Origin of the sequence: Halobacillus seohaensis, assembly GCF_042663045.1 — a bacterium.
GTDB lineage: Bacteria > Bacillota > Bacilli > Bacillales > Halobacillaceae > Halobacillus_A > Halobacillus_A seohaensis.
Genome location: NZ_JBHSZV010000061.1, coordinates 1 through 57671, shown reverse-complemented (window position 1 = coordinate 57671; position 57671 = coordinate 1). Strand labels below are relative to the sequence as shown.

Sequence of the window (57671 nt, the reverse complement as noted above, 5' to 3'; positions counted from 1 at the left end):
ATGGAACGATCTTCTGTATATTTTGTGAAACCTTCTAAATGTGTTAACTCTTTTCGAGCTACTTCATCAAGAACTCGTAAAAAGATGGCTTCTTTACTGGGAAAATGGTTGTAAAGTGATGGTTTTTTTATTCCAACCTTGTCCGCAATATCTGAAAGGCTAGTATTTTGATAACCCGAATAAGCAAAGCATTCAAGACTAGCATCGATTATTTTTTGTTCAGTCATTATGTCACCTCAAAAATTTATACTAACTAACGGTTGTTAGTGTAAATATATCACTTACACTTCATTTTGTCTAGAGGGGCGGTATATGCATCATGTTTTAATTAAATGAAGAAGGGAACTGTAAAAATAGATGCAAATATTGTCGGAACATTTAGCTGATTTTAAAAGAAGGGGATGTCCAAGGGTGAACACGTACACACTTAATCGCTATGAAGGGTCGCATGCTATTTTAATACAGCAAGACAAAATGGGTAATGAATTAATGATCCTTAAAGATCGGTTAATAGAGTTTGCAAAGCCAGGAGATATCATAGCTATTGATTTTGATCACACAGGTAATTTACGCGAAGTTAAGATTATCGTAGAGAAATAAATTTAAACTCATTTCCTATAGGTTGAATGGGATGTTGTGAGGGAATTGATTGAGACTTCAGGGAGGGGATCACCAAATTAAGTAGTTCCGATACTGTAGAGAAAATCTGAAATAACATACTAAAAAACACTATGTTTAGCACATAAATCACTGTACAAATAACAAACGAAAACACTTAATATTTAATGCCCAAGCGTTCTTGCTTATATTTTCTTGTTAAACTAAAGTCTCAGATTATGGAAGAATCAGCTTCGAGACATTCGGTGGTTTCCGTTACAAAGGATGGCGTTAGAAGGTCCGGGAAATCACTCGCTTTCCGTGGGCATGTGGTGAGCTTCCTCAGGCTACGCCTTGCGGGATCTCACCGATCATGTTCATCCCACAGGAGTCTCGCAATTTCCCGGACCTTCTTACTTTCGTGAGCAGAACGGAAGCATCGTGTAAGGTGAAGCTTTACTCTATAGCATAGGTAAGACGCATTTTCCTATGTCGGGGGTTCGTTCATTTCCATCCCTATCCCTTATACGGTAACGAACCCCCATTATCTCGGAATCGAGTCTTCAACAATTCTTCACAGACTCTACAATTACCTACTTGGTCTATAAAAATCAACATACTAATTAACATAGTAATTAGCACGTTGACAACAGCTATTTTCATTATGTTATTTGGGTTGCTAATTAGTATGCTATTTCGTAAGATTTCTCCACTGAACCGGGACTACTTATCACCAAAATCCCCTTCCTATATTTTGTGAAGACTTATTCAGTGGCTCCTATAACGTCTTGCAGGGTATTTTTGTGCATTCTCCCAAAAGAGTCGCAATTGCCAGTCTTACATAACGATGATGAAATAAGCGGGAACCTCCATTGACATATGCAACTTCATCTTAAAACGAACTACTTAGCTCGGATCTCATGGGCTCTGTAGTGATTTTTCTATTATATTTTAAATAGAATTTGCTATTTCAAGAGCTTTTTCTAAACGAACTTCTTCATCCATATTGGAATATGCGACTTGATAAATAACATTTTCTTCACCTTCATACCATTCAAAGAAGGTGGAGGCTTTTCCCTCCTCGACACCAGCGATAGCACCAGAGTCCAGCGTGATTTGCATATCAGTTTCACGGAGTGTATTTTCTGGATTATATGTCGTAGTGACCGTTACCTGGTCAGCGTTACTTGAAGAATAAAGGACTTCTGTTTCGTTTTCAACTGTACTTGCTTTGACCTCGTCAACATCAAATGGCAGTTCCGACGGTAAACCTAGAGCTTCTTGCTCGTCATTCGATAATGAGTCATCAATAGGGGTGCCAAATTTATCTGGGTAAGATTCTTTTAATGCATCGATGGAAAGGTCTTCTCCAGATGAGCACCCGGCCATTGTGCAAATAGCAAGGAATATCGTTATTCCAATTAGTTTTTTCATGTTTGTCACTCCTAATCATCTTCTTCCAGGTCATATTTTAGCATAAAATAAAAATATTTTTACAAAATGAAACGAAATAGAGTTTCAATCGTTACATATAGTGATCAGGGGACTAAAGATTACTAAATTAAAAAGGAGATTGGTAGGATGGGAGAGGCGGTAATACGATCGTTTCATGAGAATGATTTTGATACCATAAATGAACTTAATAAAAAAGAAGGATGGGATCAACTAGTAGAAAATCGAGAGGATACATTATATGCATGGATTAATTCAGAGCCTGCATTAGTCATTACTGATGACCAAGAAATTATAGGTTATTTGCGTGGGTTAACGGATGGGGTAGTTACACTCTTCATTTGTGAACTGCTCATTCGAGAGGATTACCGAGGGCAAGGGTTAGCTCAAAAATTGATAGAAGAAGCGCATAGCTGCTATCCAAGCACAAGAGTAGAAATTTTGGCTACAAGCTCCTCAGAGAGCTATTACTCTAGTCGAGGGTTTCGTCCTTTTTGTGGCTTCAGAAAATCTGCGCAACAATTTGTTTAAGAAAAATCGACCAGTCTCTTGATGAGGCTGATCGATTTTCACGTTGCCTATGATTTTCTGAATGAGATTTATTGATCGGATTAAGCTAACTCTTTGTTTTTTAATGTATAGCTAGCTGAAACAAGTAGGATCGCGATTAATATGACTGTTACTAATGCGGAGCCCCATAATTCAGTAGAAATGTTGCCGGTTTTAATCACTTCTCCGATATAAGATGGGATTAAGGAAGGAACCCACTCGATAACATGCTGAAAGACCTGACTTAAGAGGTGTAAAACAAGGAGTACAGTTACGGTTAAAAAAGCAACGAACCCTGGAACTTTTACAAGGGTGTTCATAAATATATTGACGGTGACAACAAAAGTCATCCATAAACTGTAGAAAAGCATAGCGATCAGAATATGTGTAAAAGGCAACTCCTCAAATAAAATAGATACGTAATACCAGCTTGAAATCATACCTAAGCTTACTGCTGCTAAACTCAGAAGAGAAAAACTTGCCCACTTAGCGGTGACGTATGTCGAATAACGAACGGGTTTGACGAGAATGAGTTCAGCTATACCGATTTTACGTTCTCCTGCTATTGTCCCCATAGAGATTAGAATAATGATGGCAATTCCCATCATATTAAACTGCCCGATACTCATCATCAAAATGTCAGCGGGTGGTGGTGAAGGGATATCGATAGTTGCTCCTTCAGGAAGTCCGCCGACAGAGTCTAAAATCTGAGGCATATAATAGGTTGTGAGTGGATCCATTAGACCTAGTAAGATAAATACGAGAGGAACCCAAATCCACTTGAAATTTCTCCAAGCTTCCAAATTTTCACGATTGAATACGGTCAGCCATTGCATGTTGGTTCACCACCTTCATAAATAATTCTTCTAACGACATGCTTCCTAACTCGAAATAAATGACTGGCCAATTCTTTTCAGAGAAGAGTTTCAATAATTCTGTTCGAGCTTTCTGCATATTGTCCACATATAAGTGAATCTCCTGTTTTTTCTCTTCCACCTTGTTAACAAAGGGAAGGTCAACAAGAATGTTAATGTATGTTTCCATATCTAGTGCTTCAAATCTTAAAACAACTTTATTGAGAGAGTGCTTGAGCCTGACGTCAGCAAATGAGCCAGACTCAATGATTTCCCCATCGTTCATAAGTAATAACTGATCACTTGCTTCTTCTGCGTCATTTAAAATATGTGTTGAGAAAAGTAAGGTTGTTTCTCGTTTAAGCTCTTGCATTAAATTAAGTACATCACGGCGCCCGATTGGGTCTAAAGCAGATACGGGTTCATCAAGTATCAATAACTTTGGTTGATGAATCATGGCCTGAGCAATGCCAAGGCGCTGCTTCATTCCTCCAGAATATTTACTAATACGTTTATTTTCCGCACCTTCTAATCCAACCCTTTTTAATAGAACTTCGGCTTCTTTTGTAGATCTTTTTTTAGATAGGTGGGCTAGCTGACCAACATAAACAAGAAATTCTTTCCCGCTCATCCATGTATGAAACTGAGGATGCTGGGGTAAATAACCGATTTGTTGACGGACGTCAGAAGTGGAACTGTCAGGTAGTTGGATTTTTCCATCTGTCTGACAGATTAAACCAGCCATCATGCGCAATGTGGTTGTTTTTCCAGCCCCATTTGGACCTAATAATGCAACACATTTTCCTTGTTCTAATTGAAACGAAACATCTTTAACGACTTCATGTTTACCAAATGTTTTGGTTAAGTGTTCCACGTGAATCATAGTATTCTAATCATCCTTTCCAAATATAAAGTACGCAATAGGTCCTAGAATATTAATGAAGATAATAATAAGTGCCCACATTAATTTAGGACCATTCGTGTATTCTGCCTTTACTAAGCTAACGAGAGCGGAAATGATTAGGATAAGTTGAATAATAATAATGGGAGCTAGTAAAGCTAGGTTGTCATCAAAAAATTGTGTTAATGATTGGGATAACAAAATCATAAGAATGCCTCCTTTATTATGACTTACGTTTCAGGTAATCAGATGGTTTCATTTTTAAATCTTGATTGTTGACATTATTGTCAGAATTTTATACACTGTTTGAAAGGTTAATGAGTATGAGTAGAGAATGAGATTAGATGAGTTGAGGAAAACAGGATGAGCTGAGCGAGCTAAGGGATTGCGACGGACGTAAGGAGCTGTCAGATTGCCTAAGCCAAATTCTCCTACCTTTTTCATCCACATAGTTTTACCCCCCTCACCGTCTCATTCTCCATAATGAATTATGGAGAGGTGAGCACACAATGAGTTTAACAACGAAGGAATCTTTTCTTACAAATGCTAAAGAATACCGAACGATTCCGGTTACCCAATCTTTTTATACGGATACATTGACACCGATTCACATGTATCATGCGTTACGTGATGAAGCGGTCTATATGTTAGAGAGCCAAGACCCTGAATCTCCATGGTCTAATTTCTCATTCATTGGTTTAGATCCAATGATTGATATCCAGCAACAAGATGGAACTTTTGTTATCGAAGATTTTCAAGAGAAAGAAACACGGACAGCTACAAGTTTTAAAGAGGCTTTTGAGAATACGGTAGAGCATTTACAAGTGAAACAAGCAGATGTTTCCCTTCCTTTTAAAGGAGGAGCTGTGGGTTATATTGCGTATGATGCCATTTCGGATTATGAACCTGTTCCATATGCAGAGCCAGATCATATTGATGTTTCTAATTATCATTTATTATTCTGCCAAACATTAATAGCTTATCATCATAAGACGAAAGAAACGACGATATTAACATTTGCAAGAGTTAATGATGAACAAGAAGCTGGTGATATGTACGATCAAGCAACCCAGCGTCTACAAAATGTAAGTCAACGTCTAAAGGAAAACAGCTATTTACCTGATTTGATGTTAACAGATGAAGTGACCAACCATACAGTGGATCTTGTGAGTAATTATGAAAAAGCTGATTTTAAACGAGATGTCGAGAAAATTAAAGAATACATTGTAGCAGGTGACATATTCCAAGCTGTATTATCCCAGCGCTTCCAAGCCGTTACCAAACGGAGCGGTTTTGAACTTTATCGGATACTTCGAAAAGTCAATCCGTCACCGTATATGTTTTATTTAAGGTTTAAAGATGTGGAAGTAATGGGCAGTTCTCCAGAACGATTGTTAGAGGTCCAGGACGGCGAGCTCGAAATTCACCCGATTGCTGGTACGCGAAAGAGAGGGCAAACTCCAGAAGAAGATGATGCCCTAGCCGCCGAGCTTTTAGCTGATGAAAAGGAACAAGCTGAACACCGCATGCTCGTAGATTTAGCTCGAAACGATATGGGAAGAGTTGCTGAATACGGCAGTGTGGAAGTGTTTGACTATATGACAATTGGACGTTTTTCTAAGGTTATGCACATTATCAGTAAGGTCACAGGGCAATTGAAGAAGGATGTGTCCCCAATAGATGCATTAATTTCCGCTTATCCAGCGGGAACACTTTCAGGTGCACCAAAAATTCGAGCGATGCAAATTTTACGAGAATTAGAACCAACTCCTCGTCATTTATATGGAGGAGGGGTTGTGTACCTGGGATTTGACGGCAATATTGATTCTTGCATTACTATTCGTACGATTACAAAAGTAAATGATCAAGTCTACGTGCAAGCTGGAGCAGGGATTGTTGCCGACTCTGATCCTGAATCTGAGTATCAAGAAACGCTTAATAAAGCAAGTGCTTTGAAACGCACGATTGAAATAGCTGAGCAAGCATTTGAGAAGAGCAGAGAAGGAGCCGAGACGAGATGAAACAAGTACTGAATCAAATAGTAGAAGGACAAACGTTAACCGAACAGGCAGCGTATGATGCTATGAATGAAATCATGCAAGGAAATACAACAACAGGGCAACTTATGAGCCTGTTATCTGTTATTCGTCATCGTGGTGAAACCGTAGAAGAAATGACAGGATTTGTTCGCGCAATGCGTGCCAATATGACGAAGTTAGAATTAGATGATGATAATATCGTTGATACATGTGGAACAGGTGGAGATGGCAGTTCTACTTTTAACATATCAACTGCTGTATCGGTAATTCTAGCTGCGATGGATGTCAAAGTAGCGAAACACGGTAATAGGAAAGTTTCATCTAAAAGCGGTAGTGCGGATGTATTAGAAACGTTAGGAATCCCGATTGATACTACACCTGCTGAAGGAGCAAAGGCCTTATCTGAAAAAGGAATGACCTTTTTGTTCGCTCCGAATTATCATCAGGCAATGAAGCATGCAGGACCAGCTCGACAAGAGTTAGGATTCCGTACAGTATTTAATTTACTTGGTCCGATGTCTAATCCAGCGAACGCTAAGCGTCAACTCATTGGTATTTATGATACGGCGTATGCGGAAAAGATGGCAGAAACACTAAACAAATTAGGATCTAAACACGTTCTATTAGCGACCGGCCGTGATGGACTTGACGAAATCACTATGACTGGTGTGACCGACATTGTGGAACTAAAGAATGGAAAGATTACACGTTTTACTATTACACCTGAAGATGTAGGACTGAAATCAGGAAAATTAGAAGATATTCAAATCGAAACGAGTATAGAAAGTGCAAGAATTATAGAGCAAGTTTTTAAAGGGACGGCCGATGAAAGTGCCATGACCATTGTGACAATGAATGCTGCTGCTGGATTGTATGTGGCTGGTAAAGCCGAGGATTTGACTGACGGAGTCAAGCGTGTCCAACAAGCGATTCAAGAAGGCATTGTATTTAAATACTTTACATCCATTCAGGAGGAAAAGGAGCGACGTCAGTATGCTTGATACGATTTTAGCTATAAAACAACAAGAGATAGAACGACTATACCTGCCCGAAGCAGCTGATGTTAAGAAGGTCTCCTTCGCACAGTCCCTTAAACAAACAGACCAGATCGCTGGACTGATTGCAGAAGTGAAAAAAGCCTCCCCATCAAAAGGAATTATTCGCGACGACTTTAATCACGTCATGGTCGGTAAACAATATGCCGATGCTGGTGTTCAAGCTATATCTGTTTTGACTGATCAACATTTCTTCCAGGGGCACCGTGACTTTTTAACAGATATTAAGAAGTTCGTCGATGTGCCTGTTATGCGTAAAGATTTCATTATTGATCCTTTGCAAGTGGAAGAAAGTAAGCTAATCGGAGCGGATGCCATTTTGTTAATTGGTGAAGCATTAGAACCAAAGAAGCTTCATGAGCTATACTTGCAAGCTTATGAATCAGGACTTGAGGTTCTTGTGGAAGCTCATAGTGAAGAAACGCTAGAAGGAATAGTGAAGGAGTTTACACCTGAGATCCTAGGTATTAATAATCGTAACCTTCATACGTTTGAAACGAAACTTGCCCAAACACAGCAAATGGCAAAGTTAGCTCCAAAGGAATCTTTACTTGTTTCTGAAAGTGGTATTTTTACGTATGAAGATATTCAACAAGTTGTTGCTTATGGAGCAAGTGCCGTTTTAGTTGGTGAGTCACTTATGAAACAGAACAATATTAAAAAAGCAGTGACTCAGCTAATGAACGGAGTGAACGTATGATTCATGAACCATTAGTGAAGTTGTGCGGCAACCGATCAGCAAATGACGTGGAAAAGAGTGCTTCTTCTCACGCCACCCATTTAGGGTTTATTTTTGTTCGGAAAACGAAGCGCTATGTACGACCAGAACGAGTTGGTCAATGGATTCGACGTACACGACCAAAACAAAAGCTTGTAGGAGTCTTTGTTGATCCGACGATTGAGCAGCTAGATGAAGTCCTTTCTTTTGTCTCACTAGATGTGATTCAACTTCATGGAAGTGAGACTGTTTCTAATATATTGCAAATTAAAGAGGCGTTTGGTTTACCTGTTTGGAAAGTCGTACACCATCAAGATGGTGCGGTTCATCAAATGGAGCTTTTTAAGGGAGTAACGGACGGATATGTAATTGATTCTAAGGTTGAAGGAACTCATGGTGGAACAGGTGTGAGTTTTGATTGGAGTACGGTCGAGGATTACGTAAAAATTGCGAACGATCAAAATGTGTCCTGCTTTATTGCAGGGGGGATAAACCCGGGGAATGTGGCGCAACTGCTTGCTCACGAACCGGAAGGCATTGATATCTCGAGTGGAATTGAGACTAATCATCAAAAAGATATATATAAAATTCAAGCAATCATGAAAGAGGTGGACCGGCATGTTACAAGTTTTTCCTGATGTTAAAGGACGATTTGGCGATTTTGGTGGCAAGTATGTTCCAGAAACGCTAATGGGTCCTCTGCAAGAACTAGAAGAATCATTAGATCAAGCAATGAATGATCAAGCTTTTCTAGACGAATATCACCATGTATTAAAAGAATATGCGGGCCGTCCGACCTCATTAAGTTATGCTGACAAACTAAGTGATTACCTTGGTGGAGCAAAGATTTATTTAAAAAGGGAAGACTTAAATCATACAGGGGCCCATAAGCTGAATAATGCGGTTGGCCAAGGACTGCTAGCCAAACGTATGGGCAAGAAGAAAATCATTGCTGAAACAGGAGCAGGTCAACACGGAGTAGCTTCAGCAACAGTGGCAGCGAAGTTCGGGCTTGAGTGTAAAGTGTTTATGGGGGAAGAGGATATTCGCCGTCAGGAACTAAACGTATTCCGTATGAAGCTTTTAGGAGCTGAAGTGATTTCAGTTTCAAGCGGAAATGGAACTCTGAAAGATGCCACGAACGAAGCGATCCGTTACTGGGTAGCAAATTGCGAAGATCATTTTTATTTAATTGGTTCTGTCGTCGGACCTCATCCTTATCCTAGGATGGTTCGTGATTTTCAGCGTGTTATTGGTGATGAATCAAAGAAACAATTTTTAGAAGTAGAAGATGAACTTCCTGATCGAATTTTTGCCTGTGTTGGTGGAGGTAGTAATGCAATGGGAATCTTTTATCCATTTTTAGAGGATTCTTCAGAGCTAATCGGTATAGAGGCGGCTGGAAAAGGGATTGATACTCCAGAGCATGCAGCGACTTTAACTAAAGGAACGCCAGGGGTTATTCATGGGTCAATGACTTATCTGATGCAGGACAAAAATGGTCAAATTACTGAGCCATATTCTATTTCAGCTGGACTTGATTACCCAGGGATTGGACCAGAGCACGCTCATCTTTTCCAATCGAAACAAGTTCGCTATGAGTCAATCACAGATAAAGAAGCTTTAGATGCATTAAAGCTTTTAACTGAAAAAGAAGGTATAATTCCTGCAATTGAGAGCGCCCATGCCCTAGCTCAGGCTTATAAAGAAGCAAAAGAAATGTCACCTGATGAAACAATACTTATTAATTTATCAGGACGAGGCGATAAAGATATGGCTACATTAATGGAACATTTTCAGGAGGAGGTCTAACTATGCTTACTCAAACAGCCTTTCAAGGAAAATTAACTAAAACAAAAGACTTGTTTATTCCGTTTGTCGTAGCAGGCGATCCAACTCCAGAATTAACCGTGCAATTTGCGTTGCAACTACAAAAAGCTGGTGCCGATATTCTTGAACTTGGTGTGCCGTATTCTGATCCGCTAGCGGACGGTCCAACAATTCAACGGGCCGCGCAACGCGCATTGAAAAAGGATATGTCACTTACTAAAGCGATTGAACTCGTACCGAAATTACGTGAAGCGGGCTTGGAAATCCCTGTAGTTATTTTTACGTACTACAATCCTGTTGTACAACTAGGTTATGATCGTTTTTTTGAAATGTTAGAGGAAAACGGAGCGGAAGGCGTATTGATACCTGACCTTCCATATGAAGAAAGTGAAGATATTCGTCAACTAGCAGACGAAAAAGATGTGGAGTTCATCTCTCTTGTGGCCCCAAACTCTGAAGAACGCATTAAGAGAATCGCCGAGCATGCTAAAGGGTTTATTTATTGTGTGTCGACGTTAGGTGTCACTGGAGAGCGAAATGATATGTCAGCTGAAACCTTATCCTTTATCAAAAAGGTTAAAGAGCACAGTAACGTACCCGTCGCGGTTGGATTTGGAATTTCTTCTAATGAACACGTGCAACTCGTGCGTGAACATGCGGATGGTGTCATTATAGGAAGTAAAATTATTCGATTGATTGAAAGTGAACTCGAAGCTTTAGAAAATGGTAGAGAAGCTGAAGCACTTGAACGCTTTTATAAAGAGATTCATGAATTAGTAAAGTGAGTCTAGAGGAGCTGAGTAAATTTGATTTACATGATCGATCATTACGATTCGTTCACATATAACCTTGTGCAATATTTAGGAGAGCTTGGAGAAGAAGTCGTCGTAAGAAGAAATGATGAAGTTACATTTAAAGATATTGATCAATTACAACCAGACTTACTTTTCCTATCTCCGGGACCCTGTTCCCCGGATGAAACAGGAATTACCTTGGATGTTATTGACCATTACAAAAACACGATACCGATTTTTGGCGTTTGTTTAGGACACCAGGCGATCGCTCAAGTTTTTGGAGGAAAAGTTGTCCGTGCTGACCGACTGATGCATGGGAAAAGCTCCGAAATATTTCATGATGGTCGCTCGGTTTACACAGATCTAAACAATCCTATGGAAGCGATGCGCTACCATTCTTTGATCGTTGATAAAGATGATATTCCTGATTGTTTTGAAATCACAGCAGCTACTGTTGAAGGGGAGATAATGGGGATTCGACACCTAGATTATCCAATAGAAGGGGTACAGTTTCACCCGGAATCCATTGGAACAAATGACGGCATTATGCTGTTGAAAAATTTAATTGACCAAGTGAAGGAAAAAGAAGAGTCTGTACCAGAATAAAAGCAATGCCTATTATGAAATCTCTTTAAAAGTGAGATTTCATAGTAGGCATTTTTTATATTTTAGTATAGGTATTTAGTCTTATTTTATATATATGAAAAATTCCTTAATTAATAATCTTATTTGAATTTTCGTAATAGTGATCCAATTTTTCAAGCCATGAGGTCAAAGTTCTGACAATATATTGTTAATAAATTCCATGGATTTTAGAGAGGAAATTTCTTTTGAAAAGTATAAGAAACCTCATTTTCACAATTTTTGAAAGTATGTTAGTTTAATAAACGTTGTGTTTACAGAGCTCGTATAACACGTTGAGAGAAGTGGATAATAGTCTATAGACAACTTATCATCCAATATATGAAAATCAGGAGCTGAAAATTAGTAATGGAATTACAACATGATCCAACTTTACTATGGTATATCGGTCTTTACGCAGTTGTAATGATCGTAATCGGAATTGTTATGGCGAAGAAAGTGTCAGGAAGTGAAGACTTCGTCCTAGCGGGAAAAAGTTTAGGCCCTTTTGTATTAATGGGAACCCTTTTAGCAACATGGACAGGTAGTGGGAGTATTTCCGGAGGGGAAACTTCTATGGCTTTCAGTTATGGAATATGGCCATCTTTAATGTTAATGGTTCCAACATTAGTGGGGATTACTATTCTATATATTGTCGCACCAAAAATACGTGCTTTTGGTAAATATACAGTTTCAGGTATTCTTGAGGCAAAATATGGTCGTAAATCGCGTAACATAGCTAGTGTTATCATTATTCTTGCTTATGTGGGGATTGTATCTTATCAAATGCAAGGTCTCGGATTTATTTTAAATTTAACAACAGGCATGAGTGTTGAAGTTGGTACTATAATTGGTGCTGTTATGATTATCTTCCTAGCTATGATTGGTGGACTTCGTTCCGTTTCACAAACCGATGCCATTAGTGGATTTTTAATGGTCGGTGGATTAATTATTACTGTGCCAACAATTATTGCAGTAGCTGGTGGCTGGGGAGATGTCATTGCTAACGTACCAGAATCCCATATGACATCCACAGGAGGACTTTCCACTATCCAATTAATGGGCTTTTTACTTCCCTCTTTATTTTTACTATTAGGTGACCAAAACATGTATCAACGTTTGGCATCTTCTAAAGGAGATAGCTCAGCTAAAAAAGCCCAAATTGGTTGGCTAATCGCAATGATTATTATATCTCCAGCCATTTCAATTATTGCATTCACATCACGTTCCATGTTTCCTGATATCGATCCAGGTATGGCATTGATGGCTACTACGCTAGCACTGCCAACAATTGTAGGAGGAGTTCTACTTGCAGCTGCAGCTTCTTTTATTATTACAACAGGGAATTCGTATTTACTATCAGCGGCAACAAACTTAACGTATGATATTTACGGAAACTACATTAATAAAGAAGCCTCTGATAAAAAACTGTTAAGTATGACGAGAATTTATATTGTAGCTCTTGGAGTATTTGCCTTTCTATTGATTAGGTATTTCCCAACCGTATTGAGCGTACAAATGTATGCTTACACTGTTTACGGAGCTGGTTTAACACCAGCATTGCTCGCTGTTTTCTTCTGGAAACGTGTGAATCCAATCGGTGGTATTTCTTCTATGGTTGCAGGGGTAGTGACCACGTTAACTTGGGAAATACTACTGCAAAAACCTTTTGAAATCAATAGTTCTGTAATTGCTGTACCCGTTGCGATTATCGTTTTGATTGTTGTTACTTTAGTGACTACTAATAACAATACATCGGGTGGACCGTCAACTGTTAAAGCGTAAACTAAAATATAAAATCCCCTGGAATTAATTCTAGGGGATTTTATAATATATTTTTAAAAAAATGTTTTCTTTATACTGAAAAGCTATTGAACAGAATGATAAATAAGGATATAATAGTCTTTGTCGGAAAATAATATATGGGGCATTAGCTCAGCTGGGAGAGCGCTTGTCTGGCAGACAAGAGGTCAGCGGTTCGAGCCCGCTATGCTCCACTCTTAAAACCCTTGGTAATCAAGGGTTTTTTATTGTTTATAGGGTCACTCCACAGGTTTACCTCCAGAAGAATGTTTCGAAAGCTTGATTCGGTCGGCTGCTGTTGGAGGTTCTTCTAACCATCCGTTACCAATTGTAAGGTTTATTCCTTCATTTGCATATTTACCTATATCTGCTGTAAGAGTGGCTATTTGAGCATGTAAATCATGTCTCATAATTTTAGAAATGGCTAATCCATAATTTGAAAGGCCAATCGTATTTGCTAATGATGTATGATAAAGCATTAACTTATCAGAAAATGGTGGGATAGTAGAATCGGTAATATGGGCATCCATAAGATTTGGAGTAGGGAGATCTTCACTTATAAGAAATGTTCCCAATTCCTTGATTTGCTTGTCTGCTACTTTAACTCCTTGTTGGAAATAATTACGTAATTTATCAGACGATGCAACCTGGCTAAATCCTAGCATCAATGATTTACCTAATACGTTTGTATTTATATTGACTTGTAAATGTTTAATTTCCAATGCGATTAACGGTCTAGACTTACCTGCTATTACTGAAATAAATGATTCCTTTTCTATAAAATCAACTTTTCTCGGATAGGGGATCTCGGGTGCTGAAATTTGTATCCCCTTAGAAAGCAACAAATGCAATCCTTTTTCATAGATAATAACTGAATCGTTTAAACTTGTTTTAAAGTATTCGACTACATCTTGTCGTGTTGTTGTTGAAAGAGCATCTCCGTAAGTTAATAGAGCAGCTCTGGACATCTGTGTGATGTAATAAAGCATGAAAATGTCACTAAATAAACGTGGTGCGTCTTTTCGAATGTCCTGGTCTCCAAACCCGACCGGTAATGGTATATTTTCTTTTGAATAAAATTCTTTTAGGGTATTTAAATGTTTTTCTGAGATATTTAATGAGAATTTAATAAATTCTTTAATTTCTTCATCTTTAACGACTTGAAGATGATGTTTAAAAACACAACAAAACAAAGAATCCCCCAGGTAATTGGAAAATAGATCGCCTAACTCCGAGGCGTTTAATTTTTTGTTATGTTGATGCTCTTTAAGTTGTTTAGCCGTATTCAGGTCTTCCTTTTGTGAATTTGTTTCCACTCGTGAACCCTCCTCAAAGACATTGATAAAAATATTATGTGTAAATAAAGAAAATGTATTTATTGTTTCTCTTTTTAGATTCTTGATATGATGAATTTAATGGAGAGTTGGTGATAATTTACTTAGAAGAGCATAAAAAGGACGATCAATGAAAAAAATAGGTTATGAGAGGTTAGATCTGCACAATATATCAACTTATCAGTGGATCGTGCATCCAAACACCATTGAATGGAAAAACGTCTTAAAGTTTCTTTCCATATTGGAAGGTTTTTGTTTAACTAACATAAGAAAGCAATTTGGACTTAAAATCAAGAAGGAGGAAACAGCATGGCATTAGAGAAAGAAGAACGTATAACTATCCCTGATGAAAACGGGGATGAACACTTATTTGAAGTACTGTTCACATTTGATGTAGAACAAACGGAGTCAACCTATATTGCAGTAAGTCCTGCAGAACCTAGTGAAGACGAGGATGTAGAAGTATTCACTTTCCGTTATGAAGAAAAAGCGGATGAAGGGGAAGATCTTGCGTTATATCAGATCGAATCTGATGAAGAGTGGGAATTGGTTGATGAAAAGCTTAATGCTTTAATAGATCAGGATTTAAATTAATTGTTAGAAACCAAGCTTGCGGCTTTTGAGTCGCAAGCTTTTATTATTTTCGAAAAAATTTTAGCAAGAAAGTTTTTTAACAAGTAGTCTATGTGCTTCACGTTAAGACGGAGTGGTATTTATGAAGCCAACAAAGGCGATCCTGTGTTATTATAACTTGTGGAGAGTCACTTAATAAGGAGTGGAAAAAATAGAAATGAAGCTACGAACATTTATTGAACATCGCCTATTTTCCAAATTTATTTTGGCGATTATTTTGGTGAACGCAGTTCTAATAGGATTAGGAACTGATTCATCTATATATGCAAACTATGAATCTATTTTTATTGCAACAGATATTTTGATATTAGCTATCTTTACAATTGAGATCATCTTAAAGTTAATCGTTTATCGTCAAAAGTTCTTTAATAATGGATGGAATGTATTCGATTTTGTTATTGTATTTGGAAGTCTGGTTTTATATAACACACATTTGGTCAGCGTTTTAAGGATTTTGCGAGTGTTGCGAGTTTTGAGAACCATCTCGATTATCCCCTCCTTGAGAAGGTTAACATCGGCTTTGTTTATGGCAATTCCAGCTATTGGATCAGTTACGATTCTTATGGGAATTATTTTTTATGTTTATTCTGTGATTGGAACAAGCTTCTTTGGTGATATTGCTCCAGAATTCTTCGGGAATGTTGGCTTGAGTGCCTTGACGCTATTCCAAGTTTTCACTTTGGAAAGTTGGGCGAGTGGAATATTCCGGCCAATCTTCACTGAAGTTGTCTGGTCATGGTTGTATTTTGTGTCATTTATTATTGTTTCAACGTTCATTATTTTAAATTTAATTGTTGGTGAAATCGTAAATAATGCACAGGAACTATCTGAGCATTCCGAGGAAGAAAGCAAGGATATGCAAAGAATAATGAAAGACCTAGATGAATTAAAGCAAATGATAAAGGATAAGGAAAAGAAAACTGAAAAAGAGGATGAAGGGAGAACGGGGTAATCCTCGTTTTTTTCGTGATCAAGGCAATGTGTGGGGTCAAAAATACTAACAGCTTTTTGTTAGAAAAAGTTGGGTGGTAAAAATCTATAACTTTAGTTTAAGAAAAAAGGTTCCTGGCGAGTGAGGCGCTAGGAACCTTTTCTCCTACCATACATAGTATGGAGGTAAATTGAATCTAACTTTTTTATAATGTCGTGGTACGTTCATAGGTTTTCCTGATAAATGGGAATGCGTTAAACATTCAAAGTTATTTTATTGAGCGGTGCCAAACCATTTTCTAATTCTTCCCCGTACACAAACCCTTCTAATTTGAATTTGCGGTCTATTTTTTCTTTATTTAGTTTGATTTGGAAATTTGTGAAGCTTAGTAATTCTCCAGGTTCGAGAAATGTAGTACTTAATGGTTCCAACCAATACTCTCCAGTTTTCTCCGCGATCTCTTTTCCTTCTTCTTCATTAATATAATTCCACGTTTCGGCGGGAACAGGACTGTAATCCTGATCAATGATTTGTTCTGACCCAATTTTAGCGGTCAATGAAAAAGCATCAATCGGTTGAAATCGCAAGCAAATAAGTGGATCAGTCAATACAGCTGTACCGTTATTCTTTATGACAAAGCTGCCAATAATTATCGGGTCTTTCCTATCTTCATTTGGAAGAATAACGTTATATGAAAAAAAGGATGTGATATCTAAGCGATTTGACTCTTGGGACCTTTCTTTTATTTCCTGCATTTCTTTGTACGCAGCAATTAATGCATCTTTTAAAACGACCAGCTTTTGTTCAATCTCATGTAATTGGCGACTCAATAAAATCCCTCCCTCTATGCCACAAATATATGCTTTTCCTCGCCAAATATGTAAGAAGTGCAGGCTTCAACGCCTACACTAACCTAGATTAATCTTCTCCGTTATTGTTCCACATTGGGAAGTCATAATCGCTTTCGTCTGCGGAAGCATCAAAGTTATTGTTGTCGTGTTTGTCATGACATCGGCGTCTGCGTTTTTTATCACGGTGGTTAGGGAAAATTTCTGGACATTGTTCTGGGAACCTAGCTCTACGACAAGCTGCTGATGGAACAGGAATCAAATCACGTGGCTCACAGAATTTCGCAAACACTTCTAGTTTTACTTCGGTCTCTGCTTGAACACTTTGACAAACGTTCACTATTAAATCACCTGTAACAGTAGCACCCACCGTTGTTAAAGTAAGATTAAAAACATCACAAGTCGATGAAGGGAGAATATCGCAAACTACTTCAATATCATCTGGTCGACATAAGAGTACTTGTTCAGGAATTAAGTTTACCGTAGCCGTAGCAGTAAATTCTGGCATTGTAGTACCTGTTACTACGTAAGTCACCTCTACCTCCAAAGTTTTCATAATAGTTACTAATTGTAATTCAATTTCTTTGCCATTCGGTAACTCAACGTCCATATCAACTGAATCATCTGCAGCAAAACACTCGGTATCAGTACCATTTTCTTGAAGAATTTCACAACCTATGACTGTTAAATCCGAACCTGCTACAGGTGTTTCACCAATCGAATCAAATGCTAGCCCCGTAAATGTTTGAGCCTTATTTAAAATAACCCAATCATACACTTTCTCCGCAACGATACACTCTTTGCGAAACCCGTGAAACTTATTGCTCTTGCTCATATAATATTTCCAACCTTCCATTATTTTTATTTGTGTTACATTACATACTATGACTGACGCTTTTGATGGTTCTAGTGAACTAGCGTATATAATAGAAAATTAGTCATTTGCCCTTGTATTTTTAGTGGAAGGCTGTTGAACCAAATATTTTTTAACGCATACACATATATATTCAGACTTTTAGAAAGGACTTGTTATTATGGGAGACAGTTCATTTAGTATGGAGAAAGTGGGTTATTTAGGTTCAAGTCAAACAGAGGTAGATATTGTTGCCCTTGTAAAAAAAATGAATGAGTTTATTGGGCAGCAACGGGAGTACGTTTATCAGACGGATGCTTCTGAAGAGCAACTGGGCAGGCTAGAACAACAGGCAGTAGTAATATATCAGATCTTAGCTTCTCTTCAAATCAAACATCGAACAATAGAACCGACAATAAACAGAGAAGAAAAAGAAATTGTCCAACTGACAGAAGGTCTAGCCGAAGAGTCTCTAGTCTTTAAGGAAAGTAGCAATAAGGTTGATGTAAGAAATGACTCGACACTAGAGTTAAAAACAATGCTTGATAAACATGCTGAAAAGGCTGAAGAAAGACTTAAAGACTTTTCGGCTCAAATTGACCGTTTAGAGTTGTTAGAACAAAAGATAGAGAAACTATTCACACGACAAAAAGGTACAGATCACAAGAATAAAAATCCATTAAAAGAATGGATAGAAGAAGGAAATGACTCTTCTGAACCGATAGATGAAGATCATTGGTTTAGTAATTTGAGTGAATCGTCAACCGTATATGAGATGGCAAGTGAGGATGAATTGCCTATAGATGAGGAGCATTGGTTTAGTAATTTCAGCGAGTCGTCAGCCGTATATGAGATGGATGATGAAGATGAATTTCCAGAAGTAGAACATGATGAAAGTGTAGATATCGAGGAAGATGATGATCAATCATTTCCATTTTCAATAGAAGAAGAAGATGATGATGAAGGTTGGTTTGCAAATTCCATAAATATGTCCAATCAATCTAAATATCTACTAAGCCTTAACACTTCAAGTAAGAAAACTAAAAAGAATAAACCTTCTATTCAACGAGAAAAGGATATCCCTATAAAACGTGAAAAGGCGAATACAACTAACATTTCTGAATCTGAGCAGAGTGTTCATCCCCCAGTAACCTCAATTAGCGAAAAATTATCAACCGCGCAACCCAAAACAGAAGAGGTGACTTCTCAGGAAACTAAAAATGATACGGACAACAAAGTCGTTTCCTTTTTTAAAAAATTGTCCCAAATATAAAAAAGTTCTCCTATAGATCCAGTCTAAGTATTTTTCTAATAAGTACGTGGAGATATAAATGAAAATCAATTTAGAAGCTGTAAGGGGGAACGTCCTTTACGGCTTCTTAAATGTGATAATTTTGAATCATTTTTTTAATTGCATGAAAAAGATAACGGACGAATATAGACATATTCCTCAAAAGTGGTAGAATTTAAGTAGAGTACATATGAGGGAGCTATTTCTATGAAACTTTGGATAAGAAAAATATTCGTTGTATTTATTGCCATTATGACTTTAGGAATGTATATTCCGCCGAACTATTTAGAGACAGATGCGGCAGAAAATAAGGAAGTTTCTTCAAAAGAAGGTTCAAAGCCTGTTACCTTGAGTAATACTGAAGATGCCGCTCCAACTGAAACGATTGAGGCTTCTCTTCCTCATGAAGATTTTCAATCCAATGATTCTTTCAAGCAGACAATAACCGAACAAGCAAAAGATCAAATGGTTACTAAAATGGGACCGAGAATTATAGAGAAAGTGGAAGATGACTTTCAGACAGACATTTTACCGAAAATGGAAGAAGTTATTGAGACGCTTTTAGCAGAAGCGGGAGAAGAGAAAGCACCTTATTATGAGATTACTGAACAAATGACATCAGGATATGGTGAAAAGATTTTTAATATGTATGATTATCGGACAAAACAAGAAGTAGCTAGATTTGATGTTCGACGGGACAACCGTCCTGGAGAAGGGTATTGGTTTAATTTTCACTATCACTTGAGTAAAGATAATTTTGAAAAACATCACATGATTGGTGAAATATATTGGGACAAGAACACTCCTCCTAAGTGGATGTCATAATCAAATATTATCGATAAAGAGCGTCCTTTTATTTCGGTATTACCGGAGTAAAAGGACGTTTTTTTCTTGAGAATAGACTGTATAAGTTCGGCTCTATATCATGGAGTTGTCGGTGATTAAAGACAGGAACGTTCAAAGAAAGCGATCCTATCATGGCGAGAGCTGGATTAAAAACTTGTTTAGAAGAAATGATAAACGTCAGAAATAGAGTCATTTAAACGCGTTAGAAAACCATTTGAACGATGGAAGACAGAAATATTACAAGCCATTATGTATCCGTTTAAAAATGGATGAATTGAAGGTGTCAATAACACAATTAAAGTATTAAAACGCAACTATTACGGGCTTAAGAGCTATGAACGCTTAAAGAATAAGGTTTTATGGCAATAAGAAATGAAGAACTTAGGATTTTGATCATTGTTGTTTTGGATAGATAAATGTTTGAGGAAACCATTTAACAAGCAGCCTGAATACACGTAGACTCCTGTGGGAACAGTGGCTCAGTCACCCGCGGAAAGCGAAGTGTATTCAGGCTACGGTGGGATAAGTGTAACAAACTATGCGAAAGTAGCTAAATCAAAAGGGTGATGGAGATCATTCTCCACCACCATATTTGACAGAGAACCATAAGCTCTAGAAAAGGTGTTTTGTATCCATAACTATACATCTTACTAGTGTTCAATGACCTCTGTTGACATAGAGATAAATTCTCGAACACTGAAAGGTAAATACATGTTCTTCTTCCATACCATTGCTAACTCCAGGTTAATATTAGAATTAGTTAAAGGAATAGCTTTGACTTCTGGAGTGTTAATCTTATAACAAATTTTACTTGGTAATAATGCTACTCCTAACTTTGCCTCTACCATTTCAATCATGAAGTCTTTTTGGGAGCTTTGACAGACAATTTTGGGTTCAAAGCCTTTGGAAGCACACTCTTCTATAATTCGGTCATAAAGTGTAAAATCTTCTCGATATAAAATGAAAGGTTCCTTCTCTAGTTTTGCTAGATCGATTGATTTTTCACTTGCCAAAGGGTTTTCGCTGTGAACGATCATCATTAAAGGGTCTTTTATTACCCTGACTAATTCAAAATTTTCCTTCTTAATTGGAATATTGCAAATGAGGCCAATATCCAGTGATCCATCTTCTACCCCGCGCTTTATTTCTTTAGAGCCAACCTCTGTTAGATTGATTTCAATTAAGGGATATAGATCTTTAAATCGACTGATAAGGTTGGAGAAGAATGCTGCTCCAATAATCGGAGGTATACCGATTTTAATTTCACCTTTTTTTAATTCCATAATATCTGTAAGTTCTAACGTTAAGTTATCGAATGCTTTCAGTACATTCTTTGCATTGGCTAAGACAGCTTTCCCTGCATCCGTTAACTCTAAATGTTTCGATCGATAAAATAGTGGAACACCTAATTCTTCTTCTAAGTTTTTAATCACCTTACTTATAGATGGCTGTGAAACGTGTAATGTAGAGGCTGCTTTCGTAAAACTTAATTGTCTAGCAACTTCAGAGAAATATTCTAAATGTCGAATATCCATAGTACTCCTCCTGTTTTCATCTGAAATATACAGTTATAACCAAATGGAATAAGTAACATTCTAAATATGTATTTTTTATGTCTAGAGTTTTATTATAGTATAAGAAGTAAGAAACTGACAGTCTAGTGAAGATAATTTTGAAAGGGTTTTCAAATGGTTGGATGTTAAATAGGTTTACAATTTGCACGGAGATTTTCTAGTAATCAACCGTGTAATGAAAAATATTTATTCCAAGGAGGAAATTAACCAATGAGAGAATATGTGCAAATCGGTAATCTTCAAGTTTCTCCAGTTTTATACGAATTTATTAATGCAAAGGCTATACCTGATAGCGGCCTGACCAGTGAACAGTTTTGGCATGATTTAGGAGTCATCATACAAGACCTTTCACCTAAAAACAAACAACTGCTGACCAAACGTGAGGAATTGCAACACAAAATAAATGGATGGCATCAAGAACATAATCACGAATTTAATCATGAGAACTATAAATCATTCTTGAAGGAAATTAATTACTTAGAATCGGAACCGGAAGATTTTCAAATTACTACGGAAAATGTAGATGAAGAAATCACACAACAAGCGGGGCCTCAATTAGTAGTACCAGTAAATAATGCCCGTTATGCAATTAATGCAGCAAACGCTCGTTGGGGTAGTCTTTATGATGCTCTTTATGGAACGGATGTAATTAGTGAAGAGGATGGAGCAGAAAAAGGTGGATCTTATAACCCTGTTCGAGGTGAAAAAGTAATTGCATATGCTAAAGAGTTTCTTGATCAAACCGTTCCATTAGAAAAAAGCTCTCATAAAGATGTAGAGGCCTATTTAATCAATAATGGTAAATTGAATGCCGTTTTAGAAAATGGATCCTCAATAGGACTTAAAGATATTTCTCAGTTAGCCGGTTATACAAGTCAGCCAGAAAATCCAGATACTCTATTGTTTCAGAATAATGGTATTCACTTCGAAATCCAAATCGATCGAGAAGACACAATTGGTAAGACAGACAAGGCGGGTGTGAAAGATATACTTGCGGAATCGGCATTGACAACCATTGTGGATTGTGAGGATTCTGTAGCTGCAGTTGATGCTGAAGATAAGGTTCTAGTATATAGTAATTTGCTTGGTCTCTATAAGGGTGATTTAGCTGAAACTATTACTAAAGGAAATCAAACGTTCACTAGAACATTGAACCCAGATCGTTTCTATATCTCTCCTGAAGGAAAAGAATTCTCGTTGTCTGGAAGGTCGCTTATGTTTGTACGTAATGTAGGTCATTTAATGACTACACAGGCCGTGCTTGATCAGGATGGAGAAGAAGTGCCAGAAGGGATATTAGATACAGTAATCACAGGTTTGGTAGGCAAACAAGATATCTTAAGTCACGGGCAATTTCAGAACTCGTCACAAGGTTCATTATATATCGTTAAGCCAAAAATGCATGGTTCAGAGGAAGTTGCTTTTGCAAATGAACTCTTTGATCGTACGGAAGACATGCTTGGGTTACAACGAAATACTTTAAAAATAGGAGTTATGGATGAAGAAAGGAGAACCACGCTTAATTTGAAAGCTTCTATTAAGGAAGTGAAGGAGAGAATCGTCTTCATTAATACTGGATTCTTAGATCGAACGGGAGATGAAATCCATACTTCTATGGAAGCACATGGACCTATGATACGTAAAAACGATATGAAATCCTCTAAGTGGCTTCAAGGCTATGAAAAATCGAATGTACAAGTTGGTCTAGATACTGGATTAAAAGGTCGAGCACAGATTGGGAAAGGCATGTGGGCCATGCCTGATAGGATGGCTGCGATGATGGAACAGAAAGGCAGCCATCTAAAAGCTGGAGCCAACACAGCTTGGGTACCATCTCCTACAGCGGCTACCTTACATGCTTTGCATTATCATCAAATTGATGTACGTAAAGTTCAAAGTGACTTACTACAATCTTTTGAAAATCAACAGGATGATATTCTTGATATTCCATTAACATTGAAACCTCAATGGAGTAGCGAAGAAATTCAGGAAGAACTGGATAACAATGCGCAAGGTATTTTAGGATATGTAGTTCGATGGGTAGAACAAGGGGTTGGTTGTTCTACGGTTCCTGATATTAATAATGTTGGACTAATGGAAGACAGGGCAACATTAAGAATTTCAAGTCAACATATGGCAAACTGGCTTCATCATGGGGTGTGTACGAAAGAACAAGTTCTAGAAACATTAAAACGGATGGCAAAAGTAGTGGATGAGCAAAATGCCTCTGACCCAGAGTATCAAAAGATGTCTCAAGATTATGATGGCTCCGTTGCATTTCAAGCTGCTTGCGATTTAGTGTTTAAAGGATCAGAGCAACCAAGTGGATATACAGAACCGATCCTTCATAAACGACGTATAGAAGCGAAAAACCGCGTTCACGCAAAGTAAAGGAAGGGAGAACCATTTTACTCACATAGAGTAGATGGTTCTTTTAACCAAGTCAACATCTATTATGCTATGTTAAACGTTAATGTTGATGGGCAGGATTGTTGAATACTAAATTTCGAGATTGTGCGGCTGTTCCGTCATCGGTATGAGGAGAAGTTCTGGTGGTCGGGGAAATAACGAGACCACATTTTTGTGACAAAATTTAACATAGTTATTTTTTAACTGTAATTATTTGAAAAGTATAAAATTTATAAGGGTATATCTCTCAACACGCTTCATGTAGAAGGAGGAGGATCGTTTGTGGAGTCAGAGAAACTAATGGATAAAAAAATGGTCCCTAATAAAATATTTGGTAACAATGGTTTATCTGTTTTAACACCTAAAAGTGAGAATGAAATTTCTGAAATACTTAAATCGGCTCATAATGAAAAGAAACGTGTATCTATTATCGGAAGTGGAACTAAGAACGGGTATGGAGGATTAGTAGAGGAATATGATTATTTGTTATCTCTAGCTAACTATAAAGGAATTGTTGAGCATACTGTCGGCGATATGACGGTTACTGTAAAACCAGGTACGACTTTTTCGGAGTTGCAAAATTACCTAAACCAGCACCATCAAATGATTTCAATCGATCCAAACTGGCCAAATCACGCCACAATCGGTGGAATAATTGCTGCAAACGAGAGTGGGCCTAAAAGGTTAAAATATGGATCTGCAAGAGATTTAGTTATTGGTTTACGGGTTGTTTACCCTGATGGTAGCGTCATTCGAACAGGCGGAAAAGTCGTAAAAAACGTTGCTGGATATGATATGAATAAACTGTTTGTCGGGTCTATGGGAACACTGGGAGTGATTTCTGAGATCACGTTGAAATTGCGACCAATGCCAAAGTATGAAAGTTTAATGATCATTTCTGTACAGGAGAACCAACTCGAACAAATACGATCCTTTGTTGTTGCATTGCAAGATTCGATGGTGGAGCCATCATCAATAGAATTACTAAATCCTACCTTGTCAGAAAAATTACGAAACAGCCATACTTATAATCTATTGATCTCGTTTGAGGATGTAGAGAATGCTGTTCACTATCAGGAAAAGTGGGTGGAGGAGCACAAGCCTGTTGGCGCTTCTACTGAACTTTTAACATTACAGCAGGCAAATGAATTTTGGGAGAATTTCTCTTCTATCGCTCCTCATTGTTTAAAGGATGAGGAAGACAGTGATTGTATAGAAGCCGTTCTTAAAATAGGGAGTAAGAATTTAAGTGTTTTAAGTATTATTGAAGAAAGTCAAAGGATTCAAGAGGAATATCATGTAGAAATACAAGCTCATGGTGGTGTTGGCCATGGGATTAGCAACTTATTCCTTAAGGGTACAGAAACAAGCGTAAAATTGACTATTTCTCATATGAGGAAATTCATGCAGGGAAAGAGTGGATATGTAATCATAAAGCATCTTTCATATCAACTTAGATGTGAATTAAACGTCTGGGGCGAGATACCTTCTTACTTTTTCTTATTTAAAGGCATTAAAGAAAAAATAGACCCTCATAATACTTTGAATCATAAACGATACATAGGGGGGATATAAGATGTTGGTAGAAAAAGTGAAAAATAATGATCCAGCTTGTTCGACTATTAGTCTTAGTAACTATTTCAAAGAAGACCACCCAGATGAAAATAAATGGGCAGACTGTGTTCATTGTGGTATGTGTTTAGAATCTTGTCCCACTTATTTAGAAACAGGGCAAGAACAACATTCCCCAAGAGGACGTGTCCACCTGATTAAATCTGTTGCAGAGGGAAAGATTGAGTTAAATGAACAATTTATGGATCCTGTTTTTCAATGTCTTGATTGTCGGGCTTGTACTACAGCATGTCCAGCTGATGTGGATGTAGGCGGGCTCATTGAAGAGGCAAGAGGGCAGGTTAGACAGGCTATCCCTTTAAAAGGGATGAAAGGTGTTATTGGAAAATTTTTTCTAAGAGACTTGTTTCCTCATAGAAATCGCTTAAATACTATTAGCGCACTTTTGAAATTTTATCAGACGAGTGGACTTCAAACAGCCGTTCGTAAAACCGGGGCCATTCGCATTATGCCAAATCATCTAGCAGATATGGAATCTATCATGCCAAAGGTAAAAACATCAGTTCAGAAAAAATACAAAGACGTTGAAGTGATTCCTGCAAAAGGAGAGGTTAAATCAACGGTATCCATGCTTACAGGGTGTATTATGGACATTATGTTCAGTGACATAAACCAATCAACAATTAATGTTCTGACACATAACGGCAATGAAGTTTTAATTCCAAAGAATCAGACTTGTTGTGGTGCTTTACACATTCATGCGGGAGATCGAAAGACTGGTAAAAAATTAGCTAAACAAAACATCGAAGCATTTAAGGACGCAGACAAAGTAGTCGTTAATGCTGCAGGGTGTGGCTGTGCTTTAAAAGAGTATCCTGAATTATTTAAGGATGAAACGGAGTGGAAAGAAAAAGCTGAAGCATTTGCTGCTAAGGTCGAAGATATTTCTAAACACTTATATGAAAGCGGTTACGAAAAACCTAAGAGTTCATTGAATAAAAGAATAACTTATCATGATGCTTGTCATTTAGCTCATGGGCAAGGTGTACGTCATGAACCTCGTCAGCTTATAAATGATATTCCAGGAGTTGAATACATCGAACAAGCAAATGCTGACACATGTTGTGGAAGTGCAGGAATTTATAATATCACTAACCCTGAAATGGCAGGAGCTGTACTAGAAAGAAAGATGGAAAACGTCCCCGAAAATATTGAGATGATTTCCATGGGGAACCCAGGATGTATGCTTCAAATGGCTTTAGGCGTACAAAAACACGGAAGAAAAGCGGAAATTGTTCACACGGTTCAACTACTTGATTGGGCTTATCAAAAGGATCAAGAAAATAATACGGATAAATCATCCACGGATAAAGTTTTATCTGTTAGAGAGGAGTGAATCTGTTGTTCCTAAGAAATAAGAGAAGTAAATCAAGTGGTGATAGACATATTGATCAACTTGCTAATATTGTTGGGATAAAAAACACTCTCTACAAAAAAGAGGATCTTCTTTCTTACGATTGTGATGGATTTGCTATCGAAAAATCCCTGCCAAAAGCGGTAGTTTTTCCAAAAGATACAGAGGAAGTAGCTAATTTGGTTAAATATTGTTCCTCGAACGAACTTCCTTTCCTGGCAAGAGGCGCTGGAACTGGGTTAAGTGGGGGAGCGATCCCTATGAATCAAGAAGTGATTATTAGTTTAGTGAAGATGAAACAATTATTAAGTGTAGATTATGAGAATAGGCAGGCTGTAGTTCAACCTGGTTTTGTTAATCTAAAGTTAACAAATTCCATATCTGATAAGGGATATTACTATGCTCCAGACCCATCTAGTCAATATGTATGTACAATAGGGGGAAATGTTGCTGAAAATGCAGGAGGGGCCCATTGCTTAAAGTATGGTGTAACAACTAATCATGTATTGGGACTTGAAGTGGTACTCCCGGATGGTGAGATCATTGAAATAAGCGATGACGGAGTACCTGACACTCCTGGTTATGATCTACTAGGTTTACTAACAGGATCGGAAGGAACTCTAGGAATTGTTACTAGGATAACAGTGCGCATTTTAAAAAATCCACAAGGAAAGCAAACAGTACTGGCCTATTTTGATGATATCGAAGACGGAAGTCATGCAGTATCTGACATTGTTTCGGCAGGCATCGTTCCTGCTGCTCTTGAAATGATGGACAAAGTTGCAATTTCAGGTGTGGAAGCGGGCTCTTATCCAGTAGGTCATCCCGATGACATTGAAGCCCTATTACTCATTGAAGTGGATGGAATTATTGCTGGTATTGATGAACAAATTGATGAAATATTAAAGGTTTGTCATAAAAGGAATGTAAGAGAGGTGAAAGTTGCAGAAAGCGAGGAAGAAAGAAGTTCGTGGTGGGCAAATCGAAAGACTGGCTTCGGCGCGATGGGTGCTATATCACCAGACTATTTGGTGCAAGACGGAGTGATTCCGAGAAGTACACTACCTAAAGTATTAAGCAATATCTCAGCAATTAGTGAAGAATACGGTTTAAGGATTGCTAATATATTCCATGCGGGAGATGGAAATCTTCACCCATTAATTTTATTTGACTCAAGGGTCCCGGGCGATACAGAAAAAGCCTTGAAAGCGGGGACTGCATGCTTAAAGGCGTGTGCCGATGTGGGAGGATCTATTACGGGAGAACATGGAGTAGGCATCGAAAAGAAAGAAGAAATGCGTTTTATATTCTCAGAAGAAGAACTAGAAGCACAAACAAAAATCAGAGAAGTGTTTAATCCGAAAAATCTTCTGAACCAAGGAAAACTATTCCCTACACCAAGTCGTTGTATGGATATTAAGAAAATAGAAAAAGAAACGGTAACTCATTAGTAGTTATAATTAAAAAGAGGAGTGGAAATATGAAATTTATAAGGTTTATCTATAATAATTCTGAACAATATGGTGTTGTATCTGAAGAAGGGGTCAAGTCGATCAAAGGAAACATCTTTTCAGAATGGGAGTTTACTGATGATATCTTTGCATATGATGAGATTGAAATTTTAGCGCCTGTCACCCCAAGTAAGATTATAGGTATAGGTGCTAACTATGTAGGGCGTAAGGAAGACGTACCTGAATCATTACCCGACCTCCCTGTATTCTTTTTTAAACCTGCTTCGTCAGTCATAGGTCCTGATAAAGAAGTGATCATACCAAATTCAATAGAAGAGATAAAATTTGAATCAGAATTAGCAGTTGTAATAGGAAAGAAGACAAAAAATATCTCTAAAGAACAGGTTCTAGATCATATTTTTGGCTACACCATCGGAAATGATGTTACGGCGCCGCAATTTTTTCATGATGATGGGCATTGGACAGTAGGAAAGTCTTTTGATACGTTTACTCCACTTGGTCCAGTCATTGAAACGGAGCTTGACCCCTTAAAATTACATGTGAAAGCGGATATTAATGGAGTAGAAAAACAAAACAGTCCAGTGGAACATATGATTGTGCCAATGAAAGAAATGATTGCATATTTGTCTACGGTAATGACTTTAAATCCAGGAGACGTCATTCTTACCGGCAGTCCACTCGGTGCTCATTTTGTCAAGGACAGTGATGTTATAGAATGTAAGGTTAATGAAATTGGAACTTTAAGAAATACGACGGTCAGGGTATCGACACCTATAAATTCATAGACTCCAATTGTGATCATAACTACCATGAATTACCCATAAATGAATTCCATAAATCTTTTTAAAAAGCATAGCGTCTGTTTGTCGCTATGCTTTAACATTATGATGGCTTATTTAAGGACCTACACAATGACAGAACGGTATCCTAATGGAGTGGGAAAGTAAAATCAATTTAGGGGGAAGTTTTATGAATACAGGTGTACTAGCTTTATTGTCCATATTGCCAATTATAGCTGTGGGGATTTTTCTAGTAGGACTGAGATGGCCAGCGAGTAAGGCTATGCCTATTTCTTATATTATTGCCGTTTTATTAGCTTTGTTTGTATGGAAGGTTCCAGGAGCAGTCGTCACTGCAGCCTCCATTAACGGGCTGGTTGTAGCGGCAACTCTTCTGTATATTATCTTTGGTGCCATTCTATTATTAAACACATTACAAGAGAGTGGTGGTATTAAGACAATACGTCAAGGATTCATTGGTATTTCTCCTGATAGGCGAATTCAAGTTATTATTATTGCTTGGTTATTTGGTTCATTTATAGAAGGGTCGGCTGGTTTTGGTACTCCTGCTGCTGTAGCTGTGCCATTATTAGTTGGATTGGGTTTTCCGGCAATGGCAGCCGTTGTAGCTGGAATGGTTATACAAAGTACACCCGTTTCATTTGGTGCAGTTGGTACGCCCATACTAGTTGGTGTTCAATCAGGTCTAGCGGCAGATGCTAGTATTACGGACAACTTTTTAACCCTCGTTACAATGATTGGTGGAAGAGTATCGATTCTTCATGCAATTGTCGGTACACTTATTCCCTTATTTGTAGTTGCCATTATGACAAGGTATTTTGGGAAAAATAAATCATTTAGTGAAGGAATAAAAGTATGGAAATTTGCCTTATTCGCAGCTTTTGCTATGACTATCCCCTATGTGATTGTTGCCAACTTGTTAGGACCAGAGTTTCCCTCTATGATTGGTGGGTTAGTAGGTTTAATTATTGTTGTAACTGCAGCTAAAAAAGGATTTCTAATGCCCCCTAAAGAAGAGTATTGGGATTTTGATGAACAGTCAAAATGGGATCCTGAATGGACTGGTAGCATAGAAATAAAAGATATTTCACATAAAAGTGGAAATATGTCGATGGTTCGAGCATGGACACCGTACATTTTAGTTGGCTTGTTTTTAGTATTGACAAGGTTGGAAGCGTTACCATTACTTGATTTAGTTCAAGCTTGGACAGTATCTTTTCCTAATTTACTTGGAACGGATATTTCAGCTAGTTTTCAACCACTCTATTTACCAGGTACAGTATTTGTTGTGGTTTCCCTCCTGACATTTCTTATTCACCAAATGGATTTTACCGGCTATAAACGTGCATGGTCGCATTCTGCGAAGACAATGGTTGCTGCGTCGACAGCGTTAGTCTTCACAGTTCCAATGGTGCAAGTATTTCTGAATTCTGGTGGTGGAGCTGCGGGTTACGCAGGCATGCCTATTGAATTAGCTAATGGTGTTGCCTCTCTAACTGGGGATTTCTGGCCACTGTTTTCATCATTGATTGGTGGAGTGGGGGCATTCATAGCTGGAAGTAATACAATCAGTAACATGATGTTTTCATTGTTCCAGTACGATGTAGGCGCACAAATTGGTGTAAATGCCCCGTGGATCGTTGCTTTGCAAGCTGTTGGTGGGGCAGCTGGAAATATGATTTGTGTTCATAATGTAGTGGCCGCCTCCGCTGTGGTAGGGTTAGTTGGGAAAGAAGGGGATATTATCAGGAAAACATTTATTCCTTTTGTCTATTATGTAACAATGGCTGGTGCACTAGGTTATTCAATTGTCTGGACAGCAGAAAAGGGAATTTTTAATATTGGAACAGTTATTGTTTCTGTAATTGGAATCCTTGCTATCTATGTTATTGCTACAAATCATAAACGAACTAACGTAGTAACTGTTAATAAACCTATTAAGTCTGTGAAATAGTAGAAAAATCCACTAGTATTTAGCTGGACTTTTTAAACTCAATTTTTAACACACCGATTGATAATAAAAGTGAAAAGAGCGGATTTTAATTTAATGAGGAAAATTGACCAAATTTAATATGCGAGATATGATTAAACTTCTAAAGGTCACTAAAATTTTGATAATAATGTTGTTATACAAGTATACAGGTATGGAGTATACATGTATATTAGCGTCCTTTTATTTCGGTATTAACGGAGTAAAAGGACGCTCTTTTTTGTTCTACATAAATGATGATAAAAGGAAAATTAATTCATGTTACAAACTATAAACAAGAAACTACAAAAATTTATGCCCTATATGACTCCACTAGCAGTTGTGACTGGAGTCCTATTTGCGGAGTGGCTTAGTATGTATGTGTTCCTCGTTCCATGGATCTTTGCATTTATGACTTTTTCGGGAAGTATGGGTTCTAATTTTCGTGATTTGACGAATGTGCTGAGGCACCCGATGTCACTGGTTGTGTGTTTAATTGTTCTTCATCTCGTTATGCCATTGATTGCATTAGGGGTGGGGAAGTTGATCTTTCATGGAAATAGTTTTACGACGATGGGACTTGTGCTCTCCTTTATTATACCAACAGGGATTACAAGTTTAATTTGGGTGTCGATTTATAAAGGGAATGTTGTCTTAACCCTATCGATTATTTTAATCGATACGCTGCTCGCTCCTTTTATTGTGCCGTTCATGCTACAGTTATTAGTTGGCAATACAGTCGAGATGAATGCAAGTAATATCATGACGGGGCTATTATGGATGATTGTGATCCCTTCACTGCTAGGTATGTTGATCAATCAATTTGCTAAAGAAGAATTTACTAGGTCGCTTGAGGCTAATTCTGCTCCATTTGCGAAACTAGGAATTGGCACGGTTGTAGCCATTAATAGCTCAGCTGTTGCCCCCTATTTGAAGAACATTAACGGAGAGTTAATTTTAATTGCCATTACAGTGTTTATGCTGGCGGTTCTTGCTTATACGATTGGTTATTTTTCAGGAAAGCTAGTCAATAGGGGAGATGGAACGATAGTTTCTCTCACGTTTAATAGTGGGATGAGAAACATTAGTGGCGGAGCGGTGATTGCAATCACTTATTTCCCTGCTCCCGTTGCCGTCCCTGTTATTGTGGGTATGCTGTTTCAGCAAGTACTTGCTTCGTTTGCAGGAAGTTTAATGAGTAAATATTCTTCTAAAGAAAGGCAAGTGGAAGTTTAATTCAAAAGTAGAATATGAGTAAAGCAGGTGTTTTAACCCAATAGGGAACAGACGCCTGTTTTTTTTGAATAATTGAGGCAATTATCTGAAGTAAATAGTAGGAACAGTATCATGGTTCCGGCGTTAGAAATAGAGAAAGGGGCTAAGGGAACGATGAGACTCGCCGGTTCCTCCGCGGAAAGCGAGCAAAGATTCCCATCCAATCAACAACTTCCTGACATGAGAAATTCGACAAGTTTTCCATTAAATAAACATTGTTTAACATAGCTGAATTTCTAAAAGATCCCCTTCTTTAATTTGGTAATGTTCAATCGCTCCCTTAGGAAGTTCTAAAGTGGATCGGGCATGACGGACGCGTTTAACGAATGTCCAAGGCTGAACGGCAGGAAGAGATCTTATTACTTTTTTTTGTTCATCTAAAAAAACTACATCAATAGGAAAAGACATGAAAAACATATGAATGCTGTTGCAACGATCAAACCAAAGGCCTTCATCCATAATCGGCTGTTTTCTATTTATTAAGCCTAGAAATCGTTCTGTAAAAGATTTTGCTTCTACGATCTTATAATCTATTGAACGCACTGTAGTCAATCGTACTCCTCCTATAAGTTTATTATTCTGTTCATTATAAGCTATTTATTGTGTTTTAAAAAGAACGATATTTTAAGAAAATCGTAGATAATACCTAAAAATAGACAATAACATACCGTTCTCTCATATAAATGAACATTTTTGGTGTTTTCGTTATAAAGAACGACCTATTATAATGTGACTATGTTCTTAAAAGAGAACGTAATTAAAAGGAGGAATTTATAATGGAAATGCTAAAAAGGTTTATTCAGGAAGAAGAAGGACAAGCGATGGCGGAATATGGTTTGATTTTAGCCTTGATTGCGGTAGTAGTAGCTGGGGTAGCTGTCACTTTAGGTGAAGAGATTGCAGCCGCATTTCAGAAAATAGAAACTGCCCTTACAGAACTCGGTGGTGATTAATCTGAAAATGGACAATAATAGCCCAATCATTCTCATAAACAAACATTTTCGATAATTTTCATTATAAAGAATGAAAAATTATAATGCGATTTAGTTTTAAAGAAGGAATTTATAATGGAAATGCTAAAAAGGTTTATTCAGGAAGAAGAAGGACAAGCGATGGCGGAATATGGTTTGATTTTAGCTTTGATTGCGGTAGTAGTAGCTGGGGTAGCTGTCACTTTAGGTGAACAGATTAAAGACGCATTTAACGTAATAGTAGAAGCCCTTAAAGGTAACGTTGAAAGTGACGGCTAGAAAATTGACTCATACATTCCAAACTAATTCAAAACAGCCCTGCCTTTTTAATTAGAAGCGGGGCTTCTTTTTAAAAAGAAAGGAGGCAAATATAAATGATACTTACTATTTTAACCATCGTCCTCATCATTTGCTTTATCACCGATATTCGCTCAAGGAAAATTTATAACGTGATCACACTGCCCGCCGTGCTACTAGGCTTAATCATTCATACGATTATCAATGGTTGGCAAGGCTTATTATTTAGTGGAAGCGGGCTACTCGTCGGTGGCGGGCTATTATTTATTCTCTTTGTATTCGGCGCTATGGGAGCTGGTGATGTAAAGTTGTTAGCGGCTATTGGTTCTTTAATGGGAACAAATTTTGTTTTTTACACGTTTATATACGCAGCCTTAATCGGTGGACTCGTTGCGTTTGTGCTGCTATTTCGGAAAAAGAAGCTTAGTGGCTTCTTTCAACAAATCTTCTTTTCCATCTTTATATTTAAAGGAGAAAGAGGTTCCCTTTCCGTTAGCCAACAGCCTGGATCGGAGACTTTTCCGTATGGTGTGGCAATTGTGTTAGGGACTGTGTGTTCATATTTTATGGAGGGCTCATTATGAAATCACAAAAGGGACAAGCTCTTGTGGAGCTCGCTCTCGTCCTACCGATTTTGCTCATGCTGATCTTTGGTATCGTTGATTTTGGAAGGATATTTCATGCATATCTCACATTAGATCACGCAGGAAGAGAAGCTGCCAGAACGGCGAGTGTAGGGGCGGAAGATAGTGAAATTTATGCAACTGTAACAAATTCTACTGTTGGATTAAATGATTCCAATTTGAATACCAAACTAAGCCCGTCTGGAGAACGGGAAAGTGGCTCAGAAATTTCAGTTACTTTAACTTATGATATCGGGTTTTTGACCCCAGTAATTCAAAGTTTATCTTCCCCCATTACATTAAAAGATACGACTGTGATGAGGGTGGAATAACATGAAAAAACATCAGTTATTTATCAAGAAGTGCAAGCAAGAAGATGGAAATGCAATCATTTTTGTTGCTATGTTTATCGTTGTGTTTTGTGGCTTTGTTGCTCTTGTTGTGGATGGAGGAAGCTTATTTTTGGAAAAAAGTAAGTTACAAAAAAGTCTAGACGCTTCTGCATTAGCAGGTGCACAAGATCTTCTCTCGAGCCAGGGTGATGCAGAGGTGATGGCTATGGAATATGGAGCTAAAAATGGATACTCAATAGCAGGAGCTGAAGTGTGGACAGGTGATCATTTTATCCAATTAGATAAAACGACTAACTTGTCATTAACATTTGCAAAAGTACTAGGTATAAATACAGCTGAAGTGAGTGCTATGTCAAGGGCTGAATTAAAAGGAAATCTTATCAAAAGTAACGACGTAGTTCCAATTGGGATTGAGAAATCGGGGTTTAAAAGAAATGAGTCTATCACTTTACACTTTCAACCTGGCAATAAAAACAATGAACCCCAAAATGGGAATTTCGGTTATTTAGATATTGAACATCCTGAATATAATACTACTCGTGACAAAATTAAATATGGAGTCACTGTAGAAGTATCTGGTGATATGTATGAAAGCACCAAAACTGGGATGAGGTGGGGGCAGGTTGATCAAGGAGTACAATACAGAATCAATTTGGACTCTTCAAAAAATCACTGTCAACAATATAAGACAGCGAATAGCTCATGTGAACGCGTGATGATTCTACCTGTTGTGAAGAGCTATAGTGAAGTCAGTGGTAAATCAAATGTGAAGATCGTTGGATTTGCAGCCTTTTGGGTAGAATCCATTAGTCAGCATGATGTTAGAGGTAGATTTATAGAAATGATAGCTTCTGGAGAATTTGGTAATAAAGGGAACGACTTCGGTGTTTATGGCGTTCGGTTAGTTCAATAAAGGAATGAAAAGAGGGTTGGTTATGAGAACAAAAAAGTTATGGATTTGGTCCATTCTTTTTGGGTTATGTGCCACAGCTGTTCTTTACCTATATTTAGAAAGTTACAACACACCTGAACAAGCTGTAAACGCGAGTGAAGATTCTGGACAGGTGAAGGAAAAGGAGCCGAAAGAAGAAGAATCTGAAGAGTTTTCCAATGAAATGATTCCAATCGAAGAAGGTAAACGAGCGATGAGTGTGCAGTTATCAGATCCACAGGGCGTTGGTGGTTTTATTAAACCAGGAGATTACATTGATGTGGTAGCTAATTTAACGGTTCCTGAAGATTCGGAGGATGATCAGCACGATGCAGGTTCACTGGTTTTGCAAAACGTTAAGGTGTTAGCTATCGGACACGCAGCGGACGCGGAGGAAGAGAGCAAGAGGTATCAAATGGTTACGGTCGAGGTTTCGCCTAAAGAAGGTTTAACTCTTGGTTTTACGACGAAGTATGACTTGTATATGATGTTGCGGGCTGAAGGAGACGATAAAAAAGAAAAAGAGAATTTACACATTCATGAAGATCAACTTCATAAAGGGGTGTTTTTAAAGTGAGGTGGTTTGCCATCGCTCCACAATTAAGTCGTGAACAATGGATTTCTGAACTATTTAATAAGTATGATAGGAAGGTGGAATGGCTTGATAAGACCAATCAATTAAAAAATGATAGGTATGAAAAAAGTGAATATGGTGTGCTGTTATACGAAGCTAGGGATCAAGAGGATGCTTATGAAACGTGTCGTTCTCTTAATGCAATTTACCCTCATCTGGGAATTATTTTATTAGATCAAAGCCTGTCTATAGACATTCGTAAGGCCATGAGGAGTGGAGCACTCGATGTACTCGTTTATCCGATTCACCCGGACGATTTGGATCATGTCATTGTAGAGCGAGAACAGCAATATGCAAGGGTTAAGCAGAGTGGGAAAACAACATCGTATATGACCGTTTGCAGCACAAAAGGTGGAGTAGGAAAAACAACGTTCTCTGTTAATTTGGCTTCGGCTTACGCGGCCCAGTCTAAGTCCGTACTTGTGATTGATCTAGATTTACAGTTTGGTGATGTGAGTATGTTCTTTGATCGCCAGCCGAAGCGCTCGATGTATGAATGGATTAAAGATTCGAGTGACAGGATGAGTGGACCGATTCAACCCTATGTTGAATCATATAATGAGCAGATTGATGTTATGCCTGCGCCACTGCGGCCTGAGTTTGCTGAGGTAATCACTCCTGCTCATGTCCAACATTTAATGGAAAAAGTCCGGGGCAAATATGACATCGTCATCATGGATACGGCGCCTTATATGGATGACATTGTCTTAACAGCTTTAGAACATTCGGATGAAATATACATGGTAACGATGCTTGATTTACCTACCTTGAAAAATTGTCGATTATTCATGGAAACACTTGAGACTTTACAACTTAAAAATAGTTTGAAGATTGTGTTAAACCGTAATTCTAAAAAAAGAGGAATCGCGATTTCTACAGCTGAAAAGGTCCTCGGTGTACCGATCTTTCTAACGCTTCCTGAAGCGAACAAACTGGTCTTTCAATCTGTAAATGAAGGGCGACCCTATGTGATCAGTCATCCTAAAGCAAAAATTAGCAGGCTGATCACTAAGTCTATTGACCAGGAGGCTGATGTTAAAAGAAAATCAGCTAAATCAAAACCATCGATAAAGGTGGTAAGCGCAGGGAGGTCAAACTAATGTCTTTATTAAAAAGAATGGGCAAAGAAGAATTATTAACCAAGAAGGCTTACGCTCATTCGTCCCATTTTCAGCTTAATCGAAAAATGACGGGTGATCATTTAGAAAATAAATTACACAATTATTTAGTAGAAGAATTGAAAAAGTTGGGGGATAACAGCTCTGAGGATTACGAGAAAGTCATTACGCAAAAAGCTGAGGAGTTTTTCCACAAGGAAGGCAAGTCGCTATCATTTGAGGAAAAGAAAAAGGTTCTTTATCATGCGGAGAATGAATTGTTAGGATTCGGACCTATCACAGGTCTTCTTTCTGATCATGAGGTAACTGAAGTGATGGTGAATGGAGCTTCTGATGTGTATATTGAAAAAGACGGAAAGATCGAAAGGACGGATGTTACGTTTAAAGATGATGACCATATTTTAAGAGTGATTGAGAAAATCGTTCATCCACTTGGAAGACGAATCGATGAAAGTTCACCGATGGTTGATGCTCGTCTGCCTGATGGCTCGCGGGTAAATGCAATTATTCCACCGTTAGCCATCCATGGACCTACAATAACGATTCGTAAGTTTTCTGAGCGACCGTTTACGATTGATGATTTTCTTCAATTTCAAACCCTTAATCAAGATATGGCTGACTTCATTGAGGCTAGTGTTAAAGGAAAACTCAACGTATTCATTAGTGGGGGAACAGGATCGGGTAAAACATCAAGTTTAAATGTATTATCGTCTTTCATACCGCCTACGGAGAGAATTATTACCATTGAGGATGCAGCGGAACTAAGGCTGTCTCAGGATCATATTATTTCATTGGAAGCTCGTCCGCCGAACTTAGAGGGTGAGGGAGCAGTAACGATTCGCGATTTAGTAAAAAATTCATTAAGAATGCGGCCCGATCGAATAATTGTAGGAGAAGTTCGAAGTTCAGAGGCGCTCGATATGCTGCAGGCGATGAATACAGGACATGAAGGAAGTTTAGGGACAGGACATGCGAATTCTCCGCGTGATTTACTAGCTCGCTTAGAAACGATGGTATTAATGGCTGGATTTGAACTGCCAATCCGAGCGATTCGGGAACAAATAGCCGGAGCTTTAGATTTAATTGTCCACCAGGAACGTATGCGGGATGGAAAAAGAAGGATCACTCATGTTACCGAAGTATTAGGTTTAGAAGGGGATACAATTGTTCTCCAAGACTTGTTTTTATTTAAAGAGACGGGGATGGGTGAAAAAAGTGGAACCATTCAAGGCCACTTTCAATCGACAGGCATACGTCCTTATTGTGCAGAGCGTTTAGAATTGATTGGTTTTACCATTCCAACTTCTTGGTATTTAAAGGAGTGGTACTAAATGGAAGGAATCCTTCTCCCAACATTGATCGCTAGTTTTATACTAGCGATGCTAGTTTTTTACTGGGCTACTAGCTATATTACTAAACAACGCAAAACAAAAAAACGAATCGCTCAGATTCAAGTAGCTGAAGAGGAAAGGAAAAAGAAAGAGAAATCCCGTGAAAACTCTTTGCCTATATTTCAAAAGATCGGCCGTTTATTAAATAATCTATCTGTAGCAAATAAATGGAAGCAATCACTTATTATTGCTAATAAGAATATTTCTCCGGGAGAATTCCTTCTATTAAGAATAGTCACTATGGTGATGGTGACGATGTTAGCTTATTTTTACGGACTCCATTGGATTATGGTAGGGATTACTGGGATTTTGGGATACCTCGCTCCTGTGTTCTTTTTGAGAAAGATTATTGAAAAGAGGTTAAAACGCTGCGCTTATCAGCTTTCTGAAGCACTTGGAACGATGTCGAATGCAATGCGTGCAGGGTTTAGTTTTATGCAGGCTATGAAGATGATTTCTGAAGAATATACTGATCCCTTAGGTACGGAGTTTAAGCGAGTGATTACTGATATTCAGTATGGCGTGCCGATGGAGGTGGCTTTTGAACAAATGCTTGAACGGCTGCCGGATAAAGAATTAGAAATGACAGTAAAAGCCATGCTTATTCAACGCACGAGTGGTGGGAATTTGGCTGTTTTATTAGAGACGATTCAGGAGACGATTAACGGAAGGATCCGGGTGAAAGATGAGGTTAATGCGTTAACCTCTCAGGGGAAGTTATCCTCTTGGGTAGTGACCTTGTTACCCATCGGTTTAGCTGTTTATTTACAAATGGTGAATCCAGAATATTTCAGCCAGTTATATGTACATCCGCTTGGTATAGCTTTGATCATAATGGGAGCTTCAGGCATCGTGATTGGCTGGTTTATGCTGCGGAAAATTGTCAGAATTGAGGTGTAATGGATGTACTTACTTATTTTGCTAAGTTTTATGCTAGTAACCTTCGTTTTGGTAACACAGGCAGTTTTACAAGTAGCGTTTCGCCGCTCTTTGAAAGTTAATCAGCGGGTGAAAGTGTTTATGGATATGAATGGAATAGAGACAGTAACTAAAAAAGAAAAACAAGTAAAACAGACACCACGAAGGGTTACAAGAGTAACCAATAAAGCGAAAAATTTAATAGAAAATCGATTAACAAAAGAAACGGAGAGCGAATTAGACCGTAAATTGAAGGGTGCCGGACTTGCTTATAGATGGACAGCTGTCGATTTTAGGCTAATTCAAGTTCTAGTCACCCTGCTTCTGTTTTCTTTCAGTATGGTCCTAGTATTACTGGGAGATGGATCCTTTGTCACGATGGTTGTTTTCTCAGGAGCTTTGGGAGCGTTAGGATTTTATTATCCTTCTTTTTACTTAAGTGTGAAGAAGCGAAAAAGGGTAGAAGATGTGCAGCGTAAACTAGCTGACTTCTTTGATATGGTGAACCTTTCCATTGAAGCCGGGATGGGGCTTGATGCAGCACTTATGAAAGCCTGCCGTCATATAAAAGGACCATTATCCGAAGAATTTAAAAAAGCATTAGACGAGATGCGCCTTGGAAAGTCACGTCGGGAAGCTTTTAAGAATTTAAGAGAGCGAGTACCAGCGGAGGAATTTCAAAGCATTATGACCTCGATTATTCAAGCAGATCAACTCGGAATCGGAATGACGACAGCTTTGAGAACATTGACGGAGAGAATACGAGATCATCAAAGACAGTTAGCCCGGGAGAAAGCGATGAAAGCACCAGTAAAGATGTTATTTCCTATGGTGTTTTTCATTTTCCCTTCATTATTTATTGTTTTGCTTGGACCAATCGTTGTTCATTTAGTCGTAAATGGTTTGGGATAGGAAAACGCCGCATCGTATAGAATATACACCATGGCGTTTTCCTTTTTCCTAATTAATATTAATTTTAATGCCATGTTGATCGCTTGTTACCGGTGATTTATCGTTTATATTATCATTATAAAGATGGCAGGCTACATAGTGATCTTGTTCAACTTCCTGCCAGACCGGCTGAATTTCTGCGCAGGCTTCCATGGCCATGGGGCAGCGTGTTCTGAACACACATCCACTCGGTGGGTCGATTGGACTTGGTATTTCCCCCTCAATAATCACCTGTTCACGGCTGTCTTCAATGTCTGGGTCAGGAATTGGAATAGCTGAGAGAAGCGCTTGAGTGTAAGGGTGTAAAGGTTTTTTATAGAGTTGCTCACTACTTGTCAACTCAGCCATCTTTCCTAAATACATGACACCGATACGATCCGAAATGTGCTGTACCATCGACAAATCATGGGCTATAAATAAATAGGTCAATCCTTTTTCTTCTTGAAGTCGCTCCAGAAGGTTCACTACCTGAGCTTGTACAGAAACGTCTAGTGCTGAAATAGGCTCATCGGCAATGATGAGGTCTGGATTAAGTGCAAGGGCTCGGGCAATCCCAATTCTTTGCCGCTGTCCGCCGCTGAATTCGTGGGGATAGCGATTGGCGTGATCGCGATTTAGGCCTACTTCTTCTAGTAATTCATAGACTCGCGACATTCGTTGTTTTCCTGTTTTGTACATCTTATGAACGATCATAGGTTCTGATATTATATCGGCTACTGTGGAACGAGGGTTTAACGATGCGTAAGGGTCTTGAAAAATCATTTGCATTTGTTTTTTGAGCTTAAAGTCATCCTGTTCGGAAAGCTTGTGGACATCCTGATCATTGAATAGAACTTGACCGTCTGTTCGATCATAAAGGTTCATGATCGTTCGGCCTGTGGTTGATTTCCCGCATCCTGATTCTCCCACCAGACCAAATGTTTCTCCTTTATATATGTCAAAACTTACTCCATCGACAGCTTTGAGTGTTTTTCCCTTACCGAGGTTGAAGTGTTTTTTTAGGTTACGGACTTGTAACATTTTTTCTTCTTTCATCATTGATCCCCCGTATCTGTCCAATAGCGTCTGGCACTGCAGAGTTCTTCCTCATAAATGGTTCCTTTTAGATCGATAATTTCAATTGTTTTTCCTGTTTTAGGAGAGTGAAGCATGTTTCCATTTCCATAATAGATTCCGACATGATGAATGCTACCTTTTCCATTTTCATAAGCAAAAAATAGTAAGTCTCCGGGCAGAATTTCTTCTAGTTTTACCTCTAGACCGCTTACTGCTTGATCGGTCGCATCGCGTGGGATTTCGTAGCCGTTTGCTTTGTGCATATTGTAAGCAAATCCTGAGCAATCGTAGCCATAAGCACTCATACCACCCCATAAATAGGGAAGGTCGACAAACTTCTCACCCGTTTTTAGAATGTCTGAGCCATTTCCTTTGGGTATCGCTTCCTTAGATGGGTAGAGCGATACGTCTAGTTCTATCACAAACCCTGTACCATGGGGGGTACGTACTTTGGTGAATTTATCTTCCTTAGCCAGGACAGGCAGTGAAGTTAAATAACTAATATCGAACATAGGTGAACCATGATGATCGATTAATAAGGTCGTATTTTTACTGACTACCGCTACACCTTGACCTATCCATTCGTATTCAGGAACTTCTTTTAGCTGTTTCATAGGAACGAAACCTGGATAACCACGTTCATCTTTTTTCGAAGGTTGAGTGGGAATAATGACATGTGCCCATTCACCTTCAACATGATCAAGAATAACTTCTTCTCCGTACAATAACTGCGATTGTACAAGGTTATCATTACTTAAAGCTAAGCTTGATTCAAATGTTAAACTATCTAGCCATTCTTTTATATTTGCAGGGTTTGAAATTCCTGGTAAATCGATGGAGCGTGGAGAATCTTGAGAAGTCCAGACGGTTGCTACGGGGACTTGAATCACCCACGTTGTTCTAGTTGTTCCTGGTTGTGTCATTCATAGTACCTCCTCGTGTTTGTTAAGAAAGAATATGTTCAAGCTCCAATCCTCTAATACCTAAACCCGGTTCATCGGATAAAGTCATCGTACAACCTTCATAATAAACTCCTCCGTATAATGGGTCGTTTGACAGCATAAGTGGTGCATCAAAATCAAATCGTGTGATGTTTTTTTGACTAGCTGCAAAATGCGCAGCAGCTGTAATGCCTAACTTTGTTTCTATCATACTGCCTACCATACAAGGAATCCCATAGGCTTCTGCCAGTTGATTAATTTTCATGGCTTGATAGATTCCGCCTGATTTCATAAGTTTAATGTTGATTAAGTCTGCACTTTTAGTTTCCAATACTCTTTTGGCATCTTGAACGGAAAATACACTTTCATCAGCCATGATTGGGGTGTGCGTTTGATCTGTCACTTGTTTTAATTCTTCAATAGCATAGGCTTTAACAGGCTGCTCCACCAGTTCAATTTGAAGGTTTAACTCTTCCATCCTGCGAATTGCATAAATGGCTTGTTTCACACTCCAGCCTTGGTTAGCATCAAGACGGATGAGTGGATCTGGACCAATGGTTCTGCGAATCGCTCTGATGCGTTCGATGTCTTTTTCAATATCGTCTTTTCCTACTTTAATTTTTAGAATGTTAAACCCGTTTGTAATATAATGGCTCGCGTCAGTTGCCATTTGCTCAGGATCATTGATACTTACCGTATAATCTGTTTCCATACTATCCTGATAACCCCCTAAAAATTGAAAGAGAGGGAGATTACATATTTGCGACAGGCAATCATATAAAGCCATATCCAATGCTGCCTTTGCACTGGTATTACCTACAACAGAACCATGAAGAATTTCAAAAAGCTTTTCTCGTTCAAATAGTGTCTTCCCCAAAGTAGCAGGTTTTAAAATTTTTTCTATGCAATAATTTATGCTAGATAGGCTCTCCCCTGTAATGACATGGGTGGGAGGTGCTTCTCCCCATCCAATGGTACCGTCTGTGCATGTTACTTTGACATAAATAGATTCGGCTACGGTTACTGTACGAAGCGCTGTCTTAAAGGGAGTATGTAAGGGAATAGCCACTGGAAATGTATCAATGGATTGAATTATCATTTATCTTATTCCTCCTTTGTTCAGCTGACTCCCGCTTCAATCGTTAGAGAGGCTGTTAAACTGGATAGGGTTGCTTTTGAACCAAGTGGTACCGCAAAGTGTGGCAGACAATGGCCGATTTTAAATCCTGACAATACAGGTATGTCTAGATTAGCAAAATAATGATGAAGGACTTGGTCTAATGTAAGTGATTCATTACGTTTTTTCGGTTCTGCATCATTGAAATCACCGACAACGATACCAGCAGCTTCGTCTAGTTTTCCTGATAACTTAAGCTGACTTAAAAAAGAGTCAATGCGATACGGTTCCTCTCCAACGTCTTCAATGAACAATAATTTATCTTTTGTTTCTATTTCATAAGGTGATCCAATGGAATTGACGAGTAGTGACAGATTACCCCCAACGAGTCTTGCTGTTGCTACTCCATCTGAAATGACGTTTAGTGGGGAGATAGCATCCGTGTAATGAAGGAGAGTAGGTTGAAATAACTGATGGAACATAGATTTTGAAAAAGAGTCAAAGTGCTCCTTACCAACATCTGAACTAAGCATTGGTCCGTGGAAGGTAACGAGTCCGGTTTTTTTCTGGATAGCTGTATGTAAGTATGTAATATCACTATAACCCCAGAAGATCTTAGGATTTTGTTTAATTAGTTTGTAATTGATAGAATCGGCAATTCGACTTGTACCATAGCCGCCTCCCGCACAAATGATTGCATCTACATCACGATCAGCAAACATCATATGTAAGTCGTATACCCGTTCTTTATCAGTTCCTGCTAAATATCCATATGTACTTGTCACATGGGGGGCGATTTTAACATGTAATCCAAGTTCGTTTAAAAAGGGAATCGATTGGTGCAGATGTTTAAGATTTGGTGGACTAGCGGGTGCAATAACTCCAACGGTTTGCCCGGGATGTAGTCGCTTGGGATACATCATTCGTGTTTCCTCCCATTTTAATAAAAAGAAGGGGAACCCATATTTTTATGGGTTCGCCTAGTTTTATATATTACTCTTTCGTTGCCCATTTTAGTTCAAGGTATCCAACGGGGTGACGAACGATATTGTCCACACCATCTTTTTGTAAAAATACTTGGTTGTAGAAGTGAATAGGGAAGATCGGCATTTCGTCAAAAAGAATTTGTTCCGCTTGATACATGTATTCAAAACGTTGTTCTTCATCTGTTTCTTGTTTTGCGCTGGTAATTAAGCTATCGTACTCATCATTAGACCAGGCGGTTCGGTTCATTGAAGAATCTGTTGTGAAACTTTCCAGGAAGTTGATCGGATCAGCATAGTCTGCTAAAAATGAACTGCGTGAAAGTTGGTGTTTAAGTGCTTTTTGATCATCAAGAAATACGTTCCACTCTGTGTTTTCAAGTGATACATTAACGTCTAAGTTTTCACTGTACATTTCTTGAATAGCTTCCGCGATACTCTTATTTGTTTCGTCCGTATTGTACGTTAATGTAACCTCAGGAAGCTCATCATAGCCTTCTTCCTCCATGCCTTTTTCAAGAAGCTGCATCGCTTGCTCAGGGTCAAACTCTACAAGATTTCCATTTTGTTCACGGAAATCGTTGCCATTGGCATCCGTGAATCCTGGTGATACAAATCCGTAAGCAGGTTCTTCACCCATTTTTGTAACATATTCCACAATGTCCTGTTGGTTAACAGCCATGGCAAAGGCTTTACGAATATTAGCGTTCTGGAATGGTTCTTCTTCTACATTAAAACGATAAAACTGGCTTCCTGCCTGCTCTTCAATTGTAACTTCCTCACTGTCCAGTAATTCGCCAGCTAAATCAGATGGGATTTCAGAGTTATCAAGATCACCACTGTTATACATTTGATATTCCGTATTCGGATCATCAACCATGGCGAAATGAACCTTATCTAATTTTACGGTATCTACATCCCAATATTCCTCGTTTTTCTCGAGTATCATTTCACTATCGTGTGCCCACTCAGCAAGAGAAAAAGGGCCGTTACCTACAAAACTGTCGGCTTCTGCATACCATTCCTCATTTTCTTCTGCTACATCTTGATTAATAGGGAAGAAAGCAGGGTTAGAGATTATGTTCAGAAAGTAGTTAGTTGGTGCTGTTAATGTAACGTGAAGCTCTTTATCATTAACAGCCTCGACCATGACATCATCTTCAGAACCTTCTCCACTGTTAAATTCTTCTCCACCTTCAATAAAGTAGCCAAGGAAGGCAGCAGATGAAGCTGTTTCAGGATTTAATAAACGTTTCCATGCAAATTCGAAATCGCCTGCTGTTACATCATCGCCATTTGACCATTTAGCGTCGTCACGGATCGTAAATGTGTATTCTGTGCCATCCTCTGATACTTCAATATTTTCAGCGGTAGCCTCTTCTGGTTGATCGTCTTGACCTAAGCGTGTCATACCTTCCATAAGGTTGTTTAACACGTTCCATGAAGCCGCGTCAAAACCAATCGGTGGATCCAATGACGTCGGCTCAGTCCCGTTGTTCAGCTTCAGAGTTGTAGTATCTTCACTATTTTCACTACTGGATTCTCCTCCTTCGTCATTTTCAACTTCTTCACCCGCGTCTTCGTCGGTTGTACAAGCAGTGAGAACGACGACGAGCAAAACTCCAAGTAATACGGATAGCCATTTCTTCATAATCTTACTTCCCCTTTCGAATTTAAATGGTGTTACGATGATGCTATATATTTTTGAGCCCTTTCATCCTGAAGCCAGCAATCCACATGATGTGTATCACTGAGCTCTGTTTGAAAAGGATAAATCTGAGAGCAAACCTCCATAGCCTTGGGGCATCTTGCGGTAAATGGACACCCTTCAGGTGGTGAAAATAAATCAGGAGGTGTTCCGTCAATCGGAACTAATTTTTCAGATCTTTGATCAAGGCGCGGGACAGAGTTCAACAGCCCTTGAGTATAGGGGTGGTTCGGTCGGTAAAAAATTTCTTGACGACTCCCTGTTTCTATAACTTTGCCTGCATACATAACAGCAATCCGATCCGCAACTTTTGCAACAACACCTAAATCATGGGTGATTAAAATAATGGAGACCCCAGTCTCGTGCTGAATCCTTTGAAACAACTGTAAAATTTGAGCTTGTATCGTTACGTCTAATGCTGTGGTTGGTTCGTCTGCTATTAACAATTCAGGCTCGCATATTAATGCCATCGCAATGACAATTCGTTGTCTCATCCCTCCGCTAAATTGATGAGGGTATTGCTTCATACGTTCCTCGGGGTTTGGGATACCTACCAGATTAAGCATATCGATCGCTTTCTCGTCGGCTTGTCTCCTTGATAGTTTTTGATGCTGTTTAACCCCTTCGGTGAGCTGATTGCCAATAGTTAAGGTAGGGTTAAGGGCTGTCATGGGATCTTGAAATATCATGGAAATATCAACCCCACGGATGTTGCGCATGGCTTTTTTGGATAGTTTCGTCATATCTTTTTCTTTAAAGTAAATAGAGCCTTGTTTTATCCTGCCTGGCGGGGAAGGAATCAGCTTCATGATACTGTTCGCAGTAACGCTTTTCCCACACCCTGATTCCCCAACAATAGCTAAGGTTTCTCCTTTATATAACTCTAAGTTCACTCCCCTTACTGCCTGCACTTCACCACCATAAGTGACAAAGGAAACGTGGAGGTCATTAATGTCGAGAATTTTTTCCATGAGGTTACCTCCTTAATTTAGGATCTAAAGCGTCTTGTAGTCCATCACCTAAAACATTAAAAGCAAACATCGTTGCTGAGATGAAAAAGGCGGGGAAAAATAGACGCCACCAGTGTCCAGATAAAATGGTTCCTAGGGCGTCGTTTGCCATAACTCCCCAACTGGCAAACGGTGATTGAATACCAAGGCCAAGAAAACTAAGAAAAGCTTCTGCAAAAATTGCTGTGGGTACGGTTAACGTCATTTGTACAATGATCGGCCCCATCGTATTCGGGAGTAAATTTTTGTGAATGATTCGCCGGGTTTTGGCACCAAAAGACTGGGAAGCGAGTACAAATTCATTATGTTTAATTTGTAAAACTTGTCCACGAACGATTCGAGCCATGCCCACCCAGCCGGTTACCGTCAAGGCAATGATGATGGTAAGCAGACTAGGGCCCATAACTACGAGTAATAAGATCACAACAAGCAGGTAAGGAAGTCCATATAAAATTTCAATAATCCGCATCATTATGCTGTCGGTTCGGCCCCCTTTATACCCGGAAAGACCCCCGTATGTAACACCGATAAAGAAATCTATGAAGGCAGCCATTAGTCCAACGAATAAGGAAATTCGTGCCCCGTACCATGTTCTCGTAAATACATCACGACCAAGTTCGTCAGTCCCAAACCAGTGAGCCGAAGAAGGTGATTGGTTTTGATTGGATAAAACTTGATCGGAAACTGAGTGGGGGGAAAGGATGGGTCCGAAAATCGACAGTATTCCTAAAAAAATAAGGAATAACAGACCAGACATCGCCAGTTTATTTTTCTTCAGCCTCCGCCAGGCATCTTCCCAGTAAGAAAGGGAAGGGCGAACCACTGATTCAGATTGCTGCTTATCCTTTTCCTTTGGCTTAAACCATTCATCAGGAATATCTGGTTTTTTTTCTTTCTTTTGCTTTGTGGATGGCAGCATGTTAGCCACCTCCTTTGTCATGAAGTTTGATTCTAGGGTCTAAAAGTCCATATACAATATCTACTAAGAACAACATAAAGACAAGAAAGGCACTGTAAAAAACAGTTGTACCCATAATGACAGGATAGTCACGCTGGTTGATACTTTGAACAAAATATTTTCCCATTCCCGGAATGGCGAAAATCTTTTCAATGACAAATGTTCCTGTTAGTATGCCTGCCATTAGGGTTCCGAGAATAGTAACAACAGGCATCAGTGCATTCTTTAATGCATGTTTCACGACGACTTTGAAAGGAGAGAGCCCTTTGGCCCGTGCAGTTTTAACGTAATCCTGTGTCAACGTTTCGAGCATACTCGATCGCGTAAGGCGAGCTATGATGGCCATCGGTCCTGTTGCGAGAGCGAGAATAGGAAGGACCATATGAGACGAACTACTCCAGGTTGCGGCGGGGAAAATATTGTGATTAACCGCAAGCTCTTGAATAAGCAGGGTAGCTAAAACAAAGTTAGGAATGGAAATACCCAGTACGGCAATGGTCATGGCCATGTAGTCGATGATGCCATTATGTTTTAATGCTGCTAATACGCCTAAAGTAATACCAGAAACAACGGCAACTAAAATCGTCCATATTCCCAGCTCTGCAGAAATCGGAAACCCTCGACCTAATAAAGAGTTAACGGTTTCGGTAGGTTGTTTAATCGAAGGACCAAAGTCGAGCGTAGCAATAGATTTTAAATAAAGTACATACTGAACAACAAGTGGTTCGTCCAAATTAAAGTGTGCTTCTAAGTTTTGTTGAACTGTTTCATTGGTAGACCGTTCCTCATTTAAAGGGGATCCAGGTAATAAATTCATAAGAAAAAAGGTTAAAGTGGCAATAATTAAGACAGTAACTATCATTAAAACAAACCGTTTTACGATGTACTTAGCCATTGATGTCCCCCCTAACTAAAAGAAGTACGCATAGCAAGCTCCGTCATGACCACCATCGCTTGATACGCTTCTAAGATATCTTTTGATTTGAATGAAACTGTAGTTGAGTTTGGTTCAATTTCAGTTCCAGGCATAAGGTTGGCCCATTCGGCCTGACCATAGTTGGCAAATTCTATCCGCAGTGTCGGCGAAGCGGGAGGAGTTAATGGTTTGACGTTTTTTATGTTATGTATCGCTTCGTCCGTTCTTGTTCTTAAGAGTTCGCCAGCTTTTCTCGGAGTTAGCGTTTTGACAGCTGATCGTGAAATAGATTCTTTGACAGTTGCAGTCATAACGTTTGGGATAAGTTGTTCCGCCTCTTTTGCAACACGATCATCACCAGCGACCATGATCAGTGGTACATCATAATATCCTGCTACATAAGCGTTCAGTCCGAGCTCTCCAACAGCTACATCATCTATGTAAAAGTTACGTACACCAAACGTCATCGAGTGCGACATTACGCCTGGTTGGTCGGCTCTTGAATGATACCCGAGAAAAATAGCCCCTTCAAAAGAATCATCCAGTCCTTGGACCATTGAGTAAGGTTTGACATCGCCTGTAATAAGTTGAGCCTCTGGATGAATATGCTCCACTAGTAAATTATTCATTTTCGAATGACTATCATTGACGACCACTTCGCTCGCTTTATTATCAAAAGCGGATTGAATAACATAATTGGTTTCTTCGGTCATGATTTTTCGTCCGCGTTCGTAATTGTGTTTGCTTGAATCGACAAAGGTTGCATCAGGCAATCCTGTAATCCCTTCCATATCAACCGATAAATACAGTTTCATGTCTCAGTTCTCCCTATTTGTATATAATATTAGTAATTTTCTAATAATTTTACCAATGTTTATTGAAAAAGGCAATGGAGATTAGAAAAATATGACAACAATCCCTTTTCATTAATGAAAAGAGGTTGTTGTTTGTCGAAAGTCGTAAGTAGGCATCAAGTTTGTGATGAAAATCGTGTTTGTTTGAAATGTAACGAGCAAATGGTTTTATCCAAAACGAAAGGGGGAATAGTCTTTAAGCTAAATGCTTAAGCTAATGAAAAGCCTGGAGAACCGGGATACTACATGAAGAGGAGGGCCGCCTGTGCTATTTTCAGGAACCAAAATTACGGACTTCTCTAAAACCTCGATCATCATTATACTCATTGGACTAATTGTGGTTGGTACTGGCACCTATTTATTCACGGAAATTGCGGAAGAAGTTTTAGAACAAGAAAAATTTGCAACAGATACAGTAGCATCAAACATCGTTAATGGTATTCAATCTCCTATTTTATCCAACATAATGGGATGGGTTACAGAAGCCGGATCAGTAGCATTCATTACAATATTCTCGATTGTTATGTTTATCATTTTGTTATTTTTTGTCTCTTTTAGTAAATGGGTCGCGATTTATTTTGCTATAAGCATGATTGGAATCAGTTTGCTGACAAAAGGTTTGAAACTACTGTTCGGGCGTGAACGGCCTGAACTTCTAGATCAATATGACGGGACTGGCTTTAGTTTTCCAAGCGGGCATACTACAGGTTCTGCGGTTTTTTATGGATTTATGGTATATTTAATCGTCGTCAGTCCGTTAAATAAGACGGCAAAGTGGTGTATCAACAGTTTGTTGATTATTGCAGTATTATTGATTTCCCTCAGCCGTGTGTTCTTGAACGTTCATTACTTTACAGATGTTTTAGGAGGATTAGCTTTAGGTTTTTCTTGGTTAATCGTTTGTATTGCAGCATTGGAAGTTATGTTGTGGAGGCAGAGAAAGTAGAGAATTACTAACTAATTAATAGAGGAGCTGAAACCATATGTTATATATTTTGGTAATATTCTTACCACCGTTGGCTGTATTATTTACAGGGCAACCCATGAAGGCTTTATTAAATTTGCTACTAACAATGGTCTTTTATGTACCAGGTGCAGTCCATGCTGCTGTCGTAGTTAAAGGACATTATGATAAAAAAAGCTGATTGGCTCTACTAGAGCCTAATCAGCTTTTTTTATACTCCGCGCTTGTTACCCCAAAGTAATGCATGGACTTGTGGGAGCACTCGTACGTGATTAAGAGCGGAGGATTCCATTACTTTGTCAATTAGCCACTCATATTTTGTTAATAGATTAGTTGCTAACTCAGCAGGCTGATCTTCTTCTAAATCATCGTTTCCAACTTGCAGGAAAAATGGAATATTTGCATAACGCTTATGCACTTTTTCAGCATAGTGGAGGTCTTCATCATTAAAAATCACTACTTTTAAACTTGTGTGGGATAAACGGCCATTTGTTTGTTGTTTTTGAATAATATCGTCAAGAATATCCCAATTGGTAGTCATTTTCGAACTTGGAGGTTTAGGTGAGATCGTTAAGTCGTCAATATCTAGAAACCACTCCTGCCAGCGACTTCCTTGAGTTTCGAGGGCCACTTCAATATTTTTCTCGTGAAGGGGCTCAATCAATTCTTGAAGGTTTTTTAAAAGTGCCGGGTTTCCGCCAGATATAGTAACATGATCATATTTATCGCCACCTGTTTCTTGAAGTTCAGCAATAATATCTTCAGCTGTCATACGGCGAACTTCTTCTTTCGCGCTACCATCCCATGTAAAGGCTGAATCACACCAGGCACAGCTGAAATCACAGCCTGCCGTACGAACAAACATCGTTTTTCGACCAACGACCATGCCTTCCCCTTGAATCGTTGGGCCGAAAATTTCAAGGATTGGGAATTTATTCATGTTCCATCCACTCCCGTCTTACTTCGGCGTAGCTTGTCGGTGTTTCATAAAGTTTCACAAATTCTACACGGAAATCCTCGCGTTTGCCTTTTAAAGCCGTGTGCATTTTTTCGTAGATCCAGACAACCATATTCTCTGCCGTTGTATTCATTTTCGGTAGCATTTCATTTAGATAGCGATGATCGAGATGAATTTCTATCTGCTCTTTCCAAATTTGCTTAATATCACCAAAATCGATGACAAGACCAATCTCATCTGTATAGCCGCTAACTCCGAAGACTACCTGGTACGTATGGCCGTGAAGGTTTTTACACTTTCCTTCATAGCAATGAAGATGATGAGCGGCATCAAAGGTGAATTCTTTGCTGACGAGCACACGCTTGTTGTGATACTTTAGTTCGTGTTTTTCAATGTCTTCATTGATTTTTTGTAAATTCTCAACAATGGTAAAACCAAACATTAGCTATTCACCTCAGATTTTTGCTGTAGGTAGGTTTCTAACCCGTTACGACGGAGTTTACACGCAGGGCATTCGCCACAACCGTCGCCACGTACACCGTTATAACAAGTGAGTGTGAGTTGGCGTACGTAATCAAATGCATTCAGGTTATCTGCCATCTCCCAAGTTTGGGCTTTATCTAGCCACATTAGGGGTGTATGAACAACGAACTGATCATCCATTGATAAGTTAAGTGTTACGTTTAATGATTTAATGAAAATGTCCCGGCAATCTGGATATCCACTGAAATCTGTTTCGCAAACTCCTGTTATGACGTGTTTTGCCCCTACTTGTTTAGCGAGAATCGAAGCGAACGAAAGAAATAACAGATTTCGTCCCGGAACAAATGTTGAAGGAAGGTCTCCATCTTCTCCATCTTTCACTTCAATGTCATCACGAGTCAAAGCATTAGGAGCTAACTGACTAAGTAATGACATATCAAGAATATGATGTTTCACATTCAAATCATTAGCAATTTCTTTAGCAACTTCTATTTCTTCGTTATGTCGTTGGCTGTAATCAAATGTAACAGCCTCAACTTGATCATATTTTTCTAGAGCCCAGAAAAGACAAGTTGTACTATCCTGACCACCACTAAAAACCACAACTGCTTTATTATTTTCCATTAAAAAATTCCCCTTTCATTAAGAAAAGCGCAAGCGCTAGACTACATTGAAAAAGAGAATTCCACTAACCCAAAAAACATAAAAAACCGCACCTAAGGTAAGGTACAGTTCCATCCTTAGTTTTTTATAGAGGGTGTAGCTAGAACCTCTCCTGCTCAATTACAGACTTTATTCATTTTATGCAAAAAATATTATAACATATCTTTTTTAATCTAGGCTATGTTAAACGTTCATTTTGATAGTTTCCCGGGTTGATGAAACTCGGATAGGATTGGTGAATAAAGAGTTTAAATGGTCCCGTTAGTAAAGACATAGGAATTCAAATTAATATTTTAAATCAAGCTTACATATATAAGTCTGTGGTCGTAGAAAAGTTAGGTCTCTGGCTCAATGTAATTATTGAAGCAGAAAGATAAGGTTGTGAAGTGAGGTGATTATCAAAATTTTCCATACCGTCACCTTGGTATTGAGTTACAATACCATTATAATTGTGGAAATTTTTAACTTGTGTGTTTTTCGAGAAAAAAAGGAGGGTGCTTATGGGGTGGTTGAAGTTTATTGTTCAAAGAAAAATTCTAGTGGGCTTGATGGTCGTACTTATTCTAATGCTTGGTGGTTTCGCTGTACTTAAGTTAGATCAGGAGCTAATGCCGGATATTACGTTGGATGGGGCGTTCGTCGAAGTGTATGCAGGTGATACTCCTGCAATTGAAGTAGAACGTTCGATTACTAATCCTTTAGAACAGCAACTTGGGGGTGTAGAGGGCGTCGAGGATATGACTTCCACGACAAATATGGGAAGAAGCTCATTTCAACTTACCTTTAAACAGGGGGAAGGAGATGAGGTTTATAAAGAGGTAGAATCGATCGTTAATACGGCAACATCTGAAAACGCAAAAATCGACGATGTGGAATCGGGGCAATATGCTACTTCACAAGGTTATGAATTTTACATGGATGTCTCAAACGGTAATATGGAAGAAATGGGAGCATTTGCCGAAGATATTTTAGAGCCAAGGTTAGAGAGCTTATCTGAGGTAAGGGATGTCTCCGTATCTGGTCTTGTAGAAAATGAAATAGTTATTGAGTTTGATCGTGCAGAATTAGCAGAGCAAGGATTGGATCTACAACAAGTAAGTGGATTCATTGAAGAAGCTAACGGAGAATCAACGCTTGGAGAGTTAAGGGAAGAGGAAGGGTCTCCTTCGATCCGATGGAATAGTCAGTTGCAAAGTGTTGAGGATGTAGAAGAGGTCAAAATCCCTACTCCAGATGGATTCGTTGATTTGAATGAATTGGCAACTATTTCTTTACAGCCAATAGACAATTCTACCTTTGTTTGGAAAAATGGTTCTAACGACTTTATGTTTGTTCAAGTGGGACGTAATTCAGAGGCTACCCAAATTGAAATGGCAGAAGCTGTTAGGGCAGAAGTGAAAAACATCCGTGATGAAGGCTTAGTTAAAGGGTTTGAGTTAAACGAGATGGTCGCCCAGGCGGATTATGTAGAAGATTCTCTTGATGGTGTTACCTCGAACATTATTATTGGTGGGATCTTAGCCATCGTAATATTGCTGCTATTTTTACGGAATATTAGAGCTACATTTATTATTGGACTCTCGATTCCTACTTCGATTTTATTAACATTTGCCGCCATGTGGATGTTTGATTATAGCTTTAACATTTTAACCTTAATTGGACTTGGTTTAGGGGTGGGGATGATGGTGGATTCCTCCATTGTTATCCTTGAATCAATATATAGCAAGAAAGAACAAGGATTAGATAAACTGGCTGCGGTGATTGAAGGAACGAAAGAAGTAGCAACGGCAGTCATCGCCTCTATGTTAACGACTATTGTTGTCTTTCTACCAATCGGTCTGCTTGGTGGCGAAATGGGACAGTTTATGATTATGTTGTCTGTCGTTGTTGTCATTACTCTCATGAGCTCCGTTGTTGTTTCGTTTACTGTAATTCCATCACTATCAGAAAAGTTCTTACAACTTCGTAAGCTAAAGAAAGCTAATAAAGAGGGGCGAATGATTAAAAGGTACAACGCACTTGTCTCTTGGACGGTGAAGCGAAAACGTCATAGTTTAGCTATTGTGATTATTTTTGTACTAATGTTCGCAGGTTCATTAATGTTGGTCACAAAAGTCCCGATAACGATTATGCCGGATATGTTCAATCGATACTCAGAATTGATGATCGATTTAGATACAGGATTGACTAATGAAGATAAGGAAGAGATTGCCCAGGAAATGAATAATACTTTATCCTCTGTTAAAGATGTAGATTCCAACTACGTCATTGAAATGGGTGGAATGTTTTATTCGATGATTAATATGACGAAAGATGATGAAGTTACGCGAGGACAAGATGATGTTAATGAAGATATTTTAAAATCTTTACGGGAATTAGAAGATACACTGCCGATTCGATCTGTAGAAAACGTTATGTCTGCTGGGGGCGGCGGATTTCCTGTTCAAGTTTATGTAAAAGGAGAAGATTTTACCGAATTAAAAGGAGTAACAGACGACTTTATGAACGAACTTGAAAAGGTGGAAGGCATAGTGGGAGTTGCTAGCTCCAATGAACGAACTTCCATGGAGCAAGAGATCGTTTTAAAAGAAGCTGAAATCGAAGACGCTGGATTGTCTGAAAGTCAAATCAGGCAAATAATCGAGCAGGCCTTTTTAGAAATGCCGGTTGGTGAATTGACTATCGATGATGAAGACGTTGCTATAGCAGTAAAATGGGAGGAAGAGACTGCTTCGAAATCGGCTTTACTAGATCTCGATGTGCCGACTGCTGAAGGTGAAGAAAAGCTTTCTCAATTTATTGAGTTACTAGACGTTGAAACTCCTAATGAAATCACTCATATTGATGGGGAACGATATGTTTCGATAACCGCTGATATCGAAGGAACTGACTTGGGAACTGTTAATCGCGAGGTTCAAAGTGTTATCGATGATTTTGACGCTCCAGCTGGATACAGCTTATCTGTAGCTGGAGACCTTGAGCAACAACAAGAATTAATCCAAGAAATGCTTATCATCTTAGGGATCGCGATCTTCCTCGTTTATTTAGTGATGGCAGTCCAATTTAATCACTTAGCTCACCCTTTAATTGTAATGTCTGTCATACCGATGACAATTGTTGGAGTCATACTTGGACTCTTTATCACCCAGCGAGAGCTTAGTGTGATGTCGGGTATGGGTGTACTCATGCTTATAGGTATCGTTTTAAATAATGCGATCCTTTATATTGATCGAACAAATCAGCTTCGCAGAGAAGGTTATGGTGTAGAAGGTGCATTAGTAGAAGCGGGGAAAAACCGAATCCGTCCGATCTTTATGACGAGTTTAACAACAACTGCCGGGATGTTGCCATTAGCTCTAGCAACTGGTTCTTCAGGTAACTATCAAGCTCCGATGGCTACGGTGATCATCTCAGGCCTTTTATTTGCTACTGTGATCACATTACTGCTCATACCGGCTGTCTACCGATTATTTGCCAATGCTCAACTTCGTTTTTGGAAATCTAAAAAGCAAAAAAGCAAGAAATTAGAAGAAACAGAATCAGCCAGTTAATTTAAAAAAGCGAGGATTCTTCTATTAATAGGGAGGTCTTCGCTTTTTTATTCATCTGTAGTTTTTATTTTTTGGGAAGTAGGAATTGCTATTACAGCACAGAAATGATGGAACAGGGGAGTGCAAGAATAGGGAGAGTTTAGATGAGGTGGGTAAAAAGGGAAGTAATGAAGAAACTGAATTAGTCGTCATAGATTGAAGTGGCTAGATACTTCTTCTGGAGAAGATTCTAATTTTGAATTAGAACATGGAGGTCGATTTTATTCTGTGATAGTCATTTATTTAGCAAAAGAACAATGAACAAGAGAGTATGAAACTTCGGTTTTTTAGTAAAAATGAGCAACTTCCAAGTTTAGCTAGGGAATATAGGAAGTATATTAATAGTTTTGATTACAATTGATCTAGCTTTCATAGATTTTAGAAAACTATGAGTAAGAATTTTTCATTGAGAAACCATTGCATTCATCTTCTCTGCGTGGTATATTATTTCTTGTCGTTTTTTAGAGAGAGCGATGCACCGATTCAATTCGCTGAACGAAAAACAAAACAGAGAAAAACGTGTTGACTTTCGTTTAATCAGCATGGTATATTATTTCTTGTCGCTTTTTAGAGAGCGATGCACTAATTCAATTCGCTGATCAAAAAACAAAACAGCGGTAAAACGTTGTTGACATTCATTTCATCAGCATGGTATATTGATTCTTGTCGCTTTTTAGAAAGGCGATGCATCGATTCATTCATCTGAACGAAAAAGCATAACAGTGAAAATGTGTTATTGACTTCACTTCGTCAGTATGGTATATTTATTGAGTCGCCATTTTGATGCGGCGAACCTATTGATCTTTGAAAACTGAACGAACCAACCAGTACGTCAATTATTCTTTCTAT

Annotated in this window: 57 protein-coding genes, 1 tRNA gene and 1 riboswitch (1 of these 59 running past the window's edge); of the genes, 36 read left to right on the top strand and 22 right to left on the bottom strand. The window is 38.6% G+C overall.

Features of this window, described 5'->3' with window-relative positions; translation table 11 throughout:
* Positions 1-227, bottom strand: the beginning of a protein-coding gene (locus ACFQIC_RS19160; RefSeq protein WP_204710732.1) for a TetR/AcrR family transcriptional regulator. 355 nt of this gene lie to the left of the window's left edge; the window shows 227 of its 582 coding nt (coding positions 1-227); the start codon lies at positions 225-227; the stop codon falls past the left edge of the window.
* A gap of 184 nt (positions 228-411) precedes the next feature.
* Between ACFQIC_RS19160 and ACFQIC_RS19155 the strand changes: the two genes are divergently transcribed.
* Positions 412-600: a hypothetical protein gene (locus tag ACFQIC_RS19155; protein WP_204710730.1), complete on the top strand. Its 189-nt coding sequence runs from the start codon at positions 412-414 to the stop codon at positions 598-600.
* 948 nt (positions 601-1548) lie between these two features.
* Here ACFQIC_RS19155 and ACFQIC_RS19150 read toward each other — a convergent pair.
* Positions 1549-2031, bottom strand: coding sequence for a hypothetical protein (locus tag ACFQIC_RS19150; RefSeq protein WP_204710728.1), 483 nt, complete (start codon positions 2029-2031; stop codon positions 1549-1551).
* A gap of 147 nt (positions 2032-2178) precedes the next feature.
* Here ACFQIC_RS19150 and ACFQIC_RS19145 point away from each other — a divergent pair, with 147 nt between their 5' ends.
* Entirely contained in the window at positions 2179-2580 is a 402-nt protein-coding gene (locus ACFQIC_RS19145) for a GNAT family N-acetyltransferase (protein ID WP_204710727.1), read from the top strand.
* Positions 2581-2660: 80 nt separating this feature from the next.
* Here the strand turns inward: ACFQIC_RS19145 and ACFQIC_RS19140 are convergent, their stop codons facing one another.
* Genes ACFQIC_RS19140 through ACFQIC_RS19130 form a run of 3 tightly spaced genes read right to left on the bottom strand, consistent with a single transcriptional unit; the run spans position 2661 to position 4560 of the window.
* Positions 2661-3434: an ABC transporter permease gene (locus tag ACFQIC_RS19140; protein WP_204710726.1), complete on the bottom strand. Its 774-nt coding sequence runs from the start codon at positions 3432-3434 to the stop codon at positions 2661-2663.
* Complete coding sequence (locus ACFQIC_RS19135) at positions 3406-4335, bottom strand: ABC transporter ATP-binding protein (protein ID WP_204710725.1); 930 nt, start codon at positions 4333-4335, stop codon at positions 3406-3408. Before ACFQIC_RS19135 ends, ACFQIC_RS19140 begins: the two co-directional genes overlap by 29 nt.
* A 6-nt stretch (positions 4336-4341) precedes the next feature.
* On the bottom strand, positions 4342-4560 hold the full coding sequence (locus ACFQIC_RS19130; RefSeq protein ID WP_204710724.1) for a PLD nuclease N-terminal domain-containing protein: 219 nt from the start codon (positions 4558-4560) through the stop codon (positions 4342-4344).
* Positions 4561-4862: 302 nt separating this feature from the next.
* On the opposite strand from ACFQIC_RS19130, the gene trpE reads away from it, so the two are divergent.
* The 9 genes from trpE (at position 4863) to ACFQIC_RS19085 (ending at position 13407) form a co-directional block, all read left to right on the top strand.
* The gene (gene trpE, locus ACFQIC_RS19125) at positions 4863-6374 is read left to right on the top strand and encodes an anthranilate synthase component I (protein WP_204710723.1); all 1512 of its coding nucleotides are present in this window, start codon (positions 4863-4865) and stop codon (positions 6372-6374) included.
* Entirely contained in the window at positions 6371-7393 is a 1023-nt protein-coding gene (gene trpD, locus ACFQIC_RS19120; RefSeq protein WP_204710722.1) for an anthranilate phosphoribosyltransferase, read from the top strand. Before trpE ends, trpD begins: the two co-directional genes overlap by 4 nt.
* Positions 7386-8147, top strand: a complete 762-nt coding sequence (gene trpC / locus ACFQIC_RS19115; RefSeq protein WP_204710721.1) for an indole-3-glycerol phosphate synthase TrpC — start codon at positions 7386-7388, stop codon at positions 8145-8147. Before trpD ends, trpC begins: the two co-directional genes overlap by 8 nt.
* Positions 8144-8803, top strand: a complete 660-nt coding sequence (locus ACFQIC_RS19110; RefSeq protein WP_204710720.1) for a phosphoribosylanthranilate isomerase — start codon at positions 8144-8146, stop codon at positions 8801-8803. The genes trpC and ACFQIC_RS19110 overlap by 4 nt, the downstream gene beginning before the upstream one ends.
* Positions 8784-9977, top strand: a complete 1194-nt coding sequence (trpB, locus tag ACFQIC_RS19105) for a tryptophan synthase subunit beta (RefSeq protein ID WP_204710718.1) — start codon at positions 8784-8786, stop codon at positions 9975-9977. The genes ACFQIC_RS19110 and trpB overlap by 20 nt, the downstream gene beginning before the upstream one ends.
* Positions 9978-9979: 2 nt before the next feature.
* Positions 9980-10780, top strand: a complete 801-nt coding sequence (gene trpA / locus ACFQIC_RS19100; RefSeq protein ID WP_204710716.1) for a tryptophan synthase subunit alpha — start codon at positions 9980-9982, stop codon at positions 10778-10780.
* 21 nt (positions 10781-10801) lie between these two features.
* Positions 10802-11395, top strand: a complete 594-nt coding sequence (locus ACFQIC_RS19095; RefSeq protein WP_204710714.1) for an anthranilate synthase component II — start codon at positions 10802-10804, stop codon at positions 11393-11395.
* Positions 11396-11779: 384 nt separating this feature from the next.
* A complete protein-coding gene (locus ACFQIC_RS19090) occupies positions 11780-13195 on the top strand; it encodes a sodium:solute symporter family protein (RefSeq protein WP_204710712.1) in 1416 nt (471 codons plus the stop codon).
* A 139-nt stretch (positions 13196-13334) separates the two neighbouring features.
* Positions 13335-13407: transfer RNA gene (locus ACFQIC_RS19085), tRNA-Ala, on the top strand.
* Between the two features lie 45 nt (positions 13408-13452).
* On the opposite strand, the gene ACFQIC_RS19080 is transcribed toward ACFQIC_RS19085, so the two are convergent.
* On the bottom strand, positions 13453-14529 hold the full coding sequence (locus ACFQIC_RS19080; protein WP_390217688.1) for a DUF3231 family protein: 1077 nt from the start codon (positions 14527-14529) through the stop codon (positions 13453-13455).
* A gap of 327 nt (positions 14530-14856) precedes the next feature.
* On the opposite strand from ACFQIC_RS19080, the gene ACFQIC_RS19075 reads away from it, so the two are divergent.
* Positions 14857-15141, top strand: a complete 285-nt coding sequence (locus tag ACFQIC_RS19075; protein ID WP_204710710.1) for a DUF1292 domain-containing protein — start codon at positions 14857-14859, stop codon at positions 15139-15141.
* A gap of 196 nt (positions 15142-15337) precedes the next feature.
* The gene (locus ACFQIC_RS19070) at positions 15338-16132 is read left to right on the top strand and encodes an ion transporter (RefSeq protein ID WP_204710708.1); all 795 of its coding nucleotides are present in this window, start codon (positions 15338-15340) and stop codon (positions 16130-16132) included.
* Positions 16133-16365: 233 nt separating this feature from the next.
* Here ACFQIC_RS19070 and ACFQIC_RS19065 read toward each other — a convergent pair whose 3' ends face one another.
* Both ACFQIC_RS19065 and ACFQIC_RS19060 read right to left on the bottom strand, forming a co-directional pair.
* Positions 16366-16941: a hypothetical protein gene (locus ACFQIC_RS19065; protein ID WP_204710706.1), complete on the bottom strand. Its 576-nt coding sequence runs from the start codon at positions 16939-16941 to the stop codon at positions 16366-16368.
* 88 nt (positions 16942-17029) lie between these two features.
* The gene (locus ACFQIC_RS19060; RefSeq protein ID WP_204710704.1) at positions 17030-17794 is read right to left on the bottom strand and encodes a BMQ_0737 family morphogenetic spore coat protein; all 765 of its coding nucleotides are present in this window, start codon (positions 17792-17794) and stop codon (positions 17030-17032) included.
* A 199-nt stretch (positions 17795-17993) separates the two neighbouring features.
* On the opposite strand from ACFQIC_RS19060, the gene ACFQIC_RS19055 reads away from it, so the two are divergent.
* From ACFQIC_RS19055 to ACFQIC_RS19045, 3 genes are all read left to right on the top strand, one after another.
* Entirely contained in the window at positions 17994-19085 is a 1092-nt protein-coding gene (locus ACFQIC_RS19055) for a hypothetical protein (protein ID WP_204710702.1), read from the top strand.
* A gap of 225 nt (positions 19086-19310) precedes the next feature.
* Entirely contained in the window at positions 19311-19928 is a 618-nt protein-coding gene (locus tag ACFQIC_RS19050; RefSeq protein ID WP_204710700.1) for a YpjP family protein, read from the top strand.
* Positions 19929-20222: 294 nt separating this feature from the next.
* Complete coding sequence (locus tag ACFQIC_RS19045) at positions 20223-20318, top strand: transposase (RefSeq protein WP_390217701.1); 96 nt, start codon at positions 20223-20225, stop codon at positions 20316-20318.
* A 281-nt stretch (positions 20319-20599) separates the two neighbouring features.
* Here the strand turns inward: ACFQIC_RS19045 and ACFQIC_RS19040 are convergent, their stop codons facing one another.
* Positions 20600-21484 carry a LysR family transcriptional regulator gene (locus ACFQIC_RS19040; protein ID WP_204710698.1) on the bottom strand — a complete coding sequence of 295 codons (885 nt, stop codon included), beginning with the start codon at positions 21482-21484 and terminating at the stop codon, positions 20600-20602.
* Between the two features lie 249 nt (positions 21485-21733).
* Here ACFQIC_RS19040 and ACFQIC_RS19035 point away from each other — a divergent pair, with 249 nt between their 5' ends.
* The 7 genes from ACFQIC_RS19035 to ACFQIC_RS19005 all read left to right on the top strand — a co-directional run bounded on the left by ACFQIC_RS19035 (position 21734) and on the right by ACFQIC_RS19005 (position 32395).
* On the top strand, positions 21734-23914 hold the full coding sequence (locus tag ACFQIC_RS19035) for a malate synthase G (protein WP_204710697.1): 2181 nt from the start codon (positions 21734-21736) through the stop codon (positions 23912-23914).
* Positions 23915-24214: 300 nt separating this feature from the next.
* The gene (locus ACFQIC_RS19030; protein WP_390217684.1) at positions 24215-25507 is read left to right on the top strand and encodes an FAD-binding oxidoreductase; all 1293 of its coding nucleotides are present in this window, start codon (positions 24215-24217) and stop codon (positions 25505-25507) included.
* Between the two features lies 1 nt (position 25508).
* Positions 25509-26900: a (Fe-S)-binding protein gene (locus ACFQIC_RS19025; protein ID WP_204710696.1), complete on the top strand. Its 1392-nt coding sequence runs from the start codon at positions 25509-25511 to the stop codon at positions 26898-26900.
* Between the two features lie 5 nt (positions 26901-26905).
* A complete protein-coding gene (locus ACFQIC_RS19020; protein WP_204710695.1) occupies positions 26906-28369 on the top strand; it encodes an FAD-linked oxidase C-terminal domain-containing protein in 1464 nt (487 codons plus the stop codon).
* A 29-nt stretch (positions 28370-28398) separates the two neighbouring features.
* On the top strand, positions 28399-29175 hold the full coding sequence (locus ACFQIC_RS19015) for a fumarylacetoacetate hydrolase family protein (protein WP_204710694.1): 777 nt from the start codon (positions 28399-28401) through the stop codon (positions 29173-29175).
* Between the two features lie 184 nt (positions 29176-29359).
* Positions 29360-31144 carry an L-lactate permease gene (locus tag ACFQIC_RS19010; RefSeq protein WP_204710693.1) on the top strand — a complete coding sequence of 595 codons (1785 nt, stop codon included), beginning with the start codon at positions 29360-29362 and terminating at the stop codon, positions 31142-31144.
* A 294-nt stretch (positions 31145-31438) separates the two neighbouring features.
* The gene (locus ACFQIC_RS19005) at positions 31439-32395 is read left to right on the top strand and encodes a bile acid:sodium symporter family protein (protein ID WP_204710692.1); all 957 of its coding nucleotides are present in this window, start codon (positions 31439-31441) and stop codon (positions 32393-32395) included.
* Positions 32396-32653: 258 nt separating this feature from the next.
* On the opposite strand, the gene ACFQIC_RS19000 is transcribed toward ACFQIC_RS19005, so the two are convergent.
* Positions 32654-32977, bottom strand: coding sequence for a DUF192 domain-containing protein (locus ACFQIC_RS19000; RefSeq protein ID WP_390217699.1), 324 nt, complete (start codon positions 32975-32977; stop codon positions 32654-32656).
* A gap of 233 nt (positions 32978-33210) precedes the next feature.
* Between ACFQIC_RS19000 and ACFQIC_RS18995 the strand changes: the two genes are divergently transcribed.
* The 10 genes from ACFQIC_RS18995 (at position 33211) to ACFQIC_RS18950 (ending at position 40582) form a co-directional block, all read left to right on the top strand.
* Entirely contained in the window at positions 33211-33387 is a 177-nt protein-coding gene (locus ACFQIC_RS18995) for a Flp family type IVb pilin (RefSeq protein ID WP_390217681.1), read from the top strand.
* A gap of 114 nt (positions 33388-33501) precedes the next feature.
* Positions 33502-33684 carry a Flp family type IVb pilin gene (locus ACFQIC_RS18990; RefSeq protein ID WP_390217679.1) on the top strand — a complete coding sequence of 61 codons (183 nt, stop codon included), beginning with the start codon at positions 33502-33504 and terminating at the stop codon, positions 33682-33684.
* A gap of 95 nt (positions 33685-33779) precedes the next feature.
* On the top strand, positions 33780-34286 hold the full coding sequence (locus tag ACFQIC_RS18985) for an A24 family peptidase (protein ID WP_204710690.1): 507 nt from the start codon (positions 33780-33782) through the stop codon (positions 34284-34286).
* Positions 34283-34657 carry a TadE/TadG family type IV pilus assembly protein gene (locus ACFQIC_RS18980; protein ID WP_204710688.1) on the top strand — a complete coding sequence of 125 codons (375 nt, stop codon included), beginning with the start codon at positions 34283-34285 and terminating at the stop codon, positions 34655-34657. Before ACFQIC_RS18985 ends, ACFQIC_RS18980 begins: the two co-directional genes overlap by 4 nt.
* A gap of 1 nt (position 34658) precedes the next feature.
* Positions 34659-35591, top strand: a complete 933-nt coding sequence (locus ACFQIC_RS18975; RefSeq protein ID WP_204710686.1) for a pilus assembly protein TadG-related protein — start codon at positions 34659-34661, stop codon at positions 35589-35591.
* Positions 35592-35613: 22 nt separating this feature from the next.
* Complete coding sequence (gene cpaB / locus ACFQIC_RS18970) at positions 35614-36186, top strand: Flp pilus assembly protein CpaB (protein WP_204710684.1); 573 nt, start codon at positions 35614-35616, stop codon at positions 36184-36186.
* Positions 36183-37343: an AAA family ATPase gene (locus ACFQIC_RS18965; protein WP_204710682.1), complete on the top strand. Its 1161-nt coding sequence runs from the start codon at positions 36183-36185 to the stop codon at positions 37341-37343. Before cpaB ends, ACFQIC_RS18965 begins: the two co-directional genes overlap by 4 nt.
* Positions 37343-38692 carry a CpaF family protein gene (locus ACFQIC_RS18960; protein ID WP_204710680.1) on the top strand — a complete coding sequence of 450 codons (1350 nt, stop codon included), beginning with the start codon at positions 37343-37345 and terminating at the stop codon, positions 38690-38692. Before ACFQIC_RS18965 ends, ACFQIC_RS18960 begins: the two co-directional genes overlap by 1 nt.
* Positions 38693-39652 (top strand): type II secretion system F family protein, encoded by a 960-nt coding sequence (locus tag ACFQIC_RS18955; RefSeq protein WP_204710677.1) that lies wholly within the window; start codon positions 38693-38695, stop codon positions 39650-39652.
* A 3-nt stretch (positions 39653-39655) separates the two neighbouring features.
* Entirely contained in the window at positions 39656-40582 is a 927-nt protein-coding gene (locus ACFQIC_RS18950) for a type II secretion system F family protein (protein ID WP_204710676.1), read from the top strand.
* Between the two features lie 48 nt (positions 40583-40630).
* On the opposite strand, the gene ACFQIC_RS18945 is transcribed toward ACFQIC_RS18950, so the two are convergent.
* From ACFQIC_RS18945 to ACFQIC_RS18905, 9 genes are all read right to left on the bottom strand, one after another.
* A complete protein-coding gene (locus ACFQIC_RS18945) occupies positions 40631-41656 on the bottom strand; it encodes an ABC transporter ATP-binding protein (RefSeq protein ID WP_204710743.1) in 1026 nt (341 codons plus the stop codon).
* Positions 41656-42600 (bottom strand): C40 family peptidase, encoded by a 945-nt coding sequence (locus ACFQIC_RS18940; protein WP_204710675.1) that lies wholly within the window; start codon positions 42598-42600, stop codon positions 41656-41658. Before ACFQIC_RS18940 ends, ACFQIC_RS18945 begins: the two co-directional genes overlap by 1 nt.
* 22 nt (positions 42601-42622) lie before the next feature.
* Positions 42623-43717: a mandelate racemase/muconate lactonizing enzyme family protein gene (locus tag ACFQIC_RS18935; RefSeq protein WP_204710674.1), complete on the bottom strand. Its 1095-nt coding sequence runs from the start codon at positions 43715-43717 to the stop codon at positions 42623-42625.
* Positions 43718-43737: 20 nt separating this feature from the next.
* A complete protein-coding gene (locus tag ACFQIC_RS18930) occupies positions 43738-44658 on the bottom strand; it encodes a S66 peptidase family protein (protein ID WP_204710673.1) in 921 nt (306 codons plus the stop codon).
* Between the two features lie 70 nt (positions 44659-44728).
* On the bottom strand, positions 44729-46369 hold the full coding sequence (locus ACFQIC_RS18925; RefSeq protein ID WP_204710672.1) for a peptide ABC transporter substrate-binding protein: 1641 nt from the start codon (positions 46367-46369) through the stop codon (positions 44729-44731).
* Between the two features lie 32 nt (positions 46370-46401).
* The gene (locus ACFQIC_RS18920; RefSeq protein WP_204710671.1) at positions 46402-47397 is read right to left on the bottom strand and encodes an ABC transporter ATP-binding protein; all 996 of its coding nucleotides are present in this window, start codon (positions 47395-47397) and stop codon (positions 46402-46404) included.
* Positions 47398-47401: 4 nt separating this feature from the next.
* The gene (locus ACFQIC_RS18915) at positions 47402-48355 is read right to left on the bottom strand and encodes an ABC transporter permease (RefSeq protein WP_204710670.1); all 954 of its coding nucleotides are present in this window, start codon (positions 48353-48355) and stop codon (positions 47402-47404) included.
* A gap of 1 nt (position 48356) precedes the next feature.
* Positions 48357-49289, bottom strand: a complete 933-nt coding sequence (locus tag ACFQIC_RS18910; RefSeq protein ID WP_204710668.1) for an ABC transporter permease — start codon at positions 49287-49289, stop codon at positions 48357-48359.
* An 11-nt stretch (positions 49290-49300) separates the two neighbouring features.
* The gene (locus ACFQIC_RS18905) at positions 49301-50125 is read right to left on the bottom strand and encodes a M55 family metallopeptidase (protein WP_204710666.1); all 825 of its coding nucleotides are present in this window, start codon (positions 50123-50125) and stop codon (positions 49301-49303) included.
* A gap of 304 nt (positions 50126-50429) precedes the next feature.
* On the opposite strand from ACFQIC_RS18905, the gene ACFQIC_RS18900 reads away from it, so the two are divergent.
* A complete protein-coding gene (locus ACFQIC_RS18900; protein WP_204710665.1) occupies positions 50430-51110 on the top strand; it encodes a phosphatase PAP2 family protein in 681 nt (226 codons plus the stop codon).
* Between the two features lie 37 nt (positions 51111-51147).
* Positions 51148-51309, top strand: a complete 162-nt coding sequence (locus ACFQIC_RS18895; RefSeq protein ID WP_204710664.1) for a YqaE/Pmp3 family membrane protein — start codon at positions 51148-51150, stop codon at positions 51307-51309.
* Positions 51310-51339: 30 nt separating this feature from the next.
* On the opposite strand, the gene queE is transcribed toward ACFQIC_RS18895, so the two are convergent.
* Genes queE through queC form a run of 3 tightly spaced genes read right to left on the bottom strand, consistent with a single transcriptional unit; the run spans position 51340 to position 53193 of the window.
* On the bottom strand, positions 51340-52068 hold the full coding sequence (gene queE / locus ACFQIC_RS18890) for a 7-carboxy-7-deazaguanine synthase QueE (protein ID WP_204710663.1): 729 nt from the start codon (positions 52066-52068) through the stop codon (positions 51340-51342).
* Positions 52061-52528, bottom strand: a complete 468-nt coding sequence (gene queD / locus ACFQIC_RS18885) for a 6-carboxytetrahydropterin synthase QueD (protein WP_204710662.1) — start codon at positions 52526-52528, stop codon at positions 52061-52063. Before queD ends, queE begins: the two co-directional genes overlap by 8 nt.
* Positions 52528-53193 (bottom strand): 7-cyano-7-deazaguanine synthase QueC, encoded by a 666-nt coding sequence (gene queC, locus ACFQIC_RS18880; RefSeq protein WP_204710661.1) that lies wholly within the window; start codon positions 53191-53193, stop codon positions 52528-52530. The genes queD and queC overlap by 1 nt, the downstream gene beginning before the upstream one ends.
* 110 nt (positions 53194-53303) lie before the next feature.
* Positions 53304-53348: riboswitch (PreQ1 riboswitch) on the bottom strand.
* Between the two features lie 384 nt (positions 53349-53732).
* On the opposite strand from queC, the gene ACFQIC_RS18875 reads away from it, so the two are divergent.
* Positions 53733-56783 carry an efflux RND transporter permease subunit gene (locus ACFQIC_RS18875; protein ID WP_204710660.1) on the top strand — a complete coding sequence of 1017 codons (3051 nt, stop codon included), beginning with the start codon at positions 53733-53735 and terminating at the stop codon, positions 56781-56783.
* Positions 56784-57671: the final 888 nt, after the last annotated feature.

Bases quoted from the DNA above. Each gene is read 5' to 3' on its own strand.
- ACFQIC_RS19150 (WP_204710728.1), bottom strand. From the start codon at position 2,031: ATGAAAAAACTAATTGGAATAACGATATTCCTTGCTATTTGCACAATG.
- ACFQIC_RS19145 (WP_204710727.1), top strand. From the start codon at position 2,179: ATGGGAGAGGCGGTAATACGATCGTTTCATGAGAATGATTTTGATACC.
- ACFQIC_RS19140 (WP_204710726.1), bottom strand. From the start codon at position 3,434: ATGCAATGGCTGACCGTATTCAATCGTGAAAATTTGGAAGCTTGGAGA.
- ACFQIC_RS19135 (WP_204710725.1), bottom strand. From the start codon at position 4,335: ATGATTCACGTGGAACACTTAACCAAAACATTTGGTAAACATGAAGTC.
- ACFQIC_RS19130 (WP_204710724.1), bottom strand. From the start codon at position 4,560: ATGATTTTGTTATCCCAATCATTAACACAATTTTTTGATGACAACCTA.
- trpE (WP_204710723.1), top strand. From the start codon at position 4,863: ATGAGTTTAACAACGAAGGAATCTTTTCTTACAAATGCTAAAGAATAC.
- trpD (WP_204710722.1), top strand. From the start codon at position 6,371: ATGAAACAAGTACTGAATCAAATAGTAGAAGGACAAACGTTAACCGAA.
- trpC (WP_204710721.1), top strand. From the start codon at position 7,386: ATGCTTGATACGATTTTAGCTATAAAACAACAAGAGATAGAACGACTA.
- ACFQIC_RS19110 (WP_204710720.1), top strand. From the start codon at position 8,144: ATGATTCATGAACCATTAGTGAAGTTGTGCGGCAACCGATCAGCAAAT.
- trpB (WP_204710718.1), top strand. From the start codon at position 8,784: ATGTTACAAGTTTTTCCTGATGTTAAAGGACGATTTGGCGATTTTGGT.
- trpA (WP_204710716.1), top strand. From the start codon at position 9,980: ATGCTTACTCAAACAGCCTTTCAAGGAAAATTAACTAAAACAAAAGAC.
- ACFQIC_RS19090 (WP_204710712.1), top strand. From the start codon at position 11,780: ATGGAATTACAACATGATCCAACTTTACTATGGTATATCGGTCTTTAC.
- ACFQIC_RS19075 (WP_204710710.1), top strand. From the start codon at position 14,857: ATGGCATTAGAGAAAGAAGAACGTATAACTATCCCTGATGAAAACGGG.
- ACFQIC_RS19070 (WP_204710708.1), top strand. From the start codon at position 15,338: ATGAAGCTACGAACATTTATTGAACATCGCCTATTTTCCAAATTTATT.
- ACFQIC_RS19060 (WP_204710704.1), bottom strand. From the start codon at position 17,794: ATGAGCAAGAGCAATAAGTTTCACGGGTTTCGCAAAGAGTGTATCGTT.
- ACFQIC_RS19055 (WP_204710702.1), top strand. From the start codon at position 17,994: ATGGGAGACAGTTCATTTAGTATGGAGAAAGTGGGTTATTTAGGTTCA.
- ACFQIC_RS19050 (WP_204710700.1), top strand. From the start codon at position 19,311: ATGAAACTTTGGATAAGAAAAATATTCGTTGTATTTATTGCCATTATG.
- ACFQIC_RS19040 (WP_204710698.1), bottom strand. From the start codon at position 21,484: ATGGATATTCGACATTTAGAATATTTCTCTGAAGTTGCTAGACAATTA.
- ACFQIC_RS19035 (WP_204710697.1), top strand. From the start codon at position 21,734: ATGAGAGAATATGTGCAAATCGGTAATCTTCAAGTTTCTCCAGTTTTA.
- ACFQIC_RS19025 (WP_204710696.1), top strand. From the start codon at position 25,509: ATGTTGGTAGAAAAAGTGAAAAATAATGATCCAGCTTGTTCGACTATT.
- ACFQIC_RS19015 (WP_204710694.1), top strand. From the start codon at position 28,399: ATGAAATTTATAAGGTTTATCTATAATAATTCTGAACAATATGGTGTT.
- ACFQIC_RS19010 (WP_204710693.1), top strand. From the start codon at position 29,360: ATGAATACAGGTGTACTAGCTTTATTGTCCATATTGCCAATTATAGCT.
- ACFQIC_RS19005 (WP_204710692.1), top strand. From the start codon at position 31,439: ATGTTACAAACTATAAACAAGAAACTACAAAAATTTATGCCCTATATG.
- ACFQIC_RS18995 (WP_390217681.1), top strand. From the start codon at position 33,211: ATGGAAATGCTAAAAAGGTTTATTCAGGAAGAAGAAGGACAAGCGATG.
- ACFQIC_RS18990 (WP_390217679.1), top strand. From the start codon at position 33,502: ATGGAAATGCTAAAAAGGTTTATTCAGGAAGAAGAAGGACAAGCGATG.
- ACFQIC_RS18985 (WP_204710690.1), top strand. From the start codon at position 33,780: ATGATACTTACTATTTTAACCATCGTCCTCATCATTTGCTTTATCACC.
- ACFQIC_RS18980 (WP_204710688.1), top strand. From the start codon at position 34,283: ATGAAATCACAAAAGGGACAAGCTCTTGTGGAGCTCGCTCTCGTCCTA.
- ACFQIC_RS18975 (WP_204710686.1), top strand. From the start codon at position 34,659: ATGAAAAAACATCAGTTATTTATCAAGAAGTGCAAGCAAGAAGATGGA.
- cpaB (WP_204710684.1), top strand. From the start codon at position 35,614: ATGAGAACAAAAAAGTTATGGATTTGGTCCATTCTTTTTGGGTTATGT.
- ACFQIC_RS18960 (WP_204710680.1), top strand. From the start codon at position 37,343: ATGTCTTTATTAAAAAGAATGGGCAAAGAAGAATTATTAACCAAGAAG.
- ACFQIC_RS18955 (WP_204710677.1), top strand. From the start codon at position 38,693: ATGGAAGGAATCCTTCTCCCAACATTGATCGCTAGTTTTATACTAGCG.
- ACFQIC_RS18950 (WP_204710676.1), top strand. From the start codon at position 39,656: ATGTACTTACTTATTTTGCTAAGTTTTATGCTAGTAACCTTCGTTTTG.
- ACFQIC_RS18945 (WP_204710743.1), bottom strand. From the start codon at position 41,656: ATGAAAGAAGAAAAAATGTTACAAGTCCGTAACCTAAAAAAACACTTC.
- ACFQIC_RS18940 (WP_204710675.1), bottom strand. From the start codon at position 42,600: ATGACACAACCAGGAACAACTAGAACAACGTGGGTGATTCAAGTCCCC.
- ACFQIC_RS18935 (WP_204710674.1), bottom strand. From the start codon at position 43,717: ATGATAATTCAATCCATTGATACATTTCCAGTGGCTATTCCCTTACAT.
- ACFQIC_RS18930 (WP_204710673.1), bottom strand. From the start codon at position 44,658: ATGATGTATCCCAAGCGACTACATCCCGGGCAAACCGTTGGAGTTATT.
- ACFQIC_RS18925 (WP_204710672.1), bottom strand. From the start codon at position 46,369: ATGAAGAAATGGCTATCCGTATTACTTGGAGTTTTGCTCGTCGTCGTT.
- ACFQIC_RS18920 (WP_204710671.1), bottom strand. From the start codon at position 47,397: ATGGAAAAAATTCTCGACATTAATGACCTCCACGTTTCCTTTGTCACT.
- ACFQIC_RS18915 (WP_204710670.1), bottom strand. From the start codon at position 48,355: ATGCTGCCATCCACAAAGCAAAAGAAAGAAAAAAAACCAGATATTCCT.
- ACFQIC_RS18910 (WP_204710668.1), bottom strand. From the start codon at position 49,289: ATGGCTAAGTACATCGTAAAACGGTTTGTTTTAATGATAGTTACTGTC.
- ACFQIC_RS18905 (WP_204710666.1), bottom strand. From the start codon at position 50,125: ATGAAACTGTATTTATCGGTTGATATGGAAGGGATTACAGGATTGCCT.
- ACFQIC_RS18895 (WP_204710664.1), top strand. From the start codon at position 51,148: ATGTTATATATTTTGGTAATATTCTTACCACCGTTGGCTGTATTATTT.
- queE (WP_204710663.1), bottom strand. From the start codon at position 52,068: ATGAATAAATTCCCAATCCTTGAAATTTTCGGCCCAACGATTCAAGGG.
- queD (WP_204710662.1), bottom strand. From the start codon at position 52,528: ATGTTTGGTTTTACCATTGTTGAGAATTTACAAAAAATCAATGAAGAC.
- queC (WP_204710661.1), bottom strand. From the start codon at position 53,193: ATGGAAAATAATAAAGCAGTTGTGGTTTTTAGTGGTGGTCAGGATAGT.
- ACFQIC_RS18875 (WP_204710660.1), top strand. From the start codon at position 53,733: ATGGGGTGGTTGAAGTTTATTGTTCAAAGAAAAATTCTAGTGGGCTTG.